We start from the raw sequence: 57,671 nt of genomic DNA on the forward strand, positions 1-57,671 counted from the left end.
GGCTACGATGATTAACTGATGTAACCGATCAGATCGTAACTTCCTGATTTAGTTCCATCGAATTACGCAACAAAGCCCGTTTAACCTCAGGCATGAATGCCGAAGTGCTGATTTTATCTGAGCCACGAACGCCATTGAGCTACCTAATAAAGCCAATTACAGAAAGCATGAATCGCGCCTTCAGAGAGGAGTAATTTCTAAGTGCTTTTTGAAGAGTATTGTCAAAGAGTATCGAATCCAATTACATATCATCATTAAATAAACAGTTTAAAGTCTAGGTTTTTTTCTTAAAGTCGTATGTTTGTAATTTTTAGTTTTTCTGATCTAGTGAAGAATATCAATATTTTACTAGCTAATTATTTTTAGGTTAACTGTGGTAGAAATGTCATATAGTACTCTATTCATTTTCATAGTTTGTATCTTAGAGCATTTTTGAAAACTTAGTGATAATTTATTTTTATATCCATAATTTTTTAGTATTAGTAACTTGGATGAATTATTTGATACTTTTTAAAAATAAACAATATGGAGTATTAAGTATTTCAGATAAAGTACATTAAACCTTGCTGTAAAATAAAAATGTATTATCATATCAGTAAATTTAAAATTTTTCTTTTTTACAATCTTATTTTATTGTTGGTAATGTGTTTTATTAAATAAATACGACGTTATATCGTCATTAATTATCATATAAAATCTTATAATATTGTATAGGGAAATTTAAAATATAAATACAGGAATTATCGTTCTTACAACTCAAAAAAATTAAAAAGCTTTAAATAGATTGCGTTGTTAATTTATATAGTTCACCCGGTGTAGTCAGCGACACGTAATTACGATTAGATATTAATTATTGAAGAAATAGGCTGAGAACTTACTGTCATGTTACAGGTGTACTGTAGTTCAAAGTATTGTCGCAAGGGAGATAGAAAAGTGTGGTATGGTAAATAGCGAAGATATTGTAATTTTTCTGAAAGTTAAAAAAGGAAACGAACTTTGGGATAAAAATTTAACTTGGCTTTGGTCGGTGGGATTTATCACCTGTTAGAACAACATAAAGCTCGAGTCTATACCCAATCGAAAGGTTATGTAGGTTGTGAAAGGTCACGGTAGGAATAATAGCTTAAATTACTTATCCGAATCCCATCTGAGGTTTCTATTAAAATCTTTTCGAATGATAGATTTAATGAATATATGGTGGTTTTATTCATGTGTACGATTCAAACAAATTATCATGTGCATTTTTTTACTTACCACTTTGTAGCCATACATTTATTTCTTTGTAAGACAAATCTGATAACTATTCTTTATATAACAATATATTTTATTTATTGTTACTATTTGCAATTGATTATTATATTTTAAATATAAATTACTTTGTGCCATTAGGCTGATAATAATGTTGTGTATTTATCATGAAAAACAGGGATTAATTTTGGTTTTTATTTTTATTATTTTAAATTCAACAGTGTTATTACGCTAAATATTATATTTTTATGGATTATACTTTCTTAAAAATGACTAATAAAAATTTATACAAGTTGGAAAGCATTACATCAATGTTTAAGATTAGTGTTATCTTGTTATTGATTGCTTTTTTTTACTCTGAAAATGCATTAGCTGCAGGCGAAATAGAAATATCCTTTAATCCAACATTCGGTCTGCCCTACGAAAATGGACAGGTCATTACATACTCGATTGAAGTTCGAAACACGACGATCAGCACGATCAGTGATGTCTCAGTAACGAACGCCATTTGGGATGTGATGTCTGGTTCGAATAGAGCATTCAGTAGTGTCAAGATCACTGATACTCATACGCTAGGAACCAATGCAGGTACTTACTCCTCTAGCAATAGCAACCTGAATGTGACCGGCGCAAACCTATTACCGTTAGGGCGTATTACTTATCAAATTGAAGCGACGGTTGCTGATGATGCTGCTGAAGATATTGTTCTTGGCAACACCGAAGTAAAAGGAACGGTTTCCGGCACAGAGACGACTTTTACTAACCCAGATACAATTACTTTCCCTCCGGCTGAATACGATTATCTTCTGGAAGAATACGTTAGCCCGACCGAATACGATGTTGGCGGCACACTGACTTATTCTTTAACGGCAACCAATAACGGTGCTTATGCGGTTAAAGGATTAGATATTGAGCAAGAGTTTGCGTCTTTAACAGGACAAAAATTAGATGGCTCAACAGGGAGTGCATTTAGCAGCGTGACCATTAGTGCCGTGGCTTCATCAGGGAGCGATGCGGGTACCTTTGCAACAACGGGAGATTTGTCAGTCACCGATGCGGAGATCTCTGTTGGTGGCTACATTACTTACACCATCAAAGCAACGGTTGCTGCGGACTTAATCTCCGATATTGATACCCAAGCAAGCTCCACGACTCGTGCTGGTAAGGTCGACGGCAACCCACTATCAACGCCTCCATCTGATCCTGAAATTGCACTGGAACACACGCTCAACTCAACATCGCCATACCTGATTAACGGTGAGGTGGATTTTGAATTGAAAGTGAGTAACAACGGTGGCGCGATTGCTCATAATTATCATGTAAAACAGAACATTAAAGACCTAGTTAGCCGCAATGGTTTAGCTAACAATTTATCCCCTTCTTACAACAACACCGATGTGGATGGTAACCCCTTCACGACTTGGGAAATCACGGTTTCAAGCATTGGCAGTAACTCACTTTCTGACTACCAAGGCAGCGCGCAGACGGATGTCGATTTTGACGATACCGTTTCTATCTATCCGGGTGAGTCGATCACTTACCAAATTAAAGCAACCCTTACTCCAATCACGATTGGCACCTTGCAAGGCTTTACTGCTTCAGTAACGGATGACTCAGGCTCATTGGTCAAAAGCTCCAGTATTTCGGATACGGTTGATGCTGAAAAAGTGTTGAGTGTGACCGATTCTGATATCTCTATTTCCAAAACGACTTCTGCATCGGAATATGTACCAGGCGGTGAAATTGAGTACGAAATTACCGTTACAAATGGCTCATCAAAATACTTTGCCAACAACCTGTTAGTCCAAGATAACCTGACGTGTGTTAAGACTGAGCAAGCGGGTGGCGCAGGCGATGCCCAAGCTTTTGAACAGTGGAAAGTAGAGGTTATTTCGGGTGAAGATTCGAATGGCTCGGACCCAGGTACCTTTAGCTACGGTACTTGGACGTCGAGTCCACTTTCGCTAACCCCGGATATCGCTCCGGGTAAAACCATCAAGTATAAGCTGACTGCGAAAACCAATGATACCAGCACAGGTCTCATTCTTGATGACGACCCAAGTTGTTCTAACGACAACGTCACTGAAGAAGGCTCGGGTGTTCAAACCCCAGATGACAACTTACGCGCAAGTAAAGATGTAGATAGCCGTTTTTACTCTTCAGGCCAGACTCTTACTTACACCATTACCGTGACGAACGACGGTGATGGTTTTGCAAACCAAGTTCAGGTGCTAGATGACCTGAACTCAGTGAAAACAACCGATATCAACGGCAAAGAAATCAATGCTTATTCGGATTGGACGATCACCGCTGAAGCGTTTAAAGACGACGGTACACCAGCAACTGCTTCAAATACGGGGATTACTGGAGAAGTTAAACACCCTGATAATTTAAATGTCATCGCAACGCTTCAACCTCACTCCTATATCGAATACACCATCGTTGCCGACACTAACCCAATTGCAAATGGTCATATCTCAAACGAAGTCACGGTGGATGGCTCTGTCTATGCCGACCGTGGTTCTGATCCTCGTGATTTTGCGATTGAGTTAAACAAACGTGTTAAGACCAATACTGATACGAGCTTTCATGATGGGCAAACTAGTTACTCTAAACCAGAGACAGAAATCACTTATCAAATTAGTTTGAAAAACAACAAAGAGAACGGTTACGCGACAAACGTCGCTGTGAAAGATTCATTGTCGACGATCACCGCTGGTATACTGGAGCCAGATGGTAAAACGAAAGCTGTATTTAAATCTTGGAAGATCAGTGCGGAAATCATCTCGGATGACCCTCGTCTCAATGGCAATCCTGCTTATACAGATGTTGGTACCTTCAGCGATAACACAGACCTAGACACTACGGCCCAAATCCCGCCAAACGTCGAAGTGTTGTATACGATCGTCGCTCAGATAGATCGTTCTAACAAGGATGAAATCCTATTTACAAGCTTTGACAACACCGCCGAGATAAGAACGCCGGATTCGGATATTCTAAAAAGTTCAAGTGCTAAGGCTGTTGTGGTTCCGCGTCAACCGAAAGTAACCGTTTTAAAAACAACACCAAATGATAGCTTCGTACCAGGAAAATGGGTGGACTTCAAAATTACTATCTTAAACACAGGTTCAGGATATGCGAATGAAGTATTAGTGACTGATGACCTTCTGGGGTTGAACGCTTTCTCTGAGTGGGAGATTACCTCAAGTACCGACTCGAACAATGTGCCATTTCACACGGGTAGTTATGCTGGCGAGTATTCTAACGACAAGAATCTTGATACCGCTGTAGACATTGACCCAAAAATAAATGGTACAGCGGGTTATGTTGTCTTCAATATTCACGCGCTTGTGAGAGACGATATTTATATTGGAGAAGAAATCTCTAATACTGTTGAAATTTATGACCCTTCCACCAACCTTAAGCAATCATCATCAGCAGAAGTTGGTAGCTTATCTGATTTAAATCTCAACGTTTCAATCCTTAAAACTGCGGATAAAGTAAACTTTATTCCCGGTGAAGACGTGACGTATGAAATACATGTTATAAACAATGGTGAAAACTCAGAATCAGGATTAAAAGTGGTTGACCCTATAAGTCAAATCCGTGCCACGTTGGCGAATGACAAAGACAATCAAATTGAGGATGACAAAAACAAAAGTCCTTTTGAATACTGGCAGTTTGATTACGATGGTGATGGCACTTTTCAATCTAAAACTACCGAAGATTTTATCTACCCACCGGGTGATGATTCGAACACCATGACGCTTGAGGGGAAAGCGGAGCGAGTCTTTTACATCAAAGCTCACGTTAAAGATAATGTGATAGGTTCTCAAGATTCGTTCGGAAACTTAGATGACAAAATTAAGAATGATGCTTATGTGTATCGTGAACGTGGCAAAGTAAACGAAAAATCCCACGTGTCTCATCACGAAATGAACCGCGTTGGCAATGGCCTTAGTGAATCCAGAAAACTATTGGTTAACGGTGTGGAATCAAAATTCTACTCACCAGGCGATACTTTAACCTACCAAGTGACCGTTTCTTCCCAAACGGGCTATGTCAATGACCATGAAGTAAAAGAAGATATTAATGGTGTGACGACTCAGTTGTTGAATGGAGACTTGAAGACGCCATTTGATAGAGGCTTCACTGTAGATGTGTCTAAAGACGATTCAAATGGTGGCGACGGCACGACCGATGGTACGCTGGATGGCATCGTTGCAAATGACCAAAACATTGACACAACGATTGATGTTGCAGGCGGTGACTCGGTGACATACCAAGTTGAAGGTATCGTACGCGAAGATGCAGTTGGAACAATTACTATTGGTGGTATTACGGTCATTCCGAATGACTATCATTTGGCGTTTACCAAAACGGTAGATCAATCAAGTTACGAACCGGGGCAACCGCTGGTTTATCGCTTAACGATCGAAAACGATGGCAAAGGTAGCGCATACAACATTCCCGTTATCGACCGACTGTCTAATGTTATGGTAGACCTTGTCGATGGCTCAAGTGGTAAAGCGTTTGACTCAGGTTGGACGGTTGTTCCAAGGATCGTCAGTGGTAGCTCCGCGGCTATTCTCGACCTGGATGGCAAGATTGCTGATAACGCAGACATCGATACTCATGCGTCAATCCCTAAAGGCACAACTATTGAATATGTTGTCACAGCTAAGGTGAACGACAACGCCGTCGGTGAGATCTTAAACTTGCTTACTGTCGATGGTGATACTGTGAGTGCGGAGACCAAAGCGTCTACTGAGAAATACGACTTCTCAAAACATGTCACCAAAATCTACGATCAGGATGGCACTACCGAGTTAAGTGGTGGTTACACGCCGGGTGGTTACATCGAGTATGAAATCTCATTGAAGAACCTGAACAACGTTCACATCAGTGAGATGCCAATCAAGGATGAAATCAGCAAGATCCAGACCGATTACTTCGATGGAAGTGGTAAAGGCCATGCATTTGATTCATGGACCATTATGACCAGTACCGATTCGAGTGGTATCAGTGATGCAGGCTCAGTCAGCAATAACAAAGATATCGACACTAAGTTCAACTTAGCCGCAAACGGATTCGCGACAGGTGGAACCTTTGTTACTTACACCATCAAAGCGAAGATCAGTGAGAAAGCCGTTGGCCCAATTCTCAACGTCGCTGTGGTAGACAACAGTCATAATTTACCGTCAGAACCCGTGAACATGTTACCGGTAAAAATTATCAAGTCGCACAAAGCATACACCGATACATCACTGTCAACACTCAAGACTACATACAACCATACGACAGACGGTGAAAAAATCGCTTACCACTTGCGCATTGAGAACAATGGTAAAGGTTTGGAGTACAACAAATCACTGAAAGAGTTGTTCTCAAACGTCAAAGTGCGTGTCGCGCAAAACGCGGCGGGCGAATCTGACTCACAAACGCTACCTGCATTTGACCAATATGGTTGGACAGTCACCGCGACGACCTCGGGTGAAGCGACGACGCTAATTGATGGCTATACCGGCGGCGCAAATGCAGACATCGATATTCCTGTACTTTCGATTGCACCGGGTGGTTGGATTGACTTTGTCATGGAGTCACAGATCCGCCAAGATGCGCTTGACCAGATTGTTGCGACTCCGAAATACAACGGTAGCAACTTCAATTCTGCGAAAGTCACGCCAGAGGGCAGTAACCTGTCGGTGAACAAAGAAATTGTCTCTATCGATGGCAAATCTTATGCATCCGGTGACACCTACAAACCGGGAGATGAGGTCGTCTATAAATTCACGGTAACCAACACCGAACCCGTGTGGCGTGACCAAACCGTTATCCAAGATATCGTCTCTAACGTTCGCGTTGAGGTGATTGGCGGGACGACGAAATCTGCGTTCTCAGAGACGAACATCTCTCATGCCTTTACTTCAACAGGTACAACGGGAACACAAGACACTTACATCGAATCTTATGATGCAACTGATGATCTTGATCTGTTAGTCGATATCGCTCCGGAAGAAGTCATTGAGTTTACGGTTACTGGTAAAGTTCGCCCAGATGCACTTGGTGATATCGATGGCAACACGGGTAAAGCAGGCAACCAAAGTGATACAACGGATGTAATTCCACCAGTTGCTCCTGTTCTGGTTGTGACCAAAACTGTTATTGGTACTACCGCGGATGAAATTGGTCCAAGTTGTACGTTCCCGTCTGATACAGGCACAGACTGTCACTATAACCCTGGCGGGCAGGTTCAATATCAGGTTACTGTTCAAAATACAGGTGAAGGTATTGCTAACGATGTGAGCATCGTAGATAAGTTGAACGAAATAGATACATCCCTTGGAGGATCTGCGTTCACAGACTACAGTGTTGCGGTTGTTAGCGCTCCTGACCCAGGTCGTTTCTCTATAAGTGGCCAATATCAAGGTAACGTGCCTCTTGATGCTACGTTTGACTTGATGCCAACTGATACTGTCGTATTTGAGATTGATGGTGTTGTAGCGACCGACGCAACAGGAACCATCACAAACGTTGCGACTATCGATGGAGTGGATAGTAATGATGTTACTTTGAATCAAGGCACATCAAGCTTAACAGCTGAGAAGTCGACGACGACACCGACCTATACCCCCAGTTCTGAAATTGTTTATCAAATCCGAGTTCGAAATGAGACGACGAATAACGAGTTGATTGATATTCAAGATACGATTACGGATTACAAGGTTCAAACAGCAAGTGGTAAAGAAGAGGTTGCGCTGAAAGATTGGACAGTTTCTGCGCAAATTGTAGACCCTGGTCTTGACGCTACTTTTACTAAAGTTGATTTAATTAATGCTGCGCCCGCGGATAAGGACATCAATGTAGAGGATGTTCCCATGAGTGGTAATGCAGAGATACTTATCGAAGTTGTCGGCCACGTCCGCGATGATGCTGTTGGTGAGTTCACTAACCAAATTAAAGGAAGACTAGCCTCTAGTACCGATTTCTATACATACAACTTACGTGAAAAGTTCATCTATCCAGAACCGGGTACACTTGCAGTTTCGAAAGTCACCTCAATCACTCCTGCGATTTACCATCCGGGCGATACCATTGGTTACGACATTGAGGTGAAAAATACCGGTACAGGTTATGCGACCGATGTTCTGATTTCAGACCTTTGGAAGACGATTCGCGCTGAGAAAGCAGGCGCAACATTACCTGTGCGTGCGTTTGATTCTTGGTCAGCAACATCAGTGAGTGTTGATGGTACAGATCCAACGCTGACTCAACCAATCGCGGGCTCTGAGGTGACTGGCGACAATGGTTATCAGATTCGTTACAACATTCACCCAGATCACACAGTGAAACTTCATGTTGAAGGTGTTGTAAAAGCGGACCTTGTTGGCGATATCACCAACGTAGTGGAAGTGAGCGATTCAAACGGCTCTCAAACTGCGGATGCGACTTATGTGGCGGCAGCGGCTGATCTCACGGTCGATAAAACCGTTGATAAGAGCCAATACGAATCAGGTGACAAGCTGACATATACCATCAAGATCGAAAACACCACAGCCAACTGGGCGAGTGATGTGGCGATCAAAGATCTGGTCAACGACATCACTTCAACCAGTATTACTGGCGCAACAGTAAAAGCGTTTGAATCTGGCACCATCTTCTTCAATGTATCTTCACAGACGGGTGACACTAAGTTCCCATCGTCCACTGGTGAGTTTTTAGATGGCAGCTTGGACATCGGTCCAAATGATGTGGTGACTATTACGGCAGAAGGGGATCTAGACCCAGAAGTGGTGGGCGATGTCACCAACCAAGTTGAAGTGACCTACAACGGTTCAACTAAAACTGCAGAAGCGACCAGCACGGCGAAGATCCCAGATTTAACGTTCACCAAAGAGCCAATGGTAGAGTTTTACAGCCCTAACCAAGCAGCAGGTTACATTCTGAAAATTGTCAACGAAGGTAACAGCTACGCGAATGACATCAACCTAAAAGATGAAATTGGTGCGCTAACCGTGAACACCATTGATGGCTCGGCGAACCAAGCCTTCCTACAATGGGCGGTTCAGTATGTTACGGGCAGTTCACTGACGACAGTCGATGCTAACTCACTCGTTGTTGACAAGGATATCGATTACAACATCGACCTTGCACCGAACGACACCATCACCCTTTACGTTATTGGCTTAGTCAATACGGAAGCGACGGGCGACATTGTTAACACCGCAACGTTGAATCACAACAGTAAGGACGTGACGGCAACAGCAACGTTGAAACCGCGTCCGGGCGATATTGTTCTAGAGAAAACCACCGATGAGCGTTACTACCAGCCGGGAGAGTTCTCTACATTCCGTGTCAAAGTGACCAACAACGGTTCTGGCTTTGCGGCCGATGTAAAAGTCGAGGACATCATTTCTTCACTTGAAGTGGAAACCTCGGGTGGGGCAATGGAACCAGCGTTGAATGATTGGACGATCGTGACCACTAAAGGCGACCCACGTACCAACATCGAAACGGTACCAGGACCAAACGGTGACATTTCTACCAACCTTGATATTGCACCTGGTGACACGGTTGAATTTGCCATCACAGGTACAATCAACAGCAGTGCGGTTGCTAACATCATTAACACCGCGACGGCTGAGTTCGGCGGTGCGACTACCGATGCAACAGCAACGTTAGAAACCCTACCTGAAGAAGTTTGGATTGAGAAAACAGCAGAGTCACCAATTTACATTCCGGGTGAGGACGCGGTGTTCCATGTTCGTGTTTACAACGGTACCGATGGCTTCGATAACGACATTAAATTGGATGACATCCTGTCTGGTATCAAAGCGACCAACATCTATGGGGTTAATGAGCGAGCGTTTGAAAGCTGGACGATTGAAACAACCAACAGTGACAGCCGCACTACGATCACGCCAATGCCTATCGATAACCAAGACATTCGTTCAGTGATCGATATCGCGCCGCATGACATTGTTGAGTTCACCATTACTGCGAAAACCAACCCATTAGCGGCGAGTGAAATTACCAACACTGCCACCGCTGATTTGAATGGCACCACACAACAATCGAGCGCGACTATTCAGCCTCAATCGCAAGGTATCTCTATCGAGAAAACCGCTGACACTGAGTTCTACATTCCGGGCAAAGAAGCGACATTCCGCGTCAAAGTGAAGAACGAAGGTACGGTGCCAGCAACAGATGTCGAGGTGAAAGATGCCATTAGTGATCTTGAAGTGGTTCGTTTAGATGGCACGACAGTCAAAGCGTTCGATTCGTGGCGTATCGAAGTTAACAAGGGCAGTTCCGATACTGACATTACCAATATTCCAAGCGTAAATACGGACATCGATTCAACGCTGACCATTGCAGCGAATGATGAAGTGGAGTTCGTCATCACTGGTTTGGTGAATCAATACGCAACGGGCGAGATTGAGAACACAGCAAGTGCGTTGTTCCGCGGTGAAACTCAAGAAGCAAGCGCGATGCTATTGGCGATGCCAGAGTCGGTCAAGCTAGAGAAGACCGTCGATGATGAGTACTACCGTCCGGGTGAAAACGTCACTTACCACGTGGTGTTAAGTAATGAATCTGGATCGTTTACCGAAGAGATAGTGCTTAAGGATCTTATCTCAGAGTTGAAGGTAAATACGATTCATGACACCGAAGCGCCAGCGTTTACCAGTTGGAGCATGACAAGCTCATACAGTGATGACCGCACCATCGTGTTACCACAGATTCAAGGTGACAATCTGGACGTGAATAGCCGTGTGATTATTGCGCCAAACGATAAGTTGGACATTGAAATCACGGGTGTCGTCAACGCGGATGCGATGGGAGAAATCACCAACCACGCGTATGCCTACGACAAGTCAGAAAGTGATGTTCTGGCGGATGATTTCGCAACTATCAAACCACTGCCGATCATTTTGTCGGTGACCAAGGTGGCAGATAAAGCGGAATACACCAACGACGACGATGAAATTACCTTCACGATGACGGCGACCAACCGAGGCTCTGCAGATGCAGAAAGCGTCAACCTGTTGGATGAAATCGATAAGCTTATTGGTAACAACGGCAATCCATTGTTCACCACATGGAAAGCGACCATCACTGAGCTTAAGTCTGGTGTGGTGGTTTCTGTCGATTCAGATAGCAATGTCGATTCAAACCACACTATGAAGGCGTACCAAGGTAATGAATACGAAATCGTAGTGACAGGTGAGATCAACCAAGGCATTGATGACAACTTCACGAACGTCTTTACCGCGAAAGCATCGACAGGTGAAGTCGCGTCCGCCAACGTCACGATCAAGGTTAAGAAGCAAGCTTACAACGAAGGCATGCTGAAAGTGACCAAGGTAGCGAGCAAGTCAGAGGCGAGCGTCGGTGAAGTTGTTGAATACGAAGTCGTGATTACCAATGAAAACGACAACCCATTCACGGGTGTACGTTTGGTTGACCGCTATCCGGGCGGCTTTGCTTACATCCCAGACTCGACAGAGATGGTCAACAGTGGTCCTGATGGCGTATTTGATACCTCGGATGACATCCAAATCACCGTAGAGCCAACGAAGACCAATCAACTGTTCTTCGAAGTCGGCGACATGAATATTTACGGCAAGGGCGATTCGAAAACCGCTGATGCTGTTCGTATCCGTTACCTAATGCGTGTAAGCGTCGGTGCTACCTTTGGCGTTTACACCAACACAGCATGGGCCGAAGCGCCACCGGCAGAAAGCTTCTCGGCACAAAACACCACGACCAACTACGTTGTGAAGTCGAACCTCGCCAGTGCAACGGTTGAAGTCATGCCAGATAAGGTATTCGACACCGCTTCGATCATCGGCAAGGTGTTTGAAGACCACAACGGTGACGGTTTCCAAGCAGACGCAACGGCAGATGACATTTATATTGATGTAGACCTTGCCGCAGGCGATTACGTACTGGGCTCAACTTTCATTACTCAAGATGGCGTTGAAACCCAACTTAAAGATGTGAAGGTGAAACTCAAAGGCCAAGACGTTGTTATGTCGAGTGTGGACAAAGGCTATGAAGTCGATGAGCTGTTTGGTCTATCTCGTAACCGTACCCTCGAACACAGCAACAAAGTGGTGTTCCAGTTTAATACTCGAACTCGCCAAGGTTTCCCGTTCAAGGTGACAACGGATAACGGCACGCACATCGAGTTCGATAAGCAAGGTAACGCGATTACCAAGCACAAAGGAGATAAGAAAAAAGGTCTGTCGGCAGAGAACATCGACGTGGTGAGAAACCTCTACCGAGATGGGGATATGTACTTATGGGAAATCATTGTAGAGAACAAAGGACTTTACGAAGACGGTATCCCAGGCGTTCGACTCTTAACGGTCGAAGGCATCATCATCGAGACAGACCAATATGGTCGATACCACGTTCCAGATCAGTGGGTGTTGAATAAAAAAGGTAAGCAGTTCTTGGTCAAAGTCGACACAGACTCGCTACCGACAGGCATGAGGGTGGTCAGTGAGAACCCGAAAGTACGCCGAATCACACCAAACAAACTGACGAAATTTAACTTCAGTATTCAAAGCAGTGGGGATGATTAACCGTTCGCAGTACAGACGCAGGCTGGGCCAGACCCAGCCAACCACTCAAGCGGTTAAGCAGGATTATTATGATTAGATTTAGACAATCAAAACTGACAATGTGTATCGCGGCTGCGTTGCCAATACTTTCGTACGCGAAAGACACCAGCCAATTGGAGAAACTTGACAGTGACTCACTGGGTATTGAAGTAAAAGCTCACGAACAAACGGATAACTCGCGTATCTACCTAGACCAAGGTGCGATTTGGGTAAGCCGCGACATCATGCGATTTGACCCGGTACTTGACCTGAGCATTAGCAGCGATGTTGAAGTGAAAGATGGCAAGCCATTGCAAGAGATGAGCTTTGCTATCACAACCAACTTCAGCTACTACGTTGACCATTACCAACTGGAAGTCTTCCGTGGTGGTGACCGTGGCTTGGTTGACCCTTTAGCAGTGGTTGAAGGTCAGCAATTTGCCAACGATTTCAACATTGTTTGGGATGGCGCGACCGACCAAGAGTATCAATTTGAATCCAACACACAGCTGTTGTTCCGTTTAAAAGCCTTCGATAAAGACGGCAACATGGACGTGACGACGGTTGGTGTGATTGACCTTGTCGAGCCAGATTCTGAAGTCGATATCGACAAGAACGACGGTGAAGAAGAGCAAAGCCGCAAGCTTGGTAAAGCTCAGTTGATGCGTCACAACATTCCAACCTCTGCGGGTCTGGCAAGATTCATGGGTACGGGACTAAAAGGCGTCGATAAAGTCGTGATTGGCGAAGACGAGTTTGATGTGGAAGAGGGCGAGTTATACGCAGAACAGTACTTGCCAGCAGATGCGTATCTCTTCCCTACTCGTGTAGTATTCGACAGCGGTGAAGAGCGTCGCTACCAACTGTACGTGCGTATTCCTGATGAGTATTGGGTACAAGCAGGTCTTGCGGATTTCTACATCGGTAAAAACAAAGTGACGGGCAACTCCGCCGCATTAGCCGTCGACGAGCAATACCAAGATGACATCTATAACCAAGGACGCTTGGCGTACTTTGGTCAGGGTAAATTTGGCGACAAACTCAGAGTTACCACTCACTTTGATACTAAAGAGAGTGACGTGCGAGACATGTTTAAGAACCCGTTTGCCTCTGACTCATCCAGCGTATTCGACATTCTCGAAGACGACGATGAGATGTATTACGGCAACTATGGTGACAGTTCCAACATCTACAAAGTGGTAAATACCAAAGGTAAGGTTTACCTCAACGTTGAGTACGACAAATCCAATGTGTTGTGGGGTAACTACAACACTGGCATTACTGGCACCGACAACAACGATTACAACCGTAGCTTATACGGCTTTAAAGGTGACTACCGTACTCGTTCAACCACCAAGTTTGGTGAAGATCGTCTAAACATTGTTGGCTTTGCGGCTGAATCTGATTCACTCTTCGCTCACGATGAATTCCTAGGTACTGGTGGTTCGTTGTACTTCTTGCGTCATGGTGAAGTGGTACCGGGCAGTGACAAAGTGATGGTGAAAGTTGTCGACCCAGACAGCAGCATCACTGTGCAAGAAATGCCGCTGCAATCGGGGCGTGACTATGAAATCGACCCATACCAAGGCCGCATTATTCTGACCAGACCGCTGAACAACATCATTTCGGATAACTTTGGTGATGTGATAAACGACCAACCGAGTTCAGGATACAAAAACTATCTTGCGGTGGACTATGAATACGTCCCTCAAGGCAGTGACGCGCTTGACGCAATGACCGCTGGTGGTCGTGTGAAAGGTTGGGTGAACGACTACATCGGTGTGGGTGCAAACTACCAAACCGAAGAAAAAGACAACCAAGATTACGAAGCGTACGGCACGGACTTAACCTTGCGTGCATCTGAAGGGACGTACTTAAAAGCCGAATTCGGACACAGTAAAGGTCGTCAAACCGATTCCAACTACGTTTCTTTCGATGGCGGTTTAACCTTTACCCCAATTGGCAGCAACGCGGAAGATCGTGAAGGTGATATCTACCAAGTGAAAGGGGTGATGAACCTTTACGACTTAGCTCCTAACGTATTCTCTGCGGTGGGTAACGACGTTAAAGCTTGGTACAAATCCAAAGACGCAGGTTACAGTTTTGCTAGCCAAGATGATGACTTAGAGCAAGAGTCTTACGGTACCGAAATTCGTTTCCAAGCCACTGACCGAGTTGCTGTTAAGACGCGCTTTACCTCGGTTGAAGAGCGTGAATCCGATGGTGATTTGCGAACGGATACCCAGCAAGCGGAATTGGAAACCCAAGTTAAAGTCACCAAACACATCAAGATCTCGGCAGCGGGTAAACAAGTTGAAGAGCTAAACAACCAAGATGAAAAAGGCAAAGGCACGTTAGCGGGTCTGCGTGCTGACTACATCTGGGACAGCGACAACAACGTGTACATCAAAGGTCAGAAAACCGTAGGCCAAACAGACGAATACGACGAGAACGACAGCGTCACGCTCGGTGGTGAAACGCGAATTCTAGAAGACTTTGTGGTTGGCGCGGAATACACCACGGGTGATCGCGGCGATGCCGCAGAAGCGAGCGTGACGTATGACGTAACGGAAGATTACAGCACCTACTTAACCTACGTAGACGACACTTACGAAGGCAAAAACAACGTGATTGTCGGTCAACGTGCAGACCTGACTTCAACCGTCGATTTCTACCAAGAAAACCAATTTGTAGATGAGAACAACGGCAAAGGTCGTATTGACTCGTTTGGTTTTGGTTACGACATGAACGACGACATCGACATGGGGATTGGCTATCAAAAAGGCGAAATTGAAGACGACCAGAAGATCACCACAGAGCGCCAAGCCGTGAGTGTGAGCACATCCATCGATGTCGATGACGTATTGTTCAAGAACAAAGTCGAGTACCGTGTCGACAAGACCGATGATTCCGCAGACCCAGATAAAAAACGTGTCGACCAATGGGTGACGACTAACCGTTACACACATCATCTAACGGAAGAGTACACCTTGTTTGGTAAGTTCAACTACTCACGCTCAGAGAGCAAATCGAGCGATAAAGTGTTGGCTCGTTTTATTGAGTCGACCGCAGGTTTAGCATATCGCCCAATCTACAACGACCGTTTGAACGTACTTTCTCGTTATACGTATTTGGTGGACTTCGACCAACTTAACCGCGATGTGGATTACAAAGATGAAGAAAGCCACATCATCGAAATCGAAGGTATCTACTCGTTGGATGCAAACTGGGATTTAGGCGCGAAATACGCTTATAAGGACAAGCATGAAATCTTCACTCGTCAGTCAGGCGAAGACATTCCAGTCGACAGTAAAATTTCTCTCTACGGTTTGAGTGCCTCTTACCGTGTTATGAAAGATTGGGACGTGACTGGTGAGTACCACTGGAAGACGGACAGCACCTACGACGAGTTAGAGCAGGGAGCATTGGTTTCGGTTAACAAACATTTGAGCGACAACTTCAAAGTCGGCGTGGGTTACAACTTCTCAGGCTTTGATGGCAATCTAGCGAATGATGACGATTACGATGCATCAGGCGTGTTCATTAACCTAGTTGGTAAGTTATAAGAGGGCGATATGAAAACGACGATTCGTTTGTTAAGCGGCATGATCGCAGGGGCAATATTGGCAGGTTGTTCGGCGGATGCGTATGTAAGCCAAGAGAACCGAGAAAAGTTTGCCGATGTCAATGTCTCCAAGTTTCTGATCAGTGAATGTTTGGCACCGCAACGCGAAATCCATATTGCGGTAGCCGAGCATTTCGACTTCGATAAATCCATCATTCGTGAAGCCGATGCGGCAAGCCTAGGTGCGTTCATCCGTGATATTCAAGGCTTGAGCGGACGCATCACGATTGTTGGTCACACCGATTTTAAAGGCTCTGACGAATATAACGAGAAGCTGTCTATGCGACGCGCTGAATCGGTAGAAGCGTACCTTCAGCAGCAACTCGACCCAGAGCAATACGATTGGGAAGTGAAGCACTTTGGTGAGTCGCAGCCGCTAGCGTTGGGTAAATCGGATCAAGCTCGTGCTGAAAACCGTCGTGCTTACGTGATGTTTGAAGAGGCGAAGAAGTACGAAGAGATGCCTTTCTGTGAGCCGCCAAAACCAGAACGTAAGATCTACATGGCGATGACACCACACTTCGATTTCGATAAGTCGGAATTAAAACCGGAAGACCTTTCACAATTAGATGATTTCATCGCAAAACTGCAAGGTTTAGAAGGTAGCATTATGGTGGCTGGTCATACCGACCAAGTGGGTTCGCTCTCTTATAATGAACAATTGGCGGAGCGAAGAGCGCAAACCGTGGTGGCGTATCTCAAGACGAAACTCGATCCATCGCAGTTTGTGTGGGAAGTAAAAGCCTTTGGTGAGCTTCAACCTGTGATCAACGAAGAATCTCCAGAAGCCAATGCTTTAAACCGCCGTGCGTTTATCGTATTTAAAGAGAGTGAACTGGGGCTACCGACTGAATAATTTGGTAAGGTTGTCCTCTCGCAAGCTAGCTATCTGTTTTCTGAGCGATATTTAGCATGAAAGGTCAACCTATCTAAACCAAACAGGGAGTCGGGTAATGGAGAAAGTGCAGTTAGTCGTCGATTTTCTTCTCACTCATAAATTGATTTTTACCGCACTGATCTTTGCGATTATGTGGTTAATTCGTCGTGCAATTTTATCGATGATTCGTGGTGATCACGCTTTTCTCTCAGAAGATCAGCGTAGTTGGATGTCTAGAACTAAAAATGGCACCTTTGCTGTTACATTACTGATTTTATTTATTTTATGGCAATCAGAAATTAACGAGTTTGCTCTGAGTGTAACGGCGATTGCCGTTGCCATTGTAGTGGCATCCAAAGAAATCATTTTGTGTTTTACGGGTTCGATTCAAAGAGCAAGTTCGCGTTCTTTTCGCGTTGGAGACTGGATTGAGGTCGGGAAGTTGTGTGGTGAAGTGATTGAGCACAATATGATGGCGACGGTGATTCAAGAGATCGACCTGCATCACGGGCAATATCATTACACCGGCAAAACAGCGACATTGCCTAATAGTATGTTCTTTACCTATCCAGTAAAGAACCTCAACTTCATGAAGCGGTACGTTTACCACAACTTTTCTGTAGTGGTGAAAGACTTCGTCAATTTGTATCCACTGTTACCGATTTTAACTGATAAAATTGAAGAACATTGCAGTTACTTTGCTGATGTTGCACATCGTTACAATGCGATGATTGAAAAACATGCCGGTGTTGACCTTCCTGGTTCTGAGCCACATATGCATATTTCTAGCAACATTAATGGTGAACAAATTCTGCACGTGATGATTTTCTGCCCAACCGATAAAGCGAACCACTTAGAGCACTTAATTCGTAAGGACTTTATGGAACTTTATGAGCAACGTTTTCCTGTAGTGCGAGAAGAATAGAGCATCGTACTTCGCCTTTAATTTCAAACCCCGCTATCAAAATAGCGGGGTTTGTTTTTCTTAGCGTATTTTTAGGCTGTAACAATATTCCCAACTTAGCTGAATTTACTCTTCAGCATTAAAAATAGGAAGTAAGTGCTGCCTATAATAGCGACCAACGTGCCAGCTGCGACCTGACTTGGATAAATAGCGATTTGTCCTAGCCAATCTGCCCACAACATTAGGGTTGCGCCAATTAAGGCACCGACACACAGTTGCTCTTTCACTTTTCTTGCTCCTAACATCATCGCCATATGGGGAGCGACCAAGCCAACAAAAGATATTGGACCAACTGTAGCGGTAGAAAAGGCGCATAACAAAGCAACGATGGTGAGCATAAGCGTATTGGCTACGGTAGGGTTAAGCCCTCGTGCATTTGAGAATTGTCGCCCGATGGAAATTAGTGTTAGCCAACGAGAAATCGAGAATACAGCGGCAACCAGAACTATTATGGCCAAACATAGCATCAGTGCGGTGTCGGCTGTGACTCGATAAATAGAACCAGTTAGCCACAATAAAATTTTGTAACTGTCACCTGAGCCTTGAGCTAGCGAAAATTGAACGAGGGCTTCTAATAGTGCCGTTAGTGCGATGCCGGACAACACGAAGTTAGATGGATTAAAATGGCTTCGTTTACCGATAATCAGCAATAACATCAATACGGACATACTTCCGAAAAAAGCGATACCCCAGCTAAATGCGGAGAGAAGCGACCCAGCGATGACTCCTGTCGTAATAATGGCAAACGTGGCTCCGGAAGACACACCGAGAATATCGGGACTTGCCAGAGGGTTATAAACAATGCGTTGCAAAATGATTCCGGCAACGGATAGCGCAATACCGACAGAAAGTGCGGTTAACATTCGCGGCCAACGCAATTGCCATTGGAACTCACCTGGCACAGACCATTGAATTCCGTTTATACCATGGGTAACGAATGAGTAAGCTAGAATCCCAACCAGACTGAATAGCGCAATGCTGCATACCGCGCGTTTAGAAAGCGCCGTTTTTCCTTGGCTCATTGAAAGGTTAAGTTGATCGGTTGCCGTCAGCTTTTTACGAGTAAACCAAATTAAAGCGGGAGCGCCAATAGCTGCAGCCGCTACGCCGCTAGGAATGGTTTCCTCTAACCATAAGCTCAGCGAGATAGCGGCAGAGTCTGTGATGATTAGTAGCATTGCGCCCAAAAGCATGCTGCTGATCAATTCGTCGCGCGGTGTTCTTGCCCCCATCGCTCTGGCAATATTGGGTGTCAGTAATCCGATGAAGCTGATAATACCAACTGCGGTGATGGAGGCGGATACCAGCCAAATACCCATCACCATTAACGCACCAAACGCGGGTAATACCGCTAAGCCTCGGGCTGCTGCGCCTTCTTGTCCTAGTTTCATTAAGGTCAGAATACGTGGTGCGACGATCAAAATTACGATTGCGATAGCGCAGCGAGGCAATAACCACTCAAACCAATCCCAGCTGTATTGAGAGAGGTCTCCTGCTCCCCACATAAAAATATTCTGTGCGAACTGGGCGTTTAAAATAATAATGGCTGTGGCGATAGAACCGAGCAAGATATTGATCACCATCCCCGAAACGACCAACGGCAAACCTGTCATATTACGCACACCGGCAATTGATACGATCAGGCCAAACGCCACTAAAGCCCCAAACATTGCGGCTAATGCAGAGTAATCGGCGACCCAATCGACGAACCAAATGTTTACCACGACTAATGCAAGCCAAGCACCAGAAGAGGTGCCAAGAGTCAACGGCGAGGTGAGGTTATTCTGCGTTAATTGCTGCATTAAGCTGCCGGTGAGACCAAGCATGGCACCAACAAGCAGGGTCATACTTAACCTAGGAAGCTGCGCTTGCGTAAAGAATACATCACGAAACTCGGTTGCTACCTCTGGTTTTGTTAATAATTGCCATTGTTCGAAAAGTGATAAATTAGTATCAATTTGTAGGCTAAAGACGCTAAGTAACGTAATCAGCGCCAGATAACCAATATAATGTTTCGTTCTCATTGTTCTGGTGCCAACTCTATTAGACTGTCGGTAATCGCTTCAGCGGTGTATTGCAAAGACATGGCACCGCCATACGCCCACACTGCTCTGACTGAATTTACCCGCTGCTTTTTCACAAACGGCATCGCTTGCCAAAGTGGCGACTCTTTCAGTTTTCGTTCTTCTGGGAAAGGTTGTACGTAGAGAACGTAGCTGTTTTGAAGGCCCTGAAGCCGATTGATTCGATCTTGCTTTACTCCCCACGCTCGTGGGTCCTCTTTAATTGGAGCCTGTAATCCCAGTTTTCTAACCACGTAGTCAGTGGTGGAGTTTTCGGTTGCAAGTAATACAGTATTCGGAGTTGAAAATCGCATCACAAGAACGCTGAGTGGAGAAGAGTAATAGTGGCGAATTCGCTGGCGCATCTGCGCAAATGAAGCATCTAATTCTGCCAGTTTCTGTTCAGCAAGTGCCTCTTTATTGAATAGCTTGCTGAGCGTACGAAAGTGACGAATGGCCGTTTCAGCTGCGGCCTCATTTTCAGAAAAATTAGGTAAATAGATTACCGGAGCAATTTGTTTGAGTAACGGAATCAAGTCTTGCTGTGGAGACGCAGCAAGGATGACATCTGGTTTCAAACTGGCTATTTTTTCTAAGTTGGGTTCTGCTCGGGTTCCAATATCTTCAATTGACTCTGGTGCAGTTGGATTGACGACCCATTGGCGGTAGCCTGGTAAATTTGGGGCTGCGATTGGTTCTACGTTTAGCGCCAAAACTTGTTCTAAGATGTCCCAGTTTAAGGCTACAACGCGTTGAGGCGCTTGCTCAAAACTATGCTCGCCATATTCATCGGTAACGGTGATGACTGCATGTGCATTGGTCATAAAAAATGCGAGGAGAAAAGCAGATTGTGTAACCACAGTACGTAAACGAGCTATTATGCGCATACAACAGCCACCTTTTGGCTCGCTAATGTGTTAGCCGGGCTTGGGTGTTCAATCAGCTTAATTGGTGACTCATATAGTTTAGAAAGGCGTGCCTCGTCTAACAACATGTCGGCGTTGCCTTCAAAGGCAATCTTACCTTTTTTGAGCGCAACAATGTGGGTGGCGTAGCGCAGTGCTAAGTTCAGATCGTGCAGGATCACGATAATGCCTACATTCTCGGTTCGATTCAGTTCTGCCAGCAGCGCCATTAGTTGAAACTGATGGTGAACATCGAGCGCCGAGGTTGGCTCATCGAGAATTAAAATTGGCGATTGTTGAGCCAGTAGCATAGACACCCAAGCACGTTGGCGCTCGCCGCCCGATAAGTCATCCGCCAAAGCTTGAGCAAAAGGTGTAACCCCTGTTCGTTCCATAGCCTGCGTGATGATCTGTTTGTCTTCAGCTTTCCAACGACCAAGTGCCCCACGCCACGGAAAGCGACCTAAGCGCACTAGCTCTTCTACCGTTAAACCAGCCGAAGAGGGCAGCTTTTGTGGCAAATAGGCGATCTGTTTTGCCAACTCTTTGGTTTTGAGTGATGAAAGGGAAGTATCGTTTAGTGTTACCGTGCCTTTATCTGGTGGCATTTGACCAGAAAGCAGGTTCACCAGTGTCGACTTACCTGAACCGTTATGGCCTAAAACGACCGTTAGCTCATTTGTTGGGATGTTAAGTTGTTCGATGCCGAGGATCTGACGTCCACCTCGCACGATCTCAATATTAGACAGTTGAAACATGGATGGCTCTTAGGAGAAAACTCCCCTCAATAGAGGGGAGTAGAAGTACAATTACCAGCGGTAGTTTGCGTTTAGCATAACAGAGCGAGACTGGCCGTAGTAACACCAGTAATCGCAACCTGAAACAAACTCTTTATCTAGGATGTTGTTCACGTTTAGCTGTGCTTGCCACTGTGAAGTGATGTCGTAAGTGACTGACGCATCCCAAAGAGTGACAGAAGGAACCGTTAGGTTCGAGCTCTTAGGGTTATCTTTTGACTCACCTACGTAGCGCACACCAGTACCGATATTGAGGCCTGGAATCAGGCTGTAGGCGCTGTAGTCTACCCATGCAGACGCTTGATGCTCAGGAATAAGTGCGGCTTGTTTTTTACCTTGGCCAAAGCTCTCATCTGTTTTCGCTTTAGTGTAGGTGTAGCTTGCCATCAGTTTTAGATCGTCGGTTAGCTGCGCCGTGCTTTCTAGCTCAATACCTTGAGATGTCACTTCACCTGTTTGTGTCGCAATCCATGTTGATGGGTTAGTGACCAACGCGTTCTTTTGCGTGATGTCGAACCATGCAAGGTTGATAAAGCCATCCATAAAGCTTGGCTCATACTTCACACCCACTTCTACTTGCTCGCCTTCCAGCGGTTTGTAAAGTTCATTGGTTGCCGCATCAATAGTGCTGATCACTTCAAACGACTGAGAGTAGTTTGCGTAAGGTGACAGGCCATTGTTTGCAAGGTACATCACACCCGCACTTAGAGAGAGCTGACCATCATCACGAGATTCACTTTGATCAACGGTAGCGCCTTTGCCAGAGTTTTCTGTTTTCACCCAGTCGTAACGAGCACCGATGTTACCAATCCACTGTTCATGCAGTTTCAATTGGTATTGTGAATAGAGACTTGCTTGAGATTTCTCAATCTCACGTTTCACGTTGTTGGCAGGATCAAGAGGGGTGAAGTTACCGTAAACTGGGTTCCACGGATTGATGGTGCCAAATGCGTAGTTGTCCTGCTCGTCGCCATCGGTTTTGTGGAATTGCAGATCCATACCGATAAGCACTGTGTGCTCTGCGTTGTCTGTCATCCAGTTGCCGACAGCATTGTTATCGAACGTGATGCTCTGGTTTTTTCCGTCACGGAATACGATGCCTTGCGTTAATTCTTCTTTCGCTGGATCGTTGTTTGAGAACGCGTAAGAGCTGCGCAAGTACAACTCATTCGAACCGTAGTTGAGGTTTTGCGAGAGTGACCACGTGTCATTGATGTCGTGCTCTAGTAAGTAACCCAGAGAAAACTGCGTGCGTTCGTATTTATCGTAGTTTGGCTGACCAAGGTTAGTCGAAGGATCGATTTTGCCAAAGTTAGAACCAATCAGAGTACCTGCTGCTGGGAAGAATGGGTTAGTTGGTACACCGTCATCACGAAGGTAAGTTGCCAAAACGGTCAGCATTGTACGGTCAGAAATGTCGAACTCGACACTTGGCGCTAGGTAGAAACGCTCGTTGTTTGTGCCGTCCAGTTCACCATCTTGGCTTGTCATCAAGCCAACCAAACGATAGCGCACAGTGCCTGCGTCGTTTGCTTCGTCAGCAATGTCAAAACCTACGGATTGGTGTTGGTTGTTGCCAACTTCGACTTTTACTTCGCCTTGAGGCGTAAACGTTGGTTTTTTCTGCACCGCATTCACGATACCGCCTGGTGCCGATTCACCAAACAGAATAGCCGATGGACCTTTAACGACTTCTACACTTTCTAGGCCGTAAGGTTCGACCAACCATGTGTAGTAACCATCGCGGAATAGGCGGTTGCCGTTTAGGTAAGTCGCTGCATCAAATCCACGAACTTTGAACCAATCAGTGTCGTTGTCTGCGCCATAAGGCTGAGCGGTTACACCAGACGTGTAGCGTAACGCTTCATCTAGTTTTTTCGGTGCACGAACACGAAGTTCATCTTCAGAAATGATAGATACGCTGCGCGGCGTTTCTGCTGCCGGGGTTTCTACTTTAAGTGCTTGCGCGGTGACCGTTATGGTCTCCATGGCAATCACGTCACCTTGTACGACGTCTTCTTGAGCTTGTGCTGTGAATGCAACCACTGCAGTAGGTGCTAAAGCACAAACCAACGCGTTGCGGATCGCGATGGTCAGTGAGTTATTCTTTTGCATAAATCTATTCCTGATAATTATGATTAACACTAAGCTTAATTGTAATTATTATCATTTGAGCTTTTGTTTCGGTATTTTACTGACTTTTGTATCAAAAGATAGTAAAACGTTCGCAAATTCATTCGCGGTACCTAAAGTCATTGTTATGTTCAATTGGTTTGAAAAACTGACCCAACCCTTTCCCCAGATGGAAACCGAAAAGCCACCGAAGACGCTATTTGGCTTTTGTCGTTTTTACACTCGTGGCTTTGAAGCCCCTTTACTCGTTATGGCTGTGTTCAGTGCGCTTATTGCCATTACTGAGGTGACGCTGTTGCGTTATATGGGCGAGCTCGTCGATATTCTCTCTAATCAAGATCGCGCAACATTCTGGCAAGACCAGGGTGATCGCATGCTAATGATGCTGTTCTTAGTGGCGGTTGTGATGCCAGCTCTCGGTTTTGTCCACTCAATGGTGATGCACCAAACGTTATTGGGTAACTACCCGATGTCTATCCGTTGGTTGATTCACCGTTACTTGCTAAAACAAGCGGTTGGATTTTTCCAGCGTGACTTTGCAGGCCGAGTTGCGACCAAAGTGATGCAAAGTGCGTTAGCGGTACGAGAAACGGTCATGAAGCTGGTGGATGTACTGGTTTATATCAGCGTTTATTTTCTTTCGATGCTCTGGATGATGGGCGAAGCTGATGGTTTGCTAATGTTGCCTATTGTGATTTGGATAGGAATGTACGCGGTTATCCAGTTCTACTTTATCCCTAAAATGAAACAAGTAGCGACGGAGCAAGCGGATGCTCGTTCTGTAATGACTGGGCGCATTGTCGATTCTTACACCAACATATCTACCGTAAAGCTATTCGCGCACTCGCAACGAGAGTTGGAATACGCAGAAAGCAGCATGAAGCAATTTTTGGTGACGGTTTACCGCCAAATGCGCATGGTGACTTGTTTACTGTTTAGTGTGGATGCCATCAACTATTTGCTGCTGATGTCTATTAGTGCCATTTCGGTTTATCTATGGCTAGATCACGCTGTAACAATTGGTGCTATTGCGATTGCCATCAGTATTGCATTGCGCGTACAAGGTATGTCGAAGTGGATCATGTGGGAAGTTAGCGCACTGTTTGAAAACATCGGTACAGTAGTAGACGGTATTAATACGATTTCAAACGATGTTGAAGTGAAAGACGTACCAAATGCTAAGCCTTTGCAAATCTCCCAAGGTGAGATCTGCTTTGATCACGTAGGTTTTAACTACAGTGACGAGAAGGCGGTATTTGAGAACTTGAACCTGACTATCAAACCGGGCGAAAAAGTCGGCATTGTCGGTCGTTCTGGGGCAGGTAAATCCACGTTGGTCAACTTGTTGCTGCGTTTTTACGACGTAAATACCGGTAAGATTTGTATTGATGGACAGGACATTTCTCAAGTCGAACAAGAGTCGCTTCGCCAACACATCGGTATGATCACGCAAGACACCTCTTTGCTGCATCGTTCAATTAAAGAGAACATTCTTTACGGTGATCCAGATGCTTCAATGGATGCCGTTATCGCAGCTGCTGAGAAAGCACATGCTCATGATTTCATTCAATCTCTACGAGACGAGCAAGGTAACGTTGGCTATGACGTTGAAGTGGGTGAACGCGGTGTGAAGCTGTCTGGTGGTCAGCGTCAACGTGTGGCGATTGCTCGCGTTCTGCTGAAAAACGCGCCAATTTTGATCATGGATGAAGCAACGTCTGCACTTGATTCAGAAGTAGAATCGGCAATTCAAGAAAACCTTGAAGTTCTGATGGAAGGAAAAACAGTGATTGCGATTGCTCACCGTTTATCAACGATTGCCGCGATGGATCGTTTGATTGTAATGGATGACGGCAAAATCATTGAGCAAGGCTCGCATTACGAGCTGCTGCAATTGGGTGGTGTTTACGCTCAGTTGTGGAAGCATCAAACCGGCGGATTTTTGTCTGAGCAAGGTGATGCTCAACTGCAAGTCATCTAATATGACGCTACACGAAAGAGGAGCAAATGCTCCTCTTTTTTGTGTCTGTCGTTTATACCGAGTAAGTAGGCGTTAATGGGCAACGTTAACTTGTGATTATTCATTGAGTTAGGCCAACTTAATGATGATTATGTTTATAACTCACTGTCGTTATTGAATTTTTTACGCTTTTTTTACGCGAACTCCGAATGGGCTTTTGCTAAAGTTTTCTACATCGAATTTTGGTTGATGTATTTTATGTTTGTTCAATGGCGAGATAACACCTCTCTCTTTTCTACTACCGTGATTGTTGGTGCGGTTGTCGTCTCATGGCTGTTAGACCAACTGTTTGGCTCTACAGCCGCAGTCCTGCTGATTTTACAGTTAGCGGTCGTGGTAGTGGCGTTTCAATGCAACTCGCGATTCGCTTATGCGGCGGCGGTGATCGAAGCGTTGAGCTTCAATTTCTTTTTCACGACGCCTCGTTACTCTTTGCAGATGTTTCGTCCGGAAGACATTTTTAATTTAGTCGTGTTTATGGTGGTGGCTTTTATCACCAGCACCTTTGCGGATCTTTATCGTCGGCAGCAGGGAGAGTTAAAACAAACCAAGCTGCAAAACAGCATCCTGCTATCGGTGTCCCATGACCTACGCACGCCGCTAGCAACCATTATTGGAACACTGACCACACTCAACGAGTACATGCCCAAGCTCGATGACTTAGAGCGTAAAGAATTGCTCGACAGTGCGACTTCAGAAAGCCATCGCTTGCATCAATATATCGAGAACCTCTTACAGGCGACTAAGCTCCAGCACGGCACATTAAAAATTACCAAAAAAGATGAGCCTATTGCGAATATTGTGCGGGATGCGGTTTCTCGTTTGCCGAATTACACCGAGAAAGTATCCATGAATATGGATGATGCCGTTGGCTATTTGTCAGTAAGTCGTTCGCTCATCGAACAAGCGATTTTTAATGTGCTGGATAATGCCATGCGATTTTCGCCAGAGAATGAATCTGTTGAGGTTTCACTTTCTAAGCAGGGTTCGTCGTGCGTGATTGATGTTCGGGACATGGGGATTGGCATCAAAGCTGAAGATGCGGAAAAAATATTCAACCTTTTCTATTCCGGCGCGAACAACAAATCGGCCGATTCAGGCACCGGAATGGGACTCGCGGTTGCCAAAGGCATCATCACCGCACACCAAGGATATATTCAATCTATGCCAGTATCAGAAGGGACGCTGATCCGCATTCGACTTCCACTCAATCAAGGAGCAGAGCAGGCGTGAGTTACAAAGTTTTAGTCGTGGACGATGAGCCTCGCATTCATACCTTTATTCGAATTTCGCTGTCTGCTGAAGGGTTTGATTACATTGGCGCGAGTACCATTGCAGAAGCCAAAGCGTGTTTCGAAGCGTATTCGCCGCACGTCATTCTGCTAGATTTAGGCTTGCCCGACGGCGATGGGGCGGAGTTTCTCACTACGCTTCGTCAGACGTATAAAACGCCAGTGCTAGTGCTGACAGCTCGCGATCAAGAAGAGGAAAAAATCCGCCTTTTAGAAGCAGGCGCGAATGATTACTTGAGCAAGCCTTTTGGCGTAAAAGAGCTCATCGCGCGCATCAAAGTGCTGGTTCGAGATTTGGTGGATGAGCAAACCGTCGCTGATGAGCTGGTGGCTGGCCGAGTCAAAATCATCAAAAGTACTCACCAATTTTGGTTGGATCAGAGGGAAATTCCACTCACCAAGAAAGAGTTTTCTTTCATTGAACAGTTGATTCTCAAGCCGGGAAAACTCATTGAGCAAACTCATTTGCTAGCGGTGATTTGGGGAAAAAGTCATGTCGAAGATACTCACTACTTACGTGTGTTAGTGAGTCAACTACGCAAAAAACTGAACGATAGTGCTGACGAACAGCGGCTATTAAAAACCGAGCCGGGGTTGGGTTATCGTTTAGTGCTAGAGGCGTCCAAGCACCACTAAATTCCAAATTTAATCAACGTTAATGCCAAGGTTTAGTGCTGGTTATCGGCACTCGAACAGGATTCGTGTTGCCTATTTTCCGTGACGGAAAATCAGTCTAACCCTTAACGCATTAGCATTTTCTATACATAAAACACAGTTAGGTATTGATATGGCTCACTTTACAGTAATTGGTCTAGGGCGATTTGGCGTTGCCGCCAGCTTAGAACTTATTCATCTTGGACACACCGTAACGGGGGTGGATAGCGACCCGAAAATCGTCGAAAAATACGTCGAAGAGTTAACGCAAGCGGTCATATGTGACGCAACAGACGAAGGTGCACTCAGAGAGTTAGCGTTAGCGAACAGTGATGTGGTGTTGGTGGCGATTGGCGAAGACATGCAAGCCAGTTTGTTGTGTACGCTGGCGCTGAAAAATCTGGGTGTGAAATCTATTTGGGTCAAAGCGAGCACCAAAGCACACCACACCATCGTGTCTAAGCTTGGTGTACAACGCATTATTCATCCGGAAGAGGAGATGGGCGTAAGAGTCGCGCAGGCACTCAACTATCCGATGGTGAACAACTATTTGGAAATGGGGCATGGTTTGTATGTGGTGGAAATCCACGTTAAATCCAATCTGCACGATACGCCGCTTTCTAAGTTGATCAGCCGAGGCAGTTACAACATTCAGCCTATCTTGGTGAAGCGCGAAGAAGCCGTCTACACCAATATCAATGATGAGTTTGTGCTTAATGAGTTCGACACGCTGTTGCTTTGCGGTAGTCGCGCTGAGCTGAAATACGTCGCTCCAAGGTTGGTGTAACATGGTTTTGTGGCATCCCTCTGTTATCCCAATCGAGCGAAAACCCAAAGCGGGCAAAAAATTGTTGGGCGCACCGCCATTAATACTTAGCCTCAGCTTTGCGTGCTTGATCATGCTCGGCACGGTCTTACTCAAACTGCCGATTGCCACCACAGAGCCCATCACTTGGATTCAAAGCCTGTTTACAGCAACATCGGCCATTACGGTGACGGGATTAGTTGTGGTGGACACGGGCACGGCGTTTACGCCTTTTGGGCAAGTGGTTATTGCTTTCCTGATTCAATGTGGTGGCCTAGGTTTGATGACGTTTGCTATCGTGACCTTGCTGGCTCTGGGCGGAAAAATTGGCTTTTTGGAGCGAGCAGTCGCGAGAGAGGCGTTCAACCAGACTGATTCATCGACACTCATTGCCACTGCTAAATCTGTATTGATGTTCGCTCTGCTCGTTGAACTTATTGGTTTCACTATTTTGAGCGTTTATTGGAGTGAAGAGCTAGGCTGGGAAACCAGTTTGTTCCATGGTTTCTTCTACACCATCAGTGCGTTTAACAATGCAGGTTTTGCGTTGAGTGCCGATAGCTTAATGCCTTACGTGGACGACCCGGTCGTTAACTTCACCATTACCAGTTTGTTCATTATTGGTGGTTTAGGCTTCTCGGTTTGGATTGACTTAAAACGCAATCGCCGTTGGCATCGACTCACCGTTTACAGTCGAATGATGATCTTAGGCACGATGATCATTAACGTGGTGGCACTTATCGCGATTTATCTGATTGAATATGACAACCCCAACACGCTTGCCCCGTTGAGCGAAGCAGGGAAATGGTGGGCATCGTGGTTTCAAGCGGTGACGCCAAGAACGGCAGGGTTCAACACTTTAGCTATCGATCAGTTGGAAGATGCCACAACGGCGATCATTCTGGTGTTGATGTTTATCGGCGGTGGATCATTGAGTACGGCAAGTGGCATTAAAGTTGTGACATTTATAGTGTTAGTCTTGGCGACTTACAGCTATTTGCGTCGCGATGAAGCAACCTATGCCTTTCAACGCGAGATTCCCAAAGAGACCATCAGCAAGGCATTGGCGCTGACTCTGATCTCGGTGGGGGGGACTTGGTTTGCCATATTCACGCTGTTACTGACAGAGAAAGCGTCTATGTTAGATATTATGTTCGAAGCGGTCTCGGCACTGGGTACGGTTGGGTTATCGCGAGGCTTAACGGGCAGTTTGTCCGAACCAGGTGAGTTAGTGATCATCTTCATGATGTTTATGGGACGATTAGGGCCTCTTACATTAGCGTACTTCTTAGCCAGTCCAAGAAAGAAAAAAGCGCGTTACGCGAGTACTAAACTGGCAATAGGGTAAATGGGCTAACTCGTACAAAGTGAGCAAAAGGCTAGGCAAAAGAGGAGTAACTGCTCCTCTTTTTGTGCTTGTTGTAGCCACGAAACTGTATACGGCAGTCTCTCTCACAACAATTTATGATTCATCTCTATTTTTTATCATTTATAAATTGTCGTTTTTGAGGTGTTGTCCAGAATGGCATTATCCACGTGCAACATAAGATTGCCGGGAATAAAAATAATTACAATACTGCCTTACTGGAAGATACATGAAAATCAAACCCCTCCCACCTTTAAATAGCCTCGTTGCGTTTGAAGCGTCGGCGCGGCACTTGAGTTTTACGTTAGCCGCTGACGAGCTAAACGTGACCCAAGGTGCTATCAGTCGCCAAATTAGACAATTAGAAGAATACTTAGGCAAGGCTATGTTCACGCGAGCCAATCGAAGCATTAATTTAACGCCTACAGGTCTTCAATATTATCAAGCTGTCAGCCAATCTTTGCTCGATATTGCTCAAATCACGGGTGAAGTGAAGAAGTGGCAGGGCGAACAAAAGATCACGGTTGCGACGACAAATGCAATGGCAGCCTTGTGGTTGTTGCCTAAGGTTGCTCAATTTCAAAATGAACATGATGACATCGATATAAGAATATTGGCCTCAGATAATGTGTTGGACTTACGCCGATTAGATTGCGATATCGCCTTGTTTTATTGTCGCACTCCACCTGCGGAAATGGACGTGACAACGCTATTTTCAGAAGAGGTATTCCCTGTGTGTAGCCCGCTTTATTTAGAGAAAATCGGCCAGCCTAGTGAGCCAGAAGAAATCTTCAATAAAACGTTACTCTATCTGGAAGAGTCTCAAAGAGATTGGGTGAATTGGGAGCAGTGGTTTGCGAGTGTAGGATTGCCAAATATTTCGCCTCGTAATCGCATGAACATCAATAACTATCCAATGCTGTTACAAGCGGCAATTAATGGTCAGGGAATCGCGTTAGCCTGGGGGTCATTAGTGGACGACTATTTACAAAGCGGTGCTTTAGTTAGGCCAGTCGAACACGTGCTTTCAACACCTTCCAATTTCTCTATGCTTGAACCTAAAAATAGAGGTTTAATCCCAGCCAGCGTCAAACGTTTTAGAGAATGGCTTTTGCATCAGTTGCCAGATGAGGTGGGTGATCGAGGTTTAGCCTAAATCAATAAGCAGAGAAAATAACAGAGTTTGGTCATGTTAAAAAGCGGGAGTACCAGTTCCCGCTTTGTTCTAATTGATTGGATGAAACGACGCACTAACTTAGTACTGGTCCCTGATTGAGTGTGGAATCATCTTTTAGTGAGGATGTTGAAGCGATAGGCTGGGAAGCCACTGTTTTGCTTTCAACAAGCGGTTCAACAGGACCATCAAGTTTCTCTTGCTCTGGGTGAACATGCTCAGGAAGCATTGCCCATGGCTTAGGTTCGCGTCGAATACTATGGAACAGCGTTAAGCTCATCACCGCGATAAAAATCGCGATAGGGAAGCCGGCAATAATGGAGGCCGTTTGCATTGCTTTTAACCCTCCGGCGTATAGAAGCACTCCCGCAATGGCGGCGATCATGAACCCCCACAATACGCGTATAGAGGTAGGAGGCTCACTGTGCCCAGCGGCATCGAGGGTACATAGAACCAAGGTACCCGAGTCTGCGGAGGTAATGAAATAAGTACCGAGTAATAGACACGCAAGCACGCTAAGTAGTTTACCAAACATACCTGTATCTAGATTGTCGAATAGCGTAAACAAAGCGCGTGTCGTATCGGCTTTAGTCGCTTCAAGAATCGGGCCGCCAGAAAAATCCGCAGGTGGTGTTTGTTTGGCTTCTTGTGCCGCAGTGACTTGCTCTTGATGAGCAACACGAGCGTCTTGCTCTACCTTTAACGCTGCGCCACCAAATACTGAAATCCATAAAAACGTGATCAGCGTAGGAACTATGAGAGCACCACCGATAAGCTCACGTATTGTGCGCCCTTTAGAGATACGAGCTACAAACATGCCAACGAAAGGTGCCCAAGTCATCCACCAAGGCCAGTAATAAGCCGTCCACCAGTTTTGCCAGCCAGAGTCATTCTGTGCATCGCTCCATAAGCTCATACCGACAATGTTTTGTGCATAAAGCCCCGTACTTTCGAGTAGCGTATTTAAGATATAGCGAGTTGGGCCAATGTAAAGTACGACCAGCACGAGTGCGAGTGAGAGCAGCATGTTCCATTCTGATAAACGGCGAATACCTTTCCCTACACCAGATAGCACCGATGCAACCGCACAAGTACAAAGGGAAACGATAATAAAGAGTTGAATCCCCAAACTAATGTCTAGACCAAAGGCTTGATTCAAACCAGAGTTTATTTGGATAACTCCCATCCCCAAGGTTTGAGAGATACCGAAAGCAGTCACCGCGACTGTTAGGATATCAACCGTGTGCCCGATAGGCCCATAAATACGATCGCCAATCAAAGGGTACAAGATAGAGCGTAGGGTAAAAGGCAGATCTTTACGGTAGGAAAAGTAGGCTAATGCGAGTGCAACAATAATAAAGACAGACCAAGGATGTAGACCCCAGTGAAAGAATGTCAGTTTCATTGATGTTGTTGCGGCTTCATTGGTCAGGCCTTGAGTAAATGGGTTGTCAGCGTAATGCCACATCGGTTCGGCGACCGACCAGAAAATTAAGCCTATCCCCATGCCTCCGGAAAAAAGCATGGATACCCAAGACAAATAACTAAACTCTGGTTTTTCGTCATCTTTACTCAAACGAATATGTCCATATCGACTAACCATAAGGTAAAGAAGAAAACCGACAACGAGTGAAACAAGTCCGATGTAAAACCACTTCATATTCTGCAGCAAAATGCCGGAAATCGTTTCGAAGTATTGGCCCGCTTGGTTGGCGAGAATGGCGCAGAAAAGTACAAAACCGATAACGACGATCTTTGATGCGATAGTCACAGTCGGATTGAGTCCTTTCAATATCCCAGATGTTGCTCTCATAGGCATCCCTCACAGTGCGTTTGTTTTAGCGTTATTGTTTGTTGCGTTATTGTTAATTTTTGAAAGAGAGTAGAGAGAGGGCTTTTGTGTTTCAACTGATTAATACTCATCGGTTAATGAGTATTAATCATGACAAGAAGATCATTGTTAATTAAAAGGTTATTTTTTTGTTCGAGATCAATGCATGAATGACAAAAACTCATCCAAGCCCGGCGAAAAAGTCGTTTGTTTGTTGCCGGGTTGTTAATCAAAATCATCTCCACTAACACAACACGATGTTGTACGCACTGGATGCAACTCGACTCTCGGAGATAAGAATATGAGCAATGTCAACCAAACCATTATTCCTGTTGAACTTGTTGATAATGTACTGAACCCAATCAGTGAAGCAACAGGAATGCCGAATCAGGCCTACACCAGCGAAGAGTATTTTACTTTTGAGCGTGATCAGGTGTTTGGTAACACTTGGGTATGTATTGGTTTTGCATCAGACCTGCTTAAAAATGGTTATGTGATGCCACTTGATTTCATGAATCTTCCACTACTCATGATGAGAAATCGCCAAGGTGAAGTCCAAGTTTTCCACAACGTATGTAGTCATCGTGGTATGAAGCTGGTGCATGAGGCAGGCGAAGTTCAAGGCATGATTCGCTGTCCTTACCATTCATGGACGTACGATCTTGACGGCAATCTAAAAGGCACACCACACATTGGTGGTATCGCAAAACACAAAGATGACCGATTTAAGTGTGAAAAACATGGCCTTAAGCCACTTCGTTCAGCCGTTTGGATGGACATGGTATTCGTCAACTTATCGGGCAATGCTGAAAGCTTTGAAGAGCATATCGCGCCGCTAGAGCAACGTTGGCAGCAATTCTTAGGTGAAGAAGGATTAGGGCTTCTTCGCCGCGTGAACATGGGTGGCAACTTAGAGATAGAAGTGAAAAGTAACTGGAAGCTTGCCGTAGAAAACTACTGTGAAGCTTACCACTTACCTTGGGTGCATCCGAGTTTGAACAGTTATTCTCGCCTAGAGGATCACTACAACATCATGTTTGCAGAGCGTTTCGCTGGCCAAGGTAGTCTCGCATACAACCTCTCTGATACTGCAGGTACACACTTACCTAAATTTCCAAGCTGGCCAGAAGATAAACTGCGTCATGCAGAATATGTTGCACTCTTTCCAAACGTGTTGCTTGGTATTCAAGCCGATCATGCCTTTGCAATGATGATTGAACCAATCACTGCGAATAAGAGTGTTGAGCACCTACGTGTTTTCTATGTGGGTGATGAAGCAACGAAAGATGAGTTCGCTGCGTGCCGTACTGCTACCGTTGAGTCATGGCGAGTCGTATTCGGCGAAGATATTGGAGCGGTCGAGGGCATGCAGGAAGGTCGTTACTCACCTGGCTTTGGTGGTGGTGTGTTCTCACCAGAAATGGATGTTCCTACGCATTTCTTCCAAACCTGGTTGGCAAAGCAAGTGAAAGCGGCACTGGAGCAGTAATATGATGCATTACCTTAATTATATTGATGGTGAGTGGTGCGATTCAGAGCAAGCGCTGACCGTCATTAACCCTGGCACAGCCGAAGCGTATGCGACGATTGCAGAAGCCACTATCACCAATGCAGATCGCGCAATGGCAGCGGCACGTCGAGTGGTCAATCAAGGTCTTCTTTCGGACGTTCGTCCAGCCGTCAGAACCGAGTGGATGTTAAAAGCCGCCGCGGCTATTCGTGAAATGGTTGATGAAGGTGGGCTAGTTGCCTGCCGTGAAAATGGGAAATCTTTGCAAGATGCCAAAGATGAGTTTTTAGAATCGGCACGTTACTTCGAATACTACGCTGGCATGGCCGACAAGCTGGAAGGCACGTCAATTCCGTTGGGTAAAGATTATGTCGATTTCACCCAATATGTGCCGTTTGGTGTGTCAGTGCAGATTGTGCCGTGGAATTTCCCAGTTTCTATTTGTGCACGCTCATTAGCACCTGCATTAGCTGCTGGTAACGCAGTGGTGATCAAATCGCCAGAGATTTCCCCACTAGCTATAACGTTGTTGATTAAAGCGATTGAAAAAGCGGGCTTCCCAAAAGGCACGATTAACTTGCTATGTGGCAAAGGCTCAGTCGTTGGCAGTCATTTGGTGCAGCACCAAGAGGTCGATCAAATTGTCTTTACGGGTTCTGTTCCAACTGGCCAACGCATCCTGCAAGATTCAGCGCAACGCGCTACTCCATCGGTGATGGAGCTGGGTGGTAAATCGGCTGCTATCGCGCTGAAAGATGCGAGCCTCGAAACACTTTTGAAAAGCGTTCAGGTCGGTATTTTCTTTAACGCTGGTCAAGTTTGTTCGGCAATGTCTCGTTTGCTAATTCAAAAAGAGCGTTATGAAGAAGTAAAAGCGGCGGTAGTGAAAATGGCGCAAGACCTAACCATTGGTCAAGGTGAAAGCCAGCCGGATATAACACCGTTGGTATCGGCTGATCAACAAGCGCGCGTGCTTGAAATGATAGAACAAGCAAAAGCCGACGGCGCGAACATCCTAACGGGTGGATACGCCCCTGATTTGTCGGGTTACTTTGTGGCACCGACGGTGATTGAAGCCTCACCAGATATGCGTATTGCTCAAGAAGAAGTGTTTGGCCCTGTACTGGTAATTACACCGTTTGAAACCGAGCAAGAGGCTGTTGAAATCGCGAATGGCACCGATTTTGGCCTGGTCGCTGGTGTCTTTGGTGAAAGCCTAAACCAAACATTGCGTGTGGCACAGCAACTGCGTGGTGGACAAGTGTTCATCAATGAATGGTTTGCTGGTGGCATCGAAACACCATTTGGTGGCGTGGGCTTGTCCGGGTTTGGGCGAGAAAAAGGACAAGAAGCGATTTATAGCTACGTCCAGACACGCAATATTGCCATTCGTTTGCAGCAAGACAGCAACGTATAGCTACCGTGTAACTGTATTTTCATCACCTCGTACCGGCTTGGATTTCAGACCACAAGCTAGGGCGAGGTTGATGGAATCACAACAAATCTGACAGCGGTTTGTAAACACGGAAATTCTGAACAAGGTAGTTGGAGTATAAGTGATGAGAAAGTGGCTCTGTATTATTTGCGGCTTAATCTATGATGAAGCACAAGGTTGGCCATCCGATGGCATTGCACCAGGAACAGCATGGGAAGATGTACCGGATGACTGGTTATGTCCTGACTGTTTAGTGGGTAAGGCCGATTTTGAAATGATCGAAATTACCGACGATGCGCCACTAGAAGAGGTTGCAGCGGTGTCTTCGGTGTCGGTAGAAGCGTCTGTTCAGCCAAATACGGCTCAGCCTCTTCCATCTGAAGTTACTCAACCTGTATTCTCAAATGACCCTATCGTTATCATCGGTAGTGGCCACAGTGGTTACCAGTTGGCGGCGGCACTTAGAGCACAATCCGAGACGGTTGCTATCACCGTCTTTACCGCTGATGATGGCGCTTTGTACAGCAAACCAGCATTGTCTAATGCACTGGTCATGAATAAAGACGGCGACGCGCTACAAAGTGAGAGCGCGTTGGAGTGGGAAAGCCGTCTCAATATCCGAGTTTACCCGCATACCCGTGTTGAACAGATCGATCGTGCCAATTCAACGTTACATACCTCCATCGGTAAATACGCCTACAGCCGCTTGGTACTGGCAACAGGTGCATCACCGATTGAAATCCCAATTGAGGGCGATCGCTCTTGGGTTATGAGTGTGAACGACTTAGTTGATTACCGCCGTTTCAGAGCGGAGCTGCAAGACAAAAAGCGCATCGCGATCCTAGGTGATGGCTTAATTGGCTGTGAGTTCGCAAATGATCTGATCGAAAGCGGTTATGAAGTAACAGTTATCGGGTTGGGTCAATGGCCAATGGAGCGTTTGATCCCGCAACAGTTGGGTGAATCATTACAAAGCGCACTTGCCGATCGAGGCGTGCAATGGGCTCTACAAGACAGTATCGCCAGAATCGAGCCAAGGTCCGAATCAAGCGCGGTTTTGCATCTAAACAGTGGCAAGCAGATTGAAGCAGACCTAGTGCTAAGCGCGGTTGGACTCAAGCCAAATGTTTCTCTGGCTGAGCGCGCGGGGCTTGAAGTAGGCCGGGGCATTAAAGTGAATCAATTCGGCCAGACGAGTGATGAGAATATTTACTCGCTAGGTGATTGTGTTGAAACTGATCACGGGTGGCAGCCCTATATTGCGCCGATTAATCAAATGATCCCTTCTGTAGCGAAAAGCTTGCTAGGCGATGTCGCCCCTATCTCGTTAACACCAACTCCAGTGATTGTAAAAACGCCGATTCTTCCACTCACGATTTTCCCGGTAGCCGCTGAAGAACAGGGACAATGGTACATCGAGACCCAAGCAGATGAATTGACCGCTGCGTTTTATTCACCAGAAGGAGCAATGCTCGGTTTTGCGTTGCTAGGAAGAAAAGTACAGTCATTACGCGGCCCTTGGCTAGATCAATTGTCATTGAAACTGTCAGTAGCGTAGCGGAGAAAAAAGATGATTCATTTACCCAATGATGACGTGACGTGTGGTTGGTACCATGCGTTGCCAAGTATTCCAGAAAAATCGGCGTTAAAAGGTAAACAAAGTGCTGACTATGCCGTGTTAGGTGCCGGTTTCGCAGGCCTAGCTATGGCAAGACGTTTAGCTGAACTTATGCCTAATGCACGAATTATACTGATTGATGCGCAACGTATCGGCCAAGGGGCTTCAGGAAGAAATTCGGGCTTTGTTATCGATTTGCCTCATAAGTTTTCACTTGAGCATCCCGACCCTGAGCACAAACAAAAGTTATTGTCGCTCAACCGTTCTGCGATTGCTCAGCTAAACACTTTAGTGTCGAAGCACAGTATTTCTTGTCAGTGGTCAGCAAAGGGCAAATATCAAGGAGCCGTAGGGGCGCGCGGTGAAGCGTATCTCGATCACTTTGAGCACCTAATGAAAGACCTTGGCGAACCATACTTCCATGTTAATGGCAGTGAGCTGGCGAAAGTCTTGGGAACCAACTACTACAGCCGCGCAATTTACACGCCAGGTGGTTATTTAATGCAACCTGCTGCTTTGGTGCGTGGGCTAGGGGAAAGCCTTCCAGAGAACGTCGAGGTGTTAGAGAACTCGCCAATCCGCAAGCTCAGTAAAGAAAACGGTTGCTGGGTACTACATGGAGATAGTGGCTCTGTTGAAACCCCTGAACTGCTGCTTGGGACCAGCATTTTTACTCGGGAGTTTGGTTATCTTAAAAACAGACTACTTCCAGTGATGACGTTTGCAAGCTGGACGCGTCCATTAACCGACGCAGAAATGCAACGATACGGAGGTGAGCTGAATTGGGGGTTAACTCCAGCTGATCATGCGGGAACGACGTTACGTATGACCGCCGATCGACGTATTTTGATCCGCAATACTTACAAACACGTGCCGAAATATGGCTCAAGCATGAACGATAAAGTCAGAGAACAAATTCGCGACGATCATCGTCAGGTCTTTCTGGCGCGTTATCCCGAGCTGGCCGACGTACCATTTACTCACACATGGGGTGGGGTGTATGCAATCTCTCGTAACTTTACTAACTTTTTCGGTCAATTAGATGAAGGTGTTTATGCCAGCGCTTGTGACAATGGTGTTGGTGCTGCGTGGGGAACCATTTCTGGAACACTGTTAGCTGACTATGTCGTTGGTGCGACATCTAAATCATTGGATGACATACAGCAAGTGACAGGAATGCCTTGTTTGAATCCGCCAGAGCCTTTTTTAGGTTTGGGAGTAAAAACGCGTATCCAATTAGCAAAATGGCAAAGCCGGAGTGAATTATGAAGCCAGTCAAACTTGTTGATAGTAAAAGTCTAGATTTCAATGTTCGTGGTGATACGCCAGGAATGGCGTATGTTGCCAGGGCGTTAAGCCCAGAAATTTCACCAAACATAGGCGTAGGCTTTGCTAAATGGGAAGGCGCTAAAGTGGCTTGGACAGTGCTTTATGATGAGGTTATTTTCGTGATTGAAGGCTGTTTCGAGCTGACCGCAAATGGTGAAACACATTTTGTGCACCCAGGTCAGATGCTGTGGATACCGGAAGGGACTGAATTGGTTTATGGTGGGCATGCTCTGTTCGGCTATGTGGTTCATCCAGGAAACTGGAAAGAGTTACATGGTATTGAATGACTTTTATCATTTAGTTGTGTTTCGGAAAGGCAAAATAAAAATCTGATTTTTAACCATAACTTTTCGCAAAAGAACTTAATCTCAATGGAGCAAGGGTTTCATACTTGCTATGTTTCTTGGTCACGTTTCCAGACGTGTTAGACCTTTCTCAATTGCTATTTTATCTATCAAAAAGGGAAGCCTTGGCTTCCCTATAATGAGTCTTCTTTTGGCTTGGCTAAAGCTTTTATTTTAGCTCAAATTTACCCTGCATGATTGCCCAGTGACCCGGGAACGAACAGAAGAATGAATAGTCACCGCCGGCTTTCATTTTCTCAGTACTGAACGTAATGCTGGTGCTTTCACCGCCACCAATTACTTTTGTGTGAGCGTAGACGCGATCATCATTTGGTTTTACGTAGTTATTTTCTGCTCCAGCTGCCATGCCATCAGTACCGACTGCTTGTAGGTTGGCTGTGTCAGAGATGACCACGTTGTGACCCATCGATTGCGCTGGCATCTTACCTGTGTGATTCAGCGTTAGTTTTACCTCTTTACAAGTGGCTGGTACGCTCAATGTTTTAGTAGAAAACTGCATCATATCGTTAGCATCTAATGACACTTCACACTCGGCACTGGCTTGGGCACCAAAGCTCATTCCTACTAATGCGAAGGTTGTTGCTAATAAACGTAAAGACATATAACACTCTCCATTTTGTATTTTAGGCTGACTTGGATTGATCTTATCCAATAGTTCTCATTATCAGCCAATTTTCACTCCAAAAACGTGCTTCAATCGGTATATTGACGTTTTGTTGCAAGTTTGTACTGGTCAGTTCCGCTATTTGATCACTCAAATGCCTTATTTCATGCGATTGCGTGAGTTAAATCAAAAGTCGTGATTAGCCAGAGTTAAGGTGAAAATAATCTCTCTAAACGGGTGGCAGAATTGTTTGGTTTTACGGTATTGGAGAGGTTTCAAGAAAGAAGCTCAGCTAAATTGCTGAGCTTCTAGAGAACAGACGACAAGTAGACCTAGCGAGTTTGTTTTAACGCATGCAACACATCATGCAGTGAAGGTGCGACAGTATGGCCTAATTGCTTTATTTCGTCACAAGGCTCAACCAAATCAGGAATTTGATAAGTGATCATGTTCGCTGCTACCGCAGCACGTACGCCATTATTTGAATCTTCAAAGGCGAGACATTTGGTTGGATCTACGCTTAGACGACTTGCTGCAAGCAGGTAGATCTCTGGATCAGGTTTGCCGTGTGACACTTCACAGCCTGTCGTTAAGTTGTCGAAATACTTGCTTAGGCCCGCTAACTCCAACTTCTTCTGTGCCACTTCTTTTGCTGTAGAAGTGGCGACTGCAATTGGCAACCCTTGGCCTTTCAACCACTCAAGCAGCTCAATCACCCCTTCTTTTACCGGTATCGCTTGGTGCTTAACCACAGCGTCGTAACGGTCGCGCCACTCTTGGTGTAAGCGGTCAAGATCATCCCCATAAGCTTTACGAAAAATCACTTCAATGCCCGCTGCATTGCGACCAATGATTGAAAGGTAAACATCTTTATAGAAGGGTAGGTTCTGGGCTTCACATGCTTCTTGGAAAATATGCATACAGACGCGCTCAGTATCAAGGAGCAAACCATCCATATCAAAAATAGCAGCTTGGTAGTTCATTACATTAAGACTTTTTGGTTGGGATGGCGCATTTTGACACAAGCAGATCGGTTTTTCTTCTAAAAATTAGAACTTGATTTTGATCCTATGAGTTCACATTGCCTCTGAACACACTATACACAGAGTCTATAAACTAGGTGTGAAATATAATGTTTTTAAAATTAGAAAAATTTCAGTTAAATAGATAAAACTCTAGCTTATATTAAGCTAGAGTTTTATTAATATTCTATTGTTATTTTAACTATTGGATAATTTATTAATAGTTAAAATTAATAATAAAATAATACCAAATCACGATTGTTTACGACTGCATGAGTGTACCAGCTCTTGACTTCAGATATTTGTTGCTCTGATAAGCCTCCGAAGTCAACGTTATCTTGGTGAATATCTTGATTTTTTATCATAAAAACAACAGGGAAATCGTCAGGGAATGGGAATTTTATAGGATAATCGGTATTAGTGAATGGAATATCGCAGAAATCGTTTACATCGCAAGGATACCAAGAGTTATTGGATAAGTAATAACCAGTTATCTTACATATAGCTTCAAGCAAGTAAGCATAGGCGTAACCCAAGTGACTGTATTTTATCTCTTCAGACAACATTTGCATAAGAAGCTCTTCAGCTCGGATGCTTTCGCCACTACTTTCCAGCATTTCATTAATCACCTTAAAGGAGTCTTGACACCTTTCCATGATGGCTTTTTCTAGCTCTGGATTACGCTCATTCTTTAGTACGTTAAAAACCTTTTCAGTATCTAATGAATATACTGTCGCCCCATATCCCATATTTTATTCTCCTCACTTTTATACAGTTAAATTCATTTAAGTGTTTTTATCGAAGGGATTATATTTTGATGTTTTTTGAAGGTAAAGTGTATACATAGAGGTTGTATTTATTATGATGAACTTTGAAAGTTTAGATTCTTAAAATAAATACTATATATTTAATTTTATTAGATCTGGCTCATAAAAATACCTTAACTATTATTGTGTTTATTGTTAAGGGTTATTAAATCTGTGAGGTGGTTCAAGACAATAAAATTTAGAAGAAAATACCGTCAAACTTAGGTGGCTATTCTATCTGAGCACTCAGCTCACTACTTATAGTGGGCTGAGTGAGCGGTTGGGCATCGGCTCTTTATTTGGCGATGAATATGCCATATTAGGTGATATTCGTTAGTGTCTATTTTATCCCTAGCCGTTTTGCTAATCGGTGCAAATTGCCGTTATCTAATTCAAGCTGACGTGCCGTTGCTGCCCAGTTACCTTGGTTCTCTTCCAGAACTCGAACAATCATCGCTTTTTGGAAGGCGTCTGTGGCAGGCTTTAATCCGCCTTCTGGTAGCTCAAGCCGAGATTTTTGTTCCGTTTCTTCAACGTTCTTGATGTTCTGATTCGGCGTTCGGATGTCAAAATCTTGCTCAACTAACTCAATATCCATGGCGTGGGTACGCGCTTTTGCCAAAACACCAGCACGTTTAATGACATGTTCAAGCTCTCGCACGTTGCCTGGCCATGAATAGTCTTTGAGTGCCTGCACCAAAGTGGGGGACAAACGAATGCTGTTCAATCCCAATTTGCTTCTTAAACGTTCGGCAAAAAAGCCTGCGAGTAACACCACATCGTCTTCACGTTCACGAAGAGGTGGAACATGAAGCGGGAAGACGCTTAGGCGGTGATATAAGTCGGCTCGGAAGCGACCAGCAGTCACTTCTTCATGCAATATACGGTTGGTGGCGGCGACAATGCGTGTATTGACTCGAATATGGCGGTCATCACCCACACGTTGAATGTCTCCATATTGTAGAGCTCGAAGTAACTTGGCTTGCAGCTCTAACGACAGTTCGCCGACTTCATCCAAAAACAGTGTGCCGCCATCGGCTTGTTCGAACTTACCCTTGCGATTGCTGATTGCGCCTGTAAATGCGCCTTTGATATGGCCGAACAACTCGCTTTCCGCGACCGATTCGGGCAGCGCCGCACAGTTGAGGTAAACCAAGGTATTGTTAGAGCGGCTAGAGCGATGGTGAATAGCGCTGGCAACCAACTCTTTACCTACGCCCGTTTCTCCCATGACCAATACAGACAACTCCGTATCGGCGACTGCATCAATCTGCTCTTGAAGATTCTTCATACCCTGAGAGTTGCCAATGATTTCATTACTTAAGGTGCGCTTCTCGGCGTAAGAATCACGTGGCAGGCTCGCTTGTGTCTCTAGTTGTTCTAGTAGGAGTGCTGTGTGTAGGCCACCTGCTGCCAACGCGCTGACAAAACGTAACTCTTGGTTGCGTAGCCCATCAAATTGGTTGGGGTCGAAGGCGTCAATAGTAATGGCACCAATCAGTTGATCGTCGATCAGCAAAGGTAAACCAATGCAGGAATGGACATGCAGTTTGTCATCGTGGTTTGGAATCAAGCCATCGTATGGATCAGGTAAGTCGCTGTCGGAGGGAAAGCGCACGATGTCGCCTGCTCGGGCAATGGCTTCTAATCTTGGGTGCTGCTCAATAGAGAAACGGCGTCCAAGCACTTCTTTCGCCAATCCATTGATTGCTAAAGGTTTAAAGTGCTGGTCTTCATATAAAAGAAGGGCAGAAGAGTCACACTTCAATACCTCTCGAATCGTGGTTAATAACGTATCGAAGCGAGCCTGTTGAGTGAGCGCCGAGTTAAGATCTTGCGTGATGTGTAGCCATTGCGCGATTAAAGAAGTCATAGCCAATACCGATTGTGTCAATATGACTATTGTAGTGTCTAAATGACTATTTTCAACTGTGTCTAAATGACAGTCATTAAAGTTGGGTTTTAATTAAGATATTGAAATATATAGCAATTAAAAGTTGGCACGCCCAGTGCAATACAAGAAGAAATTATTTTTGTTTATCCCGTCATTCAAGGTAGTAATTATGACAATTCACGTAAAAAACAACATCCACTGGGTAGGTCAACGCGATTGGGAAGTTCAAGACTTCCACGGTACAGAATACAAAATGACAAAAGGTACCAGCTACAACAGTTATTTAATTCGTGAAGAGAAAACCGTATTGATTGATACGGTCGATCATCGATTCAGTCAACAATTCATCCAAAATTTAGAGATGGAAATCGACCTTAAGTCTATCGACTTTATCGTAGTAAACCATGCTGAAGAAGATCACTCGGGCGCATTGTCGGCATTGATGGAGAAGATTCCGAACACGCCAATTTACTGTACAGAAGCGGCGATTGATTCGATTGTGGGTCATCACCACCATCCTGAGTGGAACTTCAAAACCGTAAAAACAGGCGACAGCATTGATATTGGCAACGGTAAGCAATTGGTGTTCGTGGAAGCGCCGATGCTACATTGGCCAGACAGCATGATGACTTACCTAACTGGCGATGCAGTGTTATTCAGCAATGACGCATTTGGTCAGCACTACTGCGATGAACGCTTATTCAATGATGAAGTGGATCAAAATGAGTTGATGGAACAGTGTTTGCGTTACTACTCAAACATCCTAACGCCATTCAGCAGCTTGGTAACCGCAAAAATCAAAGAAGTGCTGAGCTTTAATTTGCCTGTCGACATGATCGCAACGTCACACGGTATTGTATGGCGCGATAATCCAGTTCAAATCATCGAGCAATACTTGGCGTGGGCAGACAATTATCAAGAAGATCGCATTACGATTTTCTACGATTCTATGTCAAACAACACCCGAATGATGGCCGATGCAATCGCGCAGGGTATTCACGATGTCGATCCTGGCGTGGCGGTCAAAGTCTTTAATGTCTCTAAGCATGATAAGAATGAAATTCTCGCTAATGTATTCCGCTCAAAAGGCATCTTGGTTGGCTCTTCTACGATGAATAACGTCATGATGCCGAAGATCGCAGGCATGCTAGAAGAAATTACCGGTCTGCGCTTCAAAGCGAAGAAAGCCGCTGCGTTTGGTAGCTACGGTTGGAACGGTGGTGCGGTAGATCGTATCCATGCTCGATTGACTGACGCAGGCTTTGAAACCGCAGTGAGTTTGAAAACCAAATGGCGACCAGATGGTAAAGCGATGCGTGAATGTCGCGAACATGGTCAAAACATCGCGAAATTATGGGCAAAGCATGACCTGACAAGTCCTGTTATTTCTCCGGCAATTGCTGCGTCTGCACCACAAGTTCAATCACAACCTGCTGCGCCAGCTACAACACAGGCGGTAGTAGATGCTGCTCCTAGTAACCCTAGTACCGAGGCACATCCCGCAGATTGTCAATGCATGGTTTGTACGGTTTGCAATTGGGTGTACGACCCAGCTAAAGGTGAGCCTAACCAAGGTGTTGAACCGGGTACAGCTTGGTCGGAAGTGCCAGATTACTTCTTGTGCCCAGAATGTCACTTGGGTAAAGACGTTTTCGTTGAATACAACGGTTAGGAGGGAATATGCAAGCACCTATTGTGATTATTGGTAGCGGCTTTGCGGCTTACCAATTGGTGAAAACAGTGCGTCGAATGGACGCACATATTCCGCTGCAAGTGTTTACTGCTGATGATGGCGCGGAATACAACAAGCCCGATTTGAGTCATGTATTCAGTAACAAGCAAACTGCCCGAGACTTGGTAGTTAAAAGTGGTGAGGCGTTTGCACAGGAACACAACATCGAACTGTTCGCCCATACCAAGGTTGAGCATGTCGACGTGCAAGCTCAGCAAGTGGTCGCCAACGGCCAAACCTATCCTTATTCCAAACTGGTGTTTGCGACAGGCGCGAAAGCCTTTGTGCCGCCAATATCTGGTGGTGCAGCACCTGAGGTGATAACGCTGAACTCGCTACAAGAGTATCAATTAGCGGAAGAGCAAATTAGCCGCGCGGAACGAATTCTAGTAATGGGTGGTGGTTTGATCGGCGTCGAGATCGCCATGGATCTTGCAACCAGTGGTAAAGCCGTTACGGTGGTTGAGCCAAATCCCCGTTTGCTCGCTAACTTGATTCCTGAATTTGTTGCATTGCCGCTGGAGAATCAACTTAAGCAGCAAGGTATTCAACTTGCCTTAGAGACTGGAGTTGTCGCGATCAATCACTCGGATGATTCGCTGGTGGCAAGCTTGAGCAAAGGTAAGGAAATCGAAGCCGATGTAGTGATTTCAGCTGCGGGTTTACGTGCTAACACTTGGTTAGCGAAGGCTTGTGGGTTGAGTGTCAATAAAGGCATCGAGGTGGATGCTCGATTACAGGCATCAGCAGCCAATGTGTTCGCATTAGGCGATTGTGCTGAGATCCAAGGTCGAATGATGCCGTACCTCCAACCGATCGTGCTAAGTGCCAATGCTTTGGGCAAACAACTACTGGGGCAAGAAGCAGAGTTGAAACTACCGCCTATGATGGTAAAGGTCAAAACGCCGAGCTACCCAATTCAATTGGCAGGCGATTTTAGTTCGGTGACGAACTGGAGCGTGCAAATTTCTCAAACTGGCATTGCCGCGAAAGCAGAAGATGAAAATAGCCGACTCATGGGCTTCGTCGTGACGGGAGAACAAGTTACGCAAGCATTTCCATTGCTTCGAGAGTTGTCTCAAGCCGGTCAGGCTTAACCGATTTAAACGAAAAGAATTGTAATTAGAGAGGGTATTATTATGTCGCATCTACGAATTCCTAAAGACTGGACTGCTCAACGTTCAACGCCTTTCTTCACTAAAGACAATGTGCCACCAGCGCTACTGACTCATCACAATACCGCTGAGGGTGTGTTTGGGCAGCTGTGCGTCATGGAAGGGCAAGTGACTTACTACGGCTTTGCTGATGAAAATGCCACAGAAGCAGAAGTAGTGGTGGTGATTAATGCAGGCCAGTTTGCTACCAGTCCACCGCAGTACTGGCACCGCATTGAGATGAGCGATGATGCTCAGTTCAACATCAATTTCTGGTCGAACAAGGACAAGAGTGGGCAAGCGATGTTCCACGCTAAGCAGTAGTGAACCTTTGTAAGTGCTTTGACTGTTACGCTAATCGTCAAGTAAAGGGGGGTAGAAGGCGCAATAAACGGACTGCAATGCAGGATCATCGAGACCGAGGAAAGAGAAATCACGAGTAATGATTTCAATTCTTTAGTAGCATGTTACGAAACATTTCAGTCAGGTGAACTAAGGGAAGCGTGCAATGGAAAAACAACGAGTAGCATTTATTGGTCTGGGTGTGATGGGATACCCAATGGCTGGTTACCTAAGTAAAGCGGGCTTTGAAACCAAAGTATACAACCGCACAAAAGCGAAAGCCGACAAATGGGCTGAAGAATACCAAGGCATAGCTTGTGAAACACCACGTGAAGCGGCAGAAGGCTGTGACATCGTTTTTACCTGTGTGGGTAATGATGATGACGTTCGTAGCGTTGTTTACGGTGAAGAGGGCATTCTGGTCGGCTTGAAAGCGGACGCAGTGCTAGTCGATCACACGACCACTTCTGCAGACCTAGCGGTTGAGCTGGCTGAAGCGTGTGTTAAGTACGGTAATCACTTTATTGATGCGCCAGTTTCTGGTGGTCAAGCGGGCGCAGAAAATGGTGTTCTAACCATCATGTGTGGTGGTGAACAAAGCATTTTTGACCGTGTGTCTCCGGCGATGGATGTGTACGCGAAGCAGATGACGCTACTGGGTGAAAACGGTCAGGGTCAACGCTGTAAGATGGTAAACCAAATCTGTATTGGAGGCGTTTTACAAGGTCTGAGTGAAGCTTTGTTGCTAGCACAAAAATCAGGCTTGGACATTGCTCAAGTTGTAGAAACACTCAAGCATGGCGCTGCAGGTTCTTGGCAGATGGAAAACCGCGCAAATACGATGGCTGAAGACAAGTTCGATTTTGGCTTTGCTATTGATTGGATGCGCAAAGACTTAGGTTTCTGTCTGCAAGAAGCTGAGCGAGTGGGTCTAGAACTTCCACTGACTAAGAAAGTGGATGAGCAATACGCAGACCTTCAACGTGATGGTTTAGGTCGCATGGATACATCAGTACTGATCAAAGCGGTCGCTAAAAATCAGTAGTTGATGAATCAGTAATAGATAAACAGTTCTTTGGTATCAAAGAGCTTAAAGAAATCTAAGTTAATCATAATGAACCTCCTTGAGCATGGTTTATGACTTTTGATTAAGGATTAGTGATTTGAAATCAGGAGGTGCTGTAGAGCACCTCCTTTTTTATGTCTTTTAATCACACAGCGTGACGATCACAGCGTTCGCTTACTTGTTTAAGCCTAGTGCAATTTCAAGACCTTTGCCGTACGCTTCGTCCGCTTGGTATGCGTGTTGAACGTGGCGCTGTTGGATGAACTCTGGTACACCGTCCATTGCGCGAGCTGTGTTATCGAGCAGAGTTTGACGTTGCTCTTCGCTCATCAGACGGAATAGGTCACCCGCTTGGCTGAAGTAGTCTTCGTCTACACGATGATCGTAGTGATCAGCGTTGCCATTGATGCGTAGAGGTGGCTCAGAGTAATCTGGTTGCTCTGCCCATTCTTGTTTGTAGTTTGGCTCGTAACCCAGTGTTGAACCAAAGTTGCCATCAACGCGCATTGCGCCATCGCGGTGGTAGCTGTGAACAGGGCAACGAGGTGCGTTCACTGGGATTTGATGATGGTTCACACCTAGACGGTAACGCTGAGCATCGCCGTAAGCGAACAGACGACCTTGTAGCATTTTATCTGGAGAGAAGCCGATACCAGGTACGACTGCAGCTGGGTTGAACGCTGATTGCTCAACTTCTGCGTAGAAGTTTTCTGGGTTACGGTTCAGTTCGAACTCACCAACTGGGATCAGTGGGTAATCTTTTTGAGACCATACACGTGTTAGGTCGAATGGGTTGAAGTTGACTTCATCCGCTTCTAGCTCAGGCATGATCTGTACGTACATCTTCCATTTAGGGAAGTCTTGGCGCTCAATCGCTTCGTAAAGGTCACGGTGATGGCTTTCGCGGTCTTTACCTACGATCGCTTCTGCTTCTTGGTCAGTCAGGTTCTTGATGCCTTGCTGAGTTTTGAAGTGGAATTTCACCCAGTAACGCTCGTTTTCTGCGTTGATGAAGCTGAATGTGTGGCTACCAAACCCATGCATATGACGGTAAGAAGCTGGGATACCACGGTCACTCATTACGATAGTCACTTGGTGGAATGCTTCTGGTAGTGATGTCCAGAAATCCCAGTTGTTGGTAGAGCTACGCATGTTAGTGCGAGGGTCGCGTTTTACTGCGTGGTTTAGGTCTGGGAATTTTAGTGGGTCACGTAGGAAGAATACTGGTGTGTTGTTACCAACCAAGTCCCAGTTACCTTCTTCAGTATAGAATTTTAGTGCGAAACCACGGATGTCACGTTCTGCGTCTGCTGCACCGCGCTCACCAGCTACAGTAGTGAAGCGAGCGAATAGTTCTGTTTTTTTGCCGATGTCAGAGAAGATCTTAGCGCGAGTGTATTTTGTGATGTCGTGCGTTACTGTGAACGTACCGTAAGCACCAGAACCTTTTGCGTGCATACGACGCTCAGGGATCACTTCGCGGTCAAAGTGTGCCAATTTTTCAAGGAACCAAACGTCTTGTAATAGTTGAGGGCCACGAGGACCTGCAGTCATAACGTTTTGGTTATGTGCGACAGGGCAGCCTGCTGCTGTAGTCAATTTCTTGTTTGTCATTTTTCTTCCCCCTCCAGGGTTCAATACCTTAGAAACTGTAGAGGAGGTTATTACGGAAAAGCTGGGGGAGAAAACTGATATTGCTTATCAATTCAATAGATGGTGACTATGGTCGAAACTATATTAGAATCAGAAATTTACTACATTAGCTTGATTGACATAACAATCGGCGTTCTCGAAAGCGATTGACTGGGGGGAGCGCTATCCAGTTAGCGTGTCTGCGATGCTAGTAATATCGCCCCTTAAATGAAGTTTTACGTGTGATCAAAGGGGCGAAAGGGGGGAAGTAATTAAGAGTACTTCACTTCAAGTTGTTCAGCTTTTGCAAATGCTGGGTGTGTCGCGAGCTGTTTCCCATAACGTTCAATATTAGGGAAGTGATTAACTAAACCAAACTTTTGAACCAATTCGACAATGAAAGACATCATGATGTCAGCGCCAGTCAGACGCTCTTCTACTAGGTAAGTTTTGCCTTCTAAGGATTGCTCGAAGTAGCCTAGTACATTCATTGCTTCCTTGTCGGCATAGCCTGATAAAAACTGAGTTTCATTTGGCTCTTTGCTTACGAAGATTTTTAGCAGCATAGGTAAAATTGCAGAGCTTTCTGCAAAGTGCATCCATTGCAAATATTCTGTGTGTGCTTTTGTACCACGCTCAGGAGCAAAGGCTCCGTCACTGTATTTCTCAATCAAATATTCGGTCATTGCACCTGACTCAATGATAATCTCGCCGTTATCTTCAAGAACAGGTGACTTTCCTAATGGGTGAACACTTTTTAGTTCTGGCGGTGCCATGAAGGTCACGGAATCACGGACATAGGGTACAATCTCGTAATTTACATCTAGCTCTTCAAGTAACCAAATGATGCGCTTTGAACGAGACTGATTGAGGTGGTGAAGTTTAATCATTTACATATCCCTTTTTATAATGGGTCGTTAATCTGTACTACAAGCTTGCCGAAATTCTTACCTTCCAACAGACCGATGAATGCTTCTGGCGCATTATCCAGTCCTTGTACTAGATGTTCGCGGTATTGGATCTTTCCTTCTGCCAACCATTGATTAATATCTTGCGCAAATTCACCGTAACGATGTCCGTAATCATCAAAAATGATGAAGCCTTGCACCTTGATTCGTTTGGTCAGGAGCTTACCCATTAGTAATGGAAGATGGTCGGTACCTTCAGGCAGCTCTGTCGCGTTGTACTGAGAAATCAAACCACAAAGTGGGATACGCGCATTTGTATTCAGAAGTGGCATTACAGCCTCGAATACTTTGCCACCTACGTTTTCGAAGTAAACATCGATACCTTTGTCACAGGCATTTTTCAGTTGTTCTGCAAAGTCTTCAGCTCTGTGATCAATACACTCATCGAAACCAAGCACCTCTTTAGCGTAACGGCATTTTTCTTCTCCGCCTGCTATACCAACAACTCGACAACCTTTGATTTTACCAATTTGACCAACTGTTGCGCCTACAGGCCCCGTAGCAGCTGCTACCACGATGGTTTCCCCTGGTTTGGGCTGACCAATGTCGAGTAAACCCATGTACGCGGTAAATCCTGGCATACCTGCAACGCCCAACGCGTAAGAAGGGTTTTGCGGTTCTTTACCAAGTTTAATGACCATCTCACCAGTTGAGATAGCGTAGTCTTGCCAGCCAACAGTGTAAGCAAGAACCCATTCACCCGCTTCGTAATCTGGGTGGTTTGATGTTTCTACCTGACAAACTGTACCACCGACCATTACGTCATCAATTGCAACAGGGTCAGCGTATGATTCGGCATCACTCATGCGACCACGCATGTATGGATCTAGAGATAAATAAACCGTTCTCAATAGCATTTCACCCTCTCTCGGAGTCGGTTTCGTTACCTCTTCTAAACGAAAGTTTTCTTGTGTCGGTGCACCATGGGGACGTGACGCGAGTACGATTCTGCGATTTGTTGCGTTAGTCATATCTATCTCACTTGTTGATTAGACCGGTCGTCTAGTATTTGTTTCAAAATATCCCGCTTATTTAAAGCGGGAAGGTTTACTGTGTTAACACTGACGCTTTTTCTGACAGTGAAACGTGTGTAGGGTGTTCATTCTGCTTCCACGCCGCCTGTTATGGACAAGTGCGCGTATTCTGCAGTAAGTGTTGAGTATAGGTCAGACTTTGCGTCAATGCTGCCTGATCTTGATAAAGTTTGTTCAGCAAGCTAGCGCCATTCCAAAGGTAGTATATCTGCCTTGCTAATAACGCACTGTCACCATTGGGGATTGAGCCATCTTGAACGCCGATGTCTATGCAATCCGCTATCGCTTGAATGGTTTTGTCTGCTCCTTGGCGTAATGCCAAGCGCATTGACTCAGAGAGATCGGAGACTTCTGCACTTAACTTGACCAATAAACATTTGTTCGCATTACACACGTCGTCTTCTACTTTGACCATTTCTTCAAAATAGCTCATTAGGCGTTGGTAGCCACTCAATTCAGTATTGGTAAAGCGTGCGTTTAAACGCTCAAAATACTTAGTAAAGTAGTCTTGAATCATCGCTTCACCAAATTGTTCTTTGGACTTGAAGTAATGATAAAACGAGCCTTTTGGCACTGCGGCCTTTTTTAACAGCTCTGAAAGACCAACACTCGTGAACCCTCGGTTTACGATCAACTCGTATCCGACGTCGAGAATATGTTGGCGTGTGTCATTCGTCTTTGCGTTCATGGAGTGTACTATAGAATGAATTAGACCAGTCGTCTAGTATTTGTTGTGGGTTATTTAATCAGCTCATACTCAATAACAAAGAGCGTGTCGGTATTTGGGTAGATTTCTCGAATTAACTGCTTGAGTTTTGGTAGTTCGATGGCTTCTTGTTCTGCATGAAACTCATTAATATCTTCAAAGTGAAGTGGTTCTACAGAACGTATCTTGATATCGCAGACTTTACGATCCGTTTCTAAGGTAAAAACTTCGACTTCTGTATTGGGAACGTAATGGCTTTCTGATTCATCTCGAATCGTTATCGTCTTTTTGCCTGACGTGATCAACGGGGTTAAGAATTCAAAAAAAGTAATCTTGGTTGGATGAGATGGCATGATGTACTCGTTAGTCTGGTTGTTTGGCGTAATTATATACCCAAATCCCCCAGAGATTCCTGTATTACTAGAACGATCGAGTGCGGATGAAGCGAATTAACTTGGCACTAAAGTAACCTGAGATAACGCCTATCCAGTTGGTGCTGAGATCATCAAAACTAAATGATCGATTTGGAATAAAAAGTTGGCTTATTTCTTCCATTGAAACGATAGCCAACAGCAGTAGCAAAAGACGAATCCCAAAAACGTCGGTTTTATTCGAGCTCACCAGAGAAGGGAACGTGAAGACCGATAAAAAGCCGATCAATAAACTGAAAGTAAAGTGAAGCGTACTTGATCCGCCTAAGTAGGTTTCCATTTGCAGGTAAGCAGTATGGTGTAGGTCAGAGCTTTTCCACAAAGAGAGTGAAGCGGTTAGCATCAGGACTAAAACAAAACTCGTGCGTGCCAGTATTAAAGCCATAATTAACCTATTGGAAAGAAGCCTAAGTAACGTTTTACAAAGTACAGTGCAGCTAAATTCTGGATAGCCATGCCAATTGCCATTGCCCACGCTGCACCAATCACCCCAAACATTTGGCAAAGCGTAACAAGTAGGCAGATGGACACCGTACCGGAGGAAATTGTAATGTATTTCATGGTTCTCTCATGACCACTCATTAATAATAAAAAACCTACTGAACCAGTCGCAACATTGACTAACTGCCCCAGAGAAAGGACGACTAATAGTGGCGCCGCGGCGAGAAACTCCTCACCAAAAAACTGCATTACAAACTCGGGGAAGAGGGTGCAAATAATTACGGGTACAATCGCTAAACCAACATTAGCTCGGCACGCCAAGCGGCTCAGGTTCTGCAGTTTGCGCATTTGACGCTCTTTGTAGAGAGAGGCAAACATCGGGGCGACCACAAAGTTAATGGTAATCAGCACGAAGCCAATCAGTAGTGATGTACGTTGGGCTGCGGCTAACAAACCGAGTTCCGCTGTTGAGATAAAAAAGCCCGTAATAACAAGGCTTCCCCATTGAAGAACATTCGTGAAGATACTGCCAACCCAGACTTGCTTGGCAGAAGAGACCATTTTTTTGTTTGGTACGAAAGCCGATGTTTGATATTGATCTGAGCCAAGCCAATTGGCACTAGATATGACCGCGACACCTATGCTCGCTAAAAGCAGTGCGGTCATTAGATTGTTGATATTTTGCTGACCGATATAGTCTAGGGCAAAGACAAAAATGACCATCAACATGCTTACCCCAAGCTGCAACGCAAACAGAGATGATACAACTTTTCTACATGCTTGAAGCACCCGACTGTTGGTTTGCGCAAGCACCAAGAAAGGTATGCAAAGCAAGCATAAAGTAATCGCATACATTGGTGATTGAGTCTGGTTTAGCTGTTCTGGAAACAGATTAAACCCTGCCAACAAAACGCCTATGGCGAGCAAGCAAAATGCCATACTTCGATAAAGTGCGGTTTTATAGTTTTGGCTTTGTTCAAGCTTCTCTTTGTTATTAAAAGCGATCGCATTGTAACGAACTAACGAGACATCAAAACCTAGCTGAGAAACGATAGCGAGTAGCGAGACTAGGTTGAATAAAAAGAAGAATTGACCGGCCGTCGAAGCGTCACTGGTCTTCGATACAATCAGAGTCAGTAAAAAAGCAAATAGCGCACTCAACACACGCGTGATTGCGGTTTTTAATCCGGTAGATAACAAGCTTTTTTTACCGCTGGGCATCAACAGTAATTTTTGTTGAACAGTGTGAAACATAGGGGCATTTAACCGTAAAGTTTATTGAGTGCGAGGCGCTGTTTTTCTTCACTGAAGGCATCGTTTAATTCTGCTGTATATTGGCGAAAATCGATGTCTTCATAATGATTGACACTATGCGCGATCTGCTTGGCCATTTCTTCAGGTGTGAGCGCTAAAAACGGGTAGTTGAGATCTTTGGTTGCGCCGATGCTCCGAATAACCATAGGAAGATGTAACTTGGATGCTTCTAGAATGGTTAACGGCATCCCTTCCCATGCTGCAGTGTGTAGATAAAGGTCTGAACCCTTGAGCTTTTCAACTACCTCATCGCGAGGCAGCATACCCGTTACATCCACATTTTCAGTACGTAATTTCTGTTCGAGTACGTGGTCACCGCCACCTATCCATGTGATCTCTATCGGGCGGTTAAGTGCATACCGATTAAGGAACTGCAATGTGCTGATAAGAAACTGAGGATCTTTTTGGGGCGCGACACGACCAAGTACAACGAGCTTCAGCGCTTCTTGCTTGTTTCGCTCTATACGATCTTCACTTTGATAAGACACGTAGTTGTTGAGCAGTTCGGCACGTTTCGCACCAATGCTAATGGCTAGGTCACACTCTCGTTGGCTACAGCCTGCAACCACATCAATTTTGCTCAGTTTTACTTTCTCTAGTGCTTTATAGATCTGGCGTGCAAGCTCTGAGATATCTTCACGTTCGAAGGCATAACAGTGCGGTGTGTAAACCAAGCGTGCCTTGCCAAGCTTTAGAAATCGGCCGAGAAATCCCGCTTTACTCGAGTGCAAATGCACGACGTCGGGAGCAAGTGATGCAATCATGTGGTTTGCATCGCGAATAAATTGAAGCAAGCCGCCTTCTACCCACTTTGTCTGTACGAAAATGTGGTGGTTGTTCTCATTGGTCAAGTCGTTTTCTCGGGCTCTGGCTAGCAAGAAATGTTGATATGGCTCGTCTCTGGATGAGTGAACATAACTATAGAGGGCGGTTTGAACGCCACCTCCAAACGCTTCTGTAACATGGAGTACTTTCTTCATGATGATTTTGTCCCTGGTGTTTGCATCCATTTGTGTTTAAAAGCATCACGCTCTTGCTCTGAATAAACGTGGCGATACAAGGGAAGATCGTACATATAGAACAGTTTTGAGAAGTCGTAGTGATTCTTAAAGTGTTGGTGGATATTGGAGTACCACTTGTTTTTCGCTTCGTTGCTGTTTTTTAGCACGAAGTCTTGCAACTCAAGAAACTCACCGATTTCTTTATCAAGAGAACTGAGCTGTTCGCATTTGATTAGCATGACGTTGGCCTGAGCGTTCTGGAATGTGAAGAAAGGTTGAGTGTTGTCCAGCTCTTGGCGCATCACATCGATATTGAAATTACGCTTTAACTCGTTGTCGAACCAGTCCGCAAAATAGTTGAGATTGATATAGTTATCAAAGCAATGCTCGAGGTGCTGATACGTGACTTCCATATCTCGGTGAATTGCATCGTTCTTTTTGCCTTCGATAAATTGCAAATGGAGATCTTGAAAGAAGCGAGAAAAGACAGTTGCGATTGGATCGCGGACCAGCGTAACGATTTTAATCTGCTCGCGTTTTTGTAAGATACGTTTTCGCTGCTTGAGCACTAAGCGATAGAGTGCGCGGTTTCGGAAGTCGAAGAATTTACTCACGTCTTTTTTATTGTGATACATGTGAAATTCTTCGTGATCATCAAAGGTGTGGATGTGATAGCTCGGGATATTTTTCTCCCCTAGCGTGTGCTCAATTGATGAGGAGCCAACTTTGCCCATTTGGTAAACTAAAACAAAATTATCAGCTTGGAGTTCTCGGTTCTTTTCAAATTGTCGAGAGATTGAATACTTCATCTATCCTATCCTTGATTATTCATATTCGTGGTGATGGTTTACCGGAAAAGTATGAGCAATGGCCCTTGAGTCGTTGCTCATGCTGATCATGACGGGTAATAAGAGTATTAAAATTATGGTGGTGTTTACCGCAACGAAAAACACCATGATGAGGGCGTATATCGCAAGTAATAGGCTTTTTCTGTTTTCATTAAGACTACGGAAGCAAAAGCGAATAAAAAGAAAATAACCACCAAACAGCAGACCGATACCAAGCAATCCGTATTCAATTGCGGTATCTAACACAAAGTTGTGGGTGTAGATCGCCAGCTCATCATAGTTAAAGTAACTGATCATAAAGTTGGGTAACATTTTCGCGCCGACACCTAACACCGGGTGTTGAAGTAAAATATCTAGCCCATTGGCAAGTAAAAGTTTTCTATGAAGATTCGATACCCAGCGCGCTTCACTTTGGTTGGCAAATAAGACGTCTTCTTGGGTTATTTCCAATGTGTCTGCTAGAGTTTCAAACCCAACGTAGAGTGTGGTTGTGACGGCAGTAAACACAATGAAGCTCAAGGCTAATAAAATCGCCCACGTGTACGTTTCGCTGAGCGATTTTCTCATTAAGTTTTTTACGAGCAGTTGGTCAAAGAAGAAAAGCAGACAAAAACCAAGTAGCGCTTTTCTTTCTTGTGATAACACCAGTAATACTAAAGCTACGAGCATCAAAAGGTGGAAAGCGCGAATTTTATCTCGATAAAGGTACAGTAGTGAGCACAGTACACCGAACCCGTATTTACTTACCCCGAGTAACTTAAACCCGCTTTGATAGCCCTGAGCAAAGTGCCATAAGGCAACGAGCGTACAGATGAAAAACAACAGATACGTGAAATAAACCATTACCCGTTCGTCATCAAACACGCCATAGGCGTACATTAGGCTCAGTAGGCACAAAATCGCTAACCATTGCACAGTTTCTATAACTAGCGGCATTAAAGGGACGCGATTTAGCAGACCATTTATGAACACATACCCAGTGAACAATAGGAGGAACCCCATACAGGGATGCATGAGTTTTTCAGCTTTTCCTTCCAATACCACTAATGCAGT

At 45.1% G+C, this 57,671-nt stretch carries 38 protein-coding genes and 1 pseudogene (1 of these 39 running past the window's edge); 20 read left to right on the top strand and 19 right to left on the bottom strand.

Going from position 1 to position 57,671, the window contains the following annotated elements:
- The first annotated feature begins 1,559 nt into the window (after positions 1-1,559).
- From R7O12_RS03100 to R7O12_RS03115, 4 genes are all read left to right on the top strand, one after another.
- Positions 1,560-12,842 carry a hypothetical protein gene (locus tag R7O12_RS03100; protein WP_318125612.1) on the top strand — a complete coding sequence of 3,761 codons (11,283 nt, stop codon included), beginning with the start codon at positions 1,560-1,562 and terminating at the stop codon, positions 12,840-12,842.
- A 68-nt stretch (positions 12,843-12,910) separates the two neighbouring features.
- Positions 12,911-16,426: a hypothetical protein gene (locus R7O12_RS03105; RefSeq protein ID WP_206959027.1), complete on the top strand. Its 3,516-nt coding sequence runs from the start codon at positions 12,911-12,913 to the stop codon at positions 16,424-16,426.
- Between the two features lie 9 nt (positions 16,427-16,435).
- Positions 16,436-17,341 carry an OmpA family protein gene (locus tag R7O12_RS03110; RefSeq protein WP_206959025.1) on the top strand — a complete coding sequence of 302 codons (906 nt, stop codon included), beginning with the start codon at positions 16,436-16,438 and terminating at the stop codon, positions 17,339-17,341.
- A gap of 97 nt (positions 17,342-17,438) precedes the next feature.
- Entirely contained in the window at positions 17,439-18,287 is an 849-nt protein-coding gene (locus R7O12_RS03115; RefSeq protein ID WP_005375171.1) for a mechanosensitive ion channel family protein, read from the top strand.
- A 95-nt stretch (positions 18,288-18,382) separates the two neighbouring features.
- On the opposite strand, the gene fhuB is transcribed toward R7O12_RS03115, so the two are convergent.
- The 4 genes from fhuB to R7O12_RS03135 are packed head-to-tail and all read right to left on the bottom strand — an operon-like array spanning position 18,383 to position 24,206.
- On the bottom strand, positions 18,383-20,350 hold the full coding sequence (gene fhuB / locus R7O12_RS03120) for a Fe(3+)-hydroxamate ABC transporter permease FhuB (RefSeq protein WP_206959023.1): 1,968 nt from the start codon (positions 20,348-20,350) through the stop codon (positions 18,383-18,385).
- Positions 20,347-21,276, bottom strand: coding sequence for an iron-siderophore ABC transporter substrate-binding protein (locus R7O12_RS03125; RefSeq protein WP_318125613.1), 930 nt, complete (start codon positions 21,274-21,276; stop codon positions 20,347-20,349). The genes fhuB and R7O12_RS03125 overlap by 4 nt, the downstream gene beginning before the upstream one ends.
- Complete coding sequence (locus tag R7O12_RS03130) at positions 21,267-22,052, bottom strand: ABC transporter ATP-binding protein (RefSeq protein WP_017635311.1); 786 nt, start codon at positions 22,050-22,052, stop codon at positions 21,267-21,269. Before R7O12_RS03130 ends, R7O12_RS03125 begins: the two co-directional genes overlap by 10 nt.
- 51 nt (positions 22,053-22,103) lie before the next feature.
- Complete coding sequence (locus tag R7O12_RS03135) at positions 22,104-24,206, bottom strand: TonB-dependent siderophore receptor (protein WP_017635310.1); 2,103 nt, start codon at positions 24,204-24,206, stop codon at positions 22,104-22,106.
- Between the two features lie 145 nt (positions 24,207-24,351).
- Between R7O12_RS03135 and R7O12_RS03140 the strand changes: the two genes are divergently transcribed.
- From R7O12_RS03140 to R7O12_RS03165, 6 genes are all read left to right on the top strand, one after another.
- The gene (locus tag R7O12_RS03140) at positions 24,352-26,205 is read left to right on the top strand and encodes an ABC transporter ATP-binding protein (RefSeq protein WP_033906862.1); all 1,854 of its coding nucleotides are present in this window, start codon (positions 24,352-24,354) and stop codon (positions 26,203-26,205) included.
- A gap of 237 nt (positions 26,206-26,442) precedes the next feature.
- Positions 26,443-27,477: a DUF4118 domain-containing protein gene (locus R7O12_RS03145; RefSeq protein WP_053304026.1), complete on the top strand. Its 1,035-nt coding sequence runs from the start codon at positions 26,443-26,445 to the stop codon at positions 27,475-27,477.
- Positions 27,474-28,172, top strand: coding sequence for a response regulator transcription factor (locus tag R7O12_RS03150; RefSeq protein ID WP_062730914.1), 699 nt, complete (start codon positions 27,474-27,476; stop codon positions 28,170-28,172). The genes R7O12_RS03145 and R7O12_RS03150 overlap by 4 nt, the downstream gene beginning before the upstream one ends.
- 151 nt (positions 28,173-28,323) lie before the next feature.
- A complete protein-coding gene (locus R7O12_RS03155) occupies positions 28,324-28,977 on the top strand; it encodes a potassium channel family protein (RefSeq protein ID WP_005375180.1) in 654 nt (217 codons plus the stop codon).
- Position 28,978: 1 nt separating this feature from the next.
- Positions 28,979-30,343 (top strand): TrkH family potassium uptake protein, encoded by a 1,365-nt coding sequence (locus R7O12_RS03160; RefSeq protein ID WP_262636381.1) that lies wholly within the window; start codon positions 28,979-28,981, stop codon positions 30,341-30,343.
- 247 nt (positions 30,344-30,590) lie between these two features.
- Positions 30,591-31,517, top strand: coding sequence for a LysR substrate-binding domain-containing protein (locus R7O12_RS03165; protein WP_005392445.1), 927 nt, complete (start codon positions 30,591-30,593; stop codon positions 31,515-31,517).
- Positions 31,518-31,611: 94 nt separating this feature from the next.
- Here R7O12_RS03165 and R7O12_RS03170 read toward each other — a convergent pair whose 3' ends face one another.
- Positions 31,612-33,348, bottom strand: a complete 1,737-nt coding sequence (locus R7O12_RS03170; RefSeq protein WP_238762408.1) for a BCCT family transporter — start codon at positions 33,346-33,348, stop codon at positions 31,612-31,614.
- Positions 33,349-33,667: 319 nt separating this feature from the next.
- Here R7O12_RS03170 and R7O12_RS03175 point away from each other — a divergent pair, with 319 nt between their 5' ends.
- From R7O12_RS03175 to R7O12_RS03200, 6 genes and pseudogenes are all read left to right on the top strand, one after another.
- A complete protein-coding gene (locus R7O12_RS03175) occupies positions 33,668-34,855 on the top strand; it encodes an aromatic ring-hydroxylating oxygenase subunit alpha (RefSeq protein WP_053307899.1) in 1,188 nt (395 codons plus the stop codon).
- A gap of 1 nt (position 34,856) precedes the next feature.
- Positions 34,857-36,293: an aldehyde dehydrogenase family protein gene (locus tag R7O12_RS03180; protein WP_238762410.1), complete on the top strand. Its 1,437-nt coding sequence runs from the start codon at positions 34,857-34,859 to the stop codon at positions 36,291-36,293.
- Between the two features lie 142 nt (positions 36,294-36,435).
- Positions 36,436-36,597: pseudogene (locus tag R7O12_RS03185) on the top strand (rubredoxin); the annotation flags it as partial.
- Positions 36,586-37,869 (top strand): NAD(P)/FAD-dependent oxidoreductase, encoded by a 1,284-nt coding sequence (locus R7O12_RS03190; RefSeq protein WP_238762438.1) that lies wholly within the window; start codon positions 36,586-36,588, stop codon positions 37,867-37,869. The pseudogene R7O12_RS03185 and the gene R7O12_RS03190, both read left to right, overlap by 12 nt.
- A 12-nt stretch (positions 37,870-37,881) precedes the next feature.
- A complete protein-coding gene (locus R7O12_RS03195; RefSeq protein WP_005385877.1) occupies positions 37,882-39,198 on the top strand; it encodes an NAD(P)/FAD-dependent oxidoreductase in 1,317 nt (438 codons plus the stop codon).
- On the top strand, positions 39,195-39,545 hold the full coding sequence (locus tag R7O12_RS03200; RefSeq protein WP_017635301.1) for an ethanolamine utilization protein EutQ: 351 nt from the start codon (positions 39,195-39,197) through the stop codon (positions 39,543-39,545). The genes R7O12_RS03195 and R7O12_RS03200 overlap by 4 nt, the downstream gene beginning before the upstream one ends.
- 226 nt (positions 39,546-39,771) lie before the next feature.
- Here R7O12_RS03200 and azu read toward each other — a convergent pair whose 3' ends face one another.
- From azu to norR, 4 genes are all read right to left on the bottom strand, one after another.
- Positions 39,772-40,224 carry an azurin gene (azu, locus tag R7O12_RS03205; RefSeq protein WP_005375211.1) on the bottom strand — a complete coding sequence of 151 codons (453 nt, stop codon included), beginning with the start codon at positions 40,222-40,224 and terminating at the stop codon, positions 39,772-39,774.
- Positions 40,225-40,559: 335 nt separating this feature from the next.
- Positions 40,560-41,210 (bottom strand): HAD family hydrolase, encoded by a 651-nt coding sequence (locus R7O12_RS03210; RefSeq protein WP_053307895.1) that lies wholly within the window; start codon positions 41,208-41,210, stop codon positions 40,560-40,562.
- Positions 41,211-41,479: 269 nt separating this feature from the next.
- Entirely contained in the window at positions 41,480-41,998 is a 519-nt protein-coding gene (locus R7O12_RS03215) for a hypothetical protein (RefSeq protein ID WP_005375218.1), read from the bottom strand.
- Between the two features lie 397 nt (positions 41,999-42,395).
- Entirely contained in the window at positions 42,396-43,928 is a 1,533-nt protein-coding gene (norR, locus tag R7O12_RS03220; RefSeq protein WP_065275447.1) for a nitric oxide reductase transcriptional regulator NorR, read from the bottom strand.
- A gap of 190 nt (positions 43,929-44,118) precedes the next feature.
- On the opposite strand from norR, the gene norV reads away from it, so the two are divergent.
- The 4 genes from norV to R7O12_RS03240 all read left to right on the top strand — a co-directional run bounded on the left by norV (position 44,119) and on the right by R7O12_RS03240 (position 48,222).
- Entirely contained in the window at positions 44,119-45,621 is a 1,503-nt protein-coding gene (norV, locus tag R7O12_RS03225; RefSeq protein ID WP_213867408.1) for an anaerobic nitric oxide reductase flavorubredoxin, read from the top strand.
- Between the two features lie 8 nt (positions 45,622-45,629).
- Positions 45,630-46,778, top strand: coding sequence for an NADH:flavorubredoxin reductase NorW (gene norW / locus R7O12_RS03230; RefSeq protein WP_213906021.1), 1,149 nt, complete (start codon positions 45,630-45,632; stop codon positions 46,776-46,778).
- A 42-nt stretch (positions 46,779-46,820) separates the two neighbouring features.
- Positions 46,821-47,159, top strand: a complete 339-nt coding sequence (locus R7O12_RS03235; protein ID WP_318103678.1) for a DUF1971 domain-containing protein — start codon at positions 46,821-46,823, stop codon at positions 47,157-47,159.
- Positions 47,160-47,343: 184 nt separating this feature from the next.
- Positions 47,344-48,222 (top strand): NAD(P)-dependent oxidoreductase, encoded by an 879-nt coding sequence (locus R7O12_RS03240; protein ID WP_318103676.1) that lies wholly within the window; start codon positions 47,344-47,346, stop codon positions 48,220-48,222.
- Between the two features lie 195 nt (positions 48,223-48,417).
- On the opposite strand, the gene R7O12_RS03245 is transcribed toward R7O12_RS03240, so the two are convergent.
- The 10 genes from R7O12_RS03245 to R7O12_RS03290 form a co-directional block, all read right to left on the bottom strand.
- Entirely contained in the window at positions 48,418-49,857 is a 1,440-nt protein-coding gene (locus R7O12_RS03245) for a catalase (RefSeq protein WP_033906756.1), read from the bottom strand.
- Positions 49,858-50,147: 290 nt separating this feature from the next.
- On the bottom strand, positions 50,148-50,765 hold the full coding sequence (locus R7O12_RS03250; protein ID WP_005375238.1) for a glutathione S-transferase family protein: 618 nt from the start codon (positions 50,763-50,765) through the stop codon (positions 50,148-50,150).
- A 14-nt stretch (positions 50,766-50,779) separates the two neighbouring features.
- Positions 50,780-51,814, bottom strand: a complete 1,035-nt coding sequence (locus R7O12_RS03255; RefSeq protein WP_213873852.1) for an NADP-dependent oxidoreductase — start codon at positions 51,812-51,814, stop codon at positions 50,780-50,782.
- A 151-nt stretch (positions 51,815-51,965) separates the two neighbouring features.
- On the bottom strand, positions 51,966-52,565 hold the full coding sequence (locus tag R7O12_RS03260) for a TetR/AcrR family transcriptional regulator (RefSeq protein WP_318103674.1): 600 nt from the start codon (positions 52,563-52,565) through the stop codon (positions 51,966-51,968).
- Positions 52,566-52,615: 50 nt separating this feature from the next.
- Positions 52,616-52,936, bottom strand: coding sequence for a N(4)-acetylcytidine aminohydrolase (yqfB, locus tag R7O12_RS03265; RefSeq protein WP_005385855.1), 321 nt, complete (start codon positions 52,934-52,936; stop codon positions 52,616-52,618).
- A gap of 67 nt (positions 52,937-53,003) precedes the next feature.
- Positions 53,004-53,399: a VanZ family protein gene (locus tag R7O12_RS03270; RefSeq protein WP_053350073.1), complete on the bottom strand. Its 396-nt coding sequence runs from the start codon at positions 53,397-53,399 to the stop codon at positions 53,004-53,006.
- 2 nt (positions 53,400-53,401) lie between these two features.
- Positions 53,402-54,709: an oligosaccharide flippase family protein gene (locus R7O12_RS03275; RefSeq protein ID WP_021707644.1), complete on the bottom strand. Its 1,308-nt coding sequence runs from the start codon at positions 54,707-54,709 to the stop codon at positions 53,402-53,404.
- Between the two features lie 8 nt (positions 54,710-54,717).
- A complete protein-coding gene (locus tag R7O12_RS03280) occupies positions 54,718-55,749 on the bottom strand; it encodes a glycosyltransferase (protein WP_213870336.1) in 1,032 nt (343 codons plus the stop codon).
- Positions 55,746-56,579, bottom strand: a complete 834-nt coding sequence (locus R7O12_RS03285; RefSeq protein WP_017821256.1) for a putative capsular polysaccharide synthesis family protein — start codon at positions 56,577-56,579, stop codon at positions 55,746-55,748. Before R7O12_RS03285 ends, R7O12_RS03280 begins: the two co-directional genes overlap by 4 nt.
- A gap of 15 nt (positions 56,580-56,594) precedes the next feature.
- Positions 56,595-57,671: the 3' portion of an O-antigen ligase family protein gene (locus tag R7O12_RS03290; protein WP_411913076.1), read on the bottom strand. The gene runs 144 nt beyond the window's last position; only the last 1,077 of its 1,221 coding nucleotides appear in the window; the start codon falls outside the window, past its right edge; the stop codon is at positions 56,595-56,597.

This window comes from Vibrio sp. Vb1574, assembly GCF_033338675.1.

Coding starts and splice junctions, on each gene's coding strand:
- R7O12_RS03100 (WP_318125612.1), top strand. CDS start 1,560: ATGTTTAAGATTAGTGTTATCTTGTTATTGATTGCTTTTTTTTACTCT.
- R7O12_RS03105 (WP_206959027.1), top strand. CDS start 12,911: ATGATTAGATTTAGACAATCAAAACTGACAATGTGTATCGCGGCTGCG.
- R7O12_RS03110 (WP_206959025.1), top strand. CDS start 16,436: ATGAAAACGACGATTCGTTTGTTAAGCGGCATGATCGCAGGGGCAATA.
- R7O12_RS03115 (WP_005375171.1), top strand. CDS start 17,439: ATGGAGAAAGTGCAGTTAGTCGTCGATTTTCTTCTCACTCATAAATTG.
- fhuB (WP_206959023.1), bottom strand. CDS start 20,350: ATGAGAACGAAACATTATATTGGTTATCTGGCGCTGATTACGTTACTT.
- R7O12_RS03125 (WP_318125613.1), bottom strand. CDS start 21,276: ATGCGCATAATAGCTCGTTTACGTACTGTGGTTACACAATCTGCTTTT.
- R7O12_RS03130 (WP_017635311.1), bottom strand. CDS start 22,052: ATGTTTCAACTGTCTAATATTGAGATCGTGCGAGGTGGACGTCAGATC.
- R7O12_RS03135 (WP_017635310.1), bottom strand. CDS start 24,206: ATGCAAAAGAATAACTCACTGACCATCGCGATCCGCAACGCGTTGGTT.
- R7O12_RS03140 (WP_033906862.1), top strand. CDS start 24,352: ATGTTCAATTGGTTTGAAAAACTGACCCAACCCTTTCCCCAGATGGAA.
- R7O12_RS03145 (WP_053304026.1), top strand. CDS start 26,443: ATGTTTGTTCAATGGCGAGATAACACCTCTCTCTTTTCTACTACCGTG.
- R7O12_RS03155 (WP_005375180.1), top strand. CDS start 28,324: ATGGCTCACTTTACAGTAATTGGTCTAGGGCGATTTGGCGTTGCCGCC.
- R7O12_RS03160 (WP_262636381.1), top strand. CDS start 28,979: ATGGTTTTGTGGCATCCCTCTGTTATCCCAATCGAGCGAAAACCCAAA.
- R7O12_RS03165 (WP_005392445.1), top strand. CDS start 30,591: ATGAAAATCAAACCCCTCCCACCTTTAAATAGCCTCGTTGCGTTTGAA.
- R7O12_RS03170 (WP_238762408.1), bottom strand. CDS start 33,348: ATGAGAGCAACATCTGGGATATTGAAAGGACTCAATCCGACTGTGACT.
- R7O12_RS03175 (WP_053307899.1), top strand. CDS start 33,668: ATGAGCAATGTCAACCAAACCATTATTCCTGTTGAACTTGTTGATAAT.
- R7O12_RS03180 (WP_238762410.1), top strand. CDS start 34,857: ATGATGCATTACCTTAATTATATTGATGGTGAGTGGTGCGATTCAGAG.
- R7O12_RS03190 (WP_238762438.1), top strand. CDS start 36,586: ATGATCGAAATTACCGACGATGCGCCACTAGAAGAGGTTGCAGCGGTG.
- R7O12_RS03195 (WP_005385877.1), top strand. CDS start 37,882: ATGATTCATTTACCCAATGATGACGTGACGTGTGGTTGGTACCATGCG.
- R7O12_RS03200 (WP_017635301.1), top strand. CDS start 39,195: ATGAAGCCAGTCAAACTTGTTGATAGTAAAAGTCTAGATTTCAATGTT.
- azu (WP_005375211.1), bottom strand. CDS start 40,224: ATGTCTTTACGTTTATTAGCAACAACCTTCGCATTAGTAGGAATGAGC.
- R7O12_RS03210 (WP_053307895.1), bottom strand. CDS start 41,210: ATGAACTACCAAGCTGCTATTTTTGATATGGATGGTTTGCTCCTTGAT.
- R7O12_RS03215 (WP_005375218.1), bottom strand. CDS start 41,998: ATGGGATATGGGGCGACAGTATATTCATTAGATACTGAAAAGGTTTTT.
- norR (WP_065275447.1), bottom strand. CDS start 43,928: ATGACTTCTTTAATCGCGCAATGGCTACACATCACGCAAGATCTTAAC.
- norV (WP_213867408.1), top strand. CDS start 44,119: ATGACAATTCACGTAAAAAACAACATCCACTGGGTAGGTCAACGCGAT.
- norW (WP_213906021.1), top strand. CDS start 45,630: ATGCAAGCACCTATTGTGATTATTGGTAGCGGCTTTGCGGCTTACCAA.
- R7O12_RS03235 (WP_318103678.1), top strand. CDS start 46,821: ATGTCGCATCTACGAATTCCTAAAGACTGGACTGCTCAACGTTCAACG.
- R7O12_RS03240 (WP_318103676.1), top strand. CDS start 47,344: ATGGAAAAACAACGAGTAGCATTTATTGGTCTGGGTGTGATGGGATAC.
- R7O12_RS03245 (WP_033906756.1), bottom strand. CDS start 49,857: ATGACAAACAAGAAATTGACTACAGCAGCAGGCTGCCCTGTCGCACAT.
- R7O12_RS03250 (WP_005375238.1), bottom strand. CDS start 50,765: ATGATTAAACTTCACCACCTCAATCAGTCTCGTTCAAAGCGCATCATT.
- R7O12_RS03255 (WP_213873852.1), bottom strand. CDS start 51,814: ATGACTAACGCAACAAATCGCAGAATCGTACTCGCGTCACGTCCCCAT.
- R7O12_RS03260 (WP_318103674.1), bottom strand. CDS start 52,565: ATGAACGCAAAGACGAATGACACACGCCAACATATTCTCGACGTCGGA.
- yqfB (WP_005385855.1), bottom strand. CDS start 52,936: ATGCCATCTCATCCAACCAAGATTACTTTTTTTGAATTCTTAACCCCG.
- R7O12_RS03270 (WP_053350073.1), bottom strand. CDS start 53,399: ATGGCTTTAATACTGGCACGCACGAGTTTTGTTTTAGTCCTGATGCTA.
- R7O12_RS03275 (WP_021707644.1), bottom strand. CDS start 54,709: ATGTTTCACACTGTTCAACAAAAATTACTGTTGATGCCCAGCGGTAAA.
- R7O12_RS03280 (WP_213870336.1), bottom strand. CDS start 55,749: ATGAAGAAAGTACTCCATGTTACAGAAGCGTTTGGAGGTGGCGTTCAA.
- R7O12_RS03285 (WP_017821256.1), bottom strand. CDS start 56,579: ATGAAGTATTCAATCTCTCGACAATTTGAAAAGAACCGAGAACTCCAA.